Genomic DNA, 55,773 nt, shown 5'->3' with positions numbered 1-55,773 from the left:
ACTCAGGACGAGCGGATTTGAATGTCCGCTTCCCACCCAACGCCGCGTCCCCTAAAAAATCGCTCTTGGCTTTCCTCGCTTCCATCCTACATCCAACCTATTGTTGCGATTGATTCTTAATTGGGAGCCGAAGCATGGCCGCAACCCGCACCGAAACCGACTCGATTGGCGCGATCGAGGTGCCCGCCGCCGCCTATTGGGGCGCGCAGACCCAGCGGAGCATTGAGAACTTCCCCTTCGGCGATAGCGAGCGGATGCCCATCGGCATCGTCCACGCCCTCGCCATCGTGAAGCAGGCGGCGGCGCGGGTGAACCGGAAGCATGGGCTGGATGCGAAGCTCGCCGACGCCATCGAAACCGCTGCCGCCGAAGTCGTGGAGGGCAAGCTGGATGATCAGTTCCCGCTCGTCATCTGGCAGACGGGCAGCGGCACGCAGTCCAACATGAACGTCAATGAAGTGATCGCGGGCCGCGCGAACGAAATCCTGACCGGCACGCGGGGCGGCAAAGCGCCGGTTCACCCCAACGACCATGTGAACATGAGCCAGTCGTCCAACGACAGCTTCCCCACCGCCATGCATATCGCCGCCGCGCTGGCCGCGACCCGCGCGCTGCTTCCCGCGCTCGAACGGCTCGAAGGCGCATTGCTCGCAAAAGCAAAGGCATGGGACGGCATCGTCAAGATCGGCCGCACCCATCTGCAGGACGCGACGCCGCTGACGCTGGGGCAGGAATTTTCCGGCTATGTTGCCCAGCTCCGCCTTGCCCGCACCCGCGCCATGCCGCTGGTCGAACATGGCCTCACCAAGCTGGCGCAGGGCGGCACGGCGGTCGGCACCGGCCTCAACACGCCCCCCGGATTCGCGGAGGATGTAGCGGCGGAAATCGCGGCGCTCACCGGCCTTCCGTTCGAAACCGCGCCCAACAAGTTCGAGGCGCTGGCGAGCCATGACACGCTGGTCGACTTTTCCGGCCGCCTCAACAGCATCGCCGTCGCGGTGACGAAGATCGCCAACGACATCCGCCTGCTGGGCAGCGGTCCGCGTTCGGGCCTTGGCGAACTGGACCTGCCCGCCAATGAACCGGGCAGCTCGATCATGCCGGGCAAGGTCAACCCGACCCAGTGCGAGATGCTGACGATGGTGGCCGCTCAGGTCATCGGCAATCATCAGGCGGTGACGGTCGGCGGCCTGCAAGGGCATCTCGAACTCAACGTGTTCAAGCCGCTGATCGGCGCGGCGGTGCTGCGGTCCATCCATCTCCTCGCCGTCGGCATGGATAGCTTTGCCGAACGCTGCGTCGAAGGGCTGGAGGCGAATGCAAAGCGCATCGCCGAACTGGTCGACCGATCGTTGATGCTGGTGACGGCCCTGGCGCCGGAGATCGGCTATGACAATGCCGCGAAGATCGCCAAGCATGCCCATGTCGAAGGATTGACGCTCAAGCAGGCGGGTCTCGCGCTGGGACTGGTCGATGAAGCGACCTTCGACCGGCTCGTGCGTCCTGAGAATATGGTCTGATTCAGATCAACATGGCGGAACGGACGGCGATCCGATACATTGATAGGATATGAAGAGGAAAGCCGCCCCCGCCAAACCGGCCGCGCAACCCGCATCGGTCAAGTCCCCACCCAAAGCCGGACTGCTGCGAAAGGCGGCGCGTGTCGGCGCGATATTGGTGGGAACCCGTGTCGCAGCCGAAACCGGGAAGAAAGGCGCGGTCGGCCTGCTGGCGGGCATGGGTGCCAAGAGGCTGATCCTGCGCTATCCCATGGGCGCGATGTTCGTCACCGGCGCCTATCTGGCGGGTCGCCTGTATGAAGCGAAGCGCGAGGTGGACCGCAAGCGGGGCGTTAAGGCATTGCCGGACGAAGGCGCGGAACCGATCCTGATCGACGAAGCCCGGTCCCGCAGGGCCGGACGCTGATCGCCCGCTGCGGCGACCCGTGCCGGATTCGGCGCGGTGTGACGGGACGTCAGCTATTTTCCTGCCTTCAGACGCCATAGGATTTTCCGCGGCGCAGCATGGTGCGCCTTCCAGCGGAGAAACCCATGACCGATTCTCACGCCCCGGTCGAAAGCGCCATCCCTGTCGTCCCCCACACCAAGCGGGAACGGCAATTATGGATGGATCTGCTCCGGGGTCTGGCGATCCTGCTGGTCGTCGCCTTCCATTCGGTGACCATATTGGAACGGCACGCCTACACCGCCGCGCCATGGATGCGCGATTTCAACCAGTTGTTCGTCCTCTATCGCATGCCGACGCTGGTATTCCTGTCCGGCCTGCTGCTGGCGGGATCGTTCGGCAAGGGGATCGTGCTCTATCTGCTGGGGAAGGGGCGGCGGATATTCTGGCCGCTGCTGGTCTGGACGCTCATCTATGCACTAGTCATCGGGCCGATGGTGGATGGACCGATGCAACTGCTCAAATATCTGTCCGGCCAATCCTATCTCTGGTTCCTGACCTTCATCCTCATTTATTATCTGGCGGCCATTCCGCTGCGCCGCCTGTCGCCGCTGCTGGTCGCGGCGGTTGCCTTCGGCATTGCGATCCTCGCGCCCGATGGCAGCAAGAATGGTGAGCGGCTCTTCTACCTCATGGCCTTCTTTTTCCTCGGCTCATGGGTGGGCGGCCATTGGGCGTTGTGGATGCGCGTCGTGCGTTCGCGCGCGGCGCTGCTGGGATGGATCGTCATCGTCGGCGCATCGGCGGCGGCTGTCGTCTATGAGCTTCACTATGGTCCGCTTTACGCTTTTCCCGCGCTCTGCTTCATCATCGCGGTCAGCGCCACGGCCTTCTGGATACAGGCCGCCCGCTGGTGCGCGCCGCTGATCTTCATGGGCCAGCATTCGCTGATCTTCTATGTCTCGCACTTTCCGACCATCTATATCGTCATGGGATTTTGCCGCGGGCTGGGCGTGAAGCAGGCGGAAGTCGCGACGATGGTGGCCTTTCCCGTCGCATTGCTGGTGGGGCTGCTGCTTGTGCTGGCTTCGCGCGCGAGCTGGGTCGTCGATCTGCTGTTCGTCGCGCCCGCGCCGCCGCAGCGTGTGGTCGGGGCGTTGCAGGCGGTCGAAAAACGGCTGGCTTTCGTCTAGAATGCCGACTGCCAGGCCTTCACCGCCTCGACCGGCCAGACCAGCATCAGCACGTTAAGCGTCAGATTGTCGCGGATCACCCACAGCGCCAACAGCTCGAACCCGATGCCGGCCAGCACCGTCAGCCAAACCGGCGCCCGCGCGGCAAAGGCGAAGCCCAGCGCCATCATCCCGATGTCGCTCATCGAATTGAGGATGCTGTCACCCGAATAGCCGAGCGCGATGGTCGCCGTGCGGTATCGGTCGATGATGACCGGCGAATTTTCCAATATCTCCCACAGCGATTCGACCGCCACCGCCGCCGCGAAGCGCATCCCCCTGGGCTGCCGCCGCATCAGCGCCCACGCCGCCAGATAGAATAAAAATCCGTGGATGATATGGCTCAGACTATACCAGTCGGAGAGGTGCTGGCTGTTGCCGCTGTCAATCGCGCCATGCCATAATTCTACCGTGCCGCAGGCGCAGATCGGCGGTCGTCCCATCAGGAACAGCATCGCGCAGGCCGCCAGCGCGATCAGCCCGGCAAGGGCGTAGCCCCGGCGGCTGCGGTTCCGTTTGCGCTTCAACACTGCGTCATCCCCCTTCTTGCCCTCTTGCAAATCGCTGCTTCTGGCGGCACTAGCGGCCATGGCCGACGACATTCCGACCGAAACGCCCGATTTCAAGCGCCGTGGCGTTCTCTTCGTACTCTCTTCGCCTTCGGGCGCGGGCAAGTCCACCATCGCGCGCAAATTGCTGGCGGCAGAGCCGGACCTGGCCATGTCGGTGTCCGCCACGACCCGCCCGATGCGGCCGGGCGAAGTGGATGGCAAGGATTATCACTTCGTCGATCTGGAGGAATTTCGCCGGATGACGGCGGATCATGAGTTCCTCGAATGGGCGCATGTCTTCGGCCAGCGTTACGGCACGCCCCGCGCGCCGGTGGAGACGATGCTCAAGAGCGGCCGCGACGTGCTGTTCGACATCGACTGGCAGGGCGCGCAGCAATTGCACCAGATCGCGGGCGGCGATGTGGTGCGTATCTTCATCCTGCCTCCCTCTATGGAGGAACTGGAGCGCCGCCTGCGCGGCCGCGCTACCGACAGCGAGGCAGTGATCGCAGGCCGCATGGAGCGCGCCGCCGGAGAGATCGCGCACTGGGATGGCTATGATTATGTGCTCTGCAACGTCGATGCGGAGGAATGTTTCCAGCGCGTCCAGACCATCCTCCACGCCGAGCGCATGAAGCGTAGCCGTCAGACTGGCCTCATCGGCTTCATCCGCCGCCTCAGCCGCTATCATCAGGACGATTGAGCGCGCTTCAGACGCCAAACCCCGCCGGGGCGGCCCAGTCGGGATGAACCCACGCCATGGCTTTGAACAACGTGCCCATCGCGTCCGGGGATGTCAGGCGCAGGCGGGCGGCTTCCACCTCCTCGGCGCGCTCCGGGCTGGCCTCCGCCAGTTGCGCGGCGCGGGCGTCGATGCCCAGCTCGCCGAGAAACGCGCCCTGACCCACCGGTCCCAGTACGCGCAACCCCGCCTGCCGCGCCATATTGCCGATCATGGTGAAATCCACATGGGTGGTCAGGTCCACTTCGCCCGGATCGGTGAAGGGGTCGGCGAACTTGTGATCGCGCACCGCCTGTAACGTGTCGCCAATGGCCGGGCCTTCATAGCCATAGTCGATGATGATCGCCGCGCCGCCCTGTTTTGCGATACGGTTGGCCAGGCTGAAGGCGGCCGTGGCGCCCGCCAGCGGTGTTTCGATGACATGCCCGTCGTCCGCCGTGGCGGCGATGGCGGGCATGTCTGATTCGATACGGCGATAGCCGACGGCCGGAACGAAGCGGATGCCATCCTCCCCTCTGCTGGCCAGCACGACCCGCTCGCGCCATTCGTCATTGACGCGGATTGACTGGCGGACGGGCAGGGCGTCGAAAAATTCATTGGCGACCACCAGCAACGGTCCCTGTTCGGGCAGTTGCTCTATGCTGTCATGATGGACGATATGGGGCAGCAGCGCCCTCTGCCGCTCGCGCAGCACGGGGCTGGTTTCCACGAAATGCAGACGCGGGGCGAAGGCGGCCCGCTCCATCGCGCGGAGCGCATCGGCCGCCAGCGTCCCGCGTCCCGGCCCCAGTTCCGCATAGAGCGCCCCCGGACGCCGCCCCGACCGCATCCACACATCGGCAAGGCACAGGCCGATCAATTCGCCGAACATTTGGCTGATTTCCGGCGCCGTAGTGAAATCGCCCTCCAGACCCAGCGGATCACGGGTCGCATAATAATGCTGGTTTGCCTCGCCCATGAAATGCGCGATGGAGATCGGCCCGCCCGCCTCGATCTGCCGGGCGAGCCGTTCGCTCAGCGGCAGTTCGTCAGCTGACACTCGCGCTGCCCGCGATCGGTTCGACGCGCACGCGCCGTCCTTTGGCGGTGACGATCAGGTAAAGCCCGCCCAGGATCATCGGCACGCACAGCCACTGGCCCATGTGCAGGCCGGTGCGCGCAGCGAACTCCATCAGTTGCGCGTCGGCCTCGCGGAAGAACTCCACGCCGAAGCGGAACAGGCCGTAGAAGAAGAGGAACAGGCCGACCAGCATCCCCGGCTTGTAGCGCGCTTGGGTCTTCCAGAAGGCATAGGCGAGGATGGCGAACAGAAGGACGCCTTCCAGAAGCGCCTCATAAAGCTGGCTGGGATGGCGAGGGAAGGGGCCGCCTGTGGGAAAGATCATGGCCCAGGGCACATCGGTTTCCTTGCCCCACAGCTCCCCGTTCACGAAATTGGCGAGCCGCCCGAAGAACAGGCCGAAGGGCACGCAGCAGGCGACATAATCATGCACCCGCAACCAGCTCAGCCCTTCCTTGCGAGCCAGATAGAGGATGCCGAGCGACACGCCGACCACGCCGCCATGGAAGGACATGCCGCCATTCCACAGCTTGAGAATGTCGAGCGGATGCCGCAGGATTTCGGGCTGGTAGAAGACCACATAGGCCAGTCGCCCGCCGATGATGATGCCCAGTGTCGCATAGAAGATCATGTCGTCGGCATGACGGCGCGCCATGGGCGATCCGGGCTGCGCCACCAGCTTCAGCAGATACCAGTAGCCGATCAATATGCCCGCCAGATAGGCGAGGCTGTACCATTTCAGCGTGAAGAAGCCGAGGTCGAGTGCCACAGGGCTGAGGCCCAGATCGTCAAAGCGAATGGCGCTGGCGGCGGTGGCGGCGATGTCCAGGATCAAGATGCGGTTCCCCTTGGGAATGGTGCCGCTGCCATAGAGCAAGCGTCTCCCAAGACCAAGGGGCAAGCGCAGCTTCGCGTCAAATCGAGAGGGAAAGGTTGTAAGGGCGTCATCATGTGGACGGCTGTTTATGGCCAGTTGCGGCCATTTATCGAAACACAAACATCCGTTCGCCCTGGGTAGGGGCTGAGCCTTTCGACTGACTGCTTGCAGCAGTCGCTCAGGGTAAACTTAGCCTCGCGCCACGTCGAAGACCCGTATCGAAGGGTCTTGTGCAATATCTGTCCTTCGATACGCCTCTTCGACAGGCTCAGGGGCTACTCAGGACGAACGGGGACGGGGAGCGAGCTGTCCGCTCCCCACCCCCAACCGTCCTTCGGTCCGCGCGCACCGGCCGCCATGAAAGAGGCCGCAAACCCTCCGGCTCGCGGCCTCTTCCCCTTTTGAATGCAGATCAGAAGGACGCGGTGACCGATCCGACCACGCCGGCCTTGCCGATATTGCGGCCGCTGGACGAATAGGCGTTCTTGTTGGTGTCGACATAGCTGACGCCGAAGGTCAGGTGATCCCAGGTGTAGGTCGCGCCCACGCTCCAGTCGGTATATTCCTTGCCGCTGCCGATGATGAGGTAGCTCGGTCCCCAGCTATGGCCCAGATGGGCCGACACGCCCACCGGCGAATTGGGTATGCTGGCCGACAGGTCGCCCGCGACGTAGAGATTGTCTTCCTTGTGGATGCCATCCAGCGTCAGCGCCTTGGTCTTGGGCGCATAGTTGACGGTCAGCTTCGCGGTGGCGGGGCCGAAAGTGCCCTTCACCGACGCATAGGGTTCGACAAAGTCGCTGTTAACGCCGCCCGAACCGGGATAGTAATAATAAAGGACGCCCAGGTCGAAGGTCGCCGCGCCCACCGTCTTGGAATAGCCCGCGATCAGGTCGATTTCCTGGTCGCTGCCATTGGCGACATAATCGTCGATGGAGGAACCCCAGGTCGACACATAGAAGCCCGATTCATGGGTGACGGTGATGCCGCCCTGGATGGCGAAACGCTTGTCGGTCTGGGATACGCCACGGAAACGATAATCGGTGACGACGGCGGCGCTGCCGCTGACGGTCAGTTCCGGTGTCGGCTCGTCCTGAGCGAAAGCGGGTGCCGAAAACGCGGCAAGAGCAATGGCCGACAGGCCAAGAATGGACTTACGCATGATAAAACCCCTTTGATGGTTATGCGATCGTCCCACCTGCGCGAAGGTCCCTGCCTCTTTCTCCCGCAACGGGGCGGGCCGGGTGCCTTGACCCCAAATGGATGCGCTTCCTTGCTGCGCTGCACAAGGATTTATTGCTGAATCATGTCTTTTGCCGACGAAATGTTGCTGTTCTGCAACAAGTGCATGGGCGGCATCCTGAAGCCTCGTCTGCCGCCCCGATTATGATCGAAAGCTCGTAATTATATTACGCGGGCGGCGCGGGCGCCTGCGTCGTGTGAATGACGCGCTGCGGATAGGGAATGGTGATCCCATTGTCCCGGAACAGCAGCCACAGCCGGTTGAGCACGTCCGACCGGACATTGCCCACGCCTTCCTCCGGGTCGCTGATCCACACCAATATCTCATGCTCCACGCGATTTTCACCAAAGCCGGTCAGACGCACGGTGGGGCTGGGCATGTCGAGCACGCGGTGGCTTTCCTGCGCGGCGCGCAGCATCAACTGTTGCGCCAGCGGCAGGTCGCTGTCGAAGCCCACGCCCAGGGTAATGCGGACGCGGACATTGCGGTCGGAATAGGACCAGTTCTCCACCTCCTGCGTCATCAGGTTCTCGTTGGGGATCAGATGCTCCTTGCCGTCGCGAGTGATGACGCTGACGGCGCGCACGCCGATCTTGTTCACCCATCCGAAGCTGTCGCCCACCACGATCACGTCGCCCGGCTTGATGGAACGGTCCATCAGCAGGATGATGCCCGCGATCAGATTGCCGAAGGTCTTTTGCAGGCCGAAGCCGACCGCGAGACCCAGTGCGCCGGAAAAGACGGCAAAGGCGGTCAGGTCGATCCCCAGCAGGTCGACACCGATGAAGAAGGCCGCGATCACCACGGCGATGGCGGCGAGCTTCTGCGCCAGCAATTTCTGCGTGGGATCGAAGCCGTCCGCCCGGGCGATGCTGCCCCCGATCAGCCGGTTGGCAAGGCGCACCATGGCGAACAATGCGACGCAGATCGCGGCCATGGTGATGAGGCCGAGCAGAGTCACTCGCCGTTTGCCAAGGCCGATGCCGATCGCGTCCAGCATCGTGCCCACCGGCGTCAATCCGCCATTGGTGCCCGACAGGGTCGTCAGGAACAGCAGCAGCGCCAGCGGCGCGACCGCCCAGACCGGTATCGCCAGCGCGCGCAGGCCATGGGCCGCGAGCAGGGCGACCGACAGGCCAAGCGCGATTCCCAGCACCAGATGCGGCGCCGTGTCCACTGGCCAGAGCGCGGTCGCGAAACCGATGAACAGCGCCGACAGGGCATAACGCAACATGGCGCGCAGCCGCCCGGCCAGCGCCTCGCTCAATATCGCCGCCTTTTCCCGCAGTCGTGGCGCGATGAGGCGGGCTGCCGCCGTCGCCGCCAGATGCAGCAGCAACGCGATGCCCAGCGCGATCAGCGGCTGGACGATCTCCGCATCGCCCGGCACCAGCGCCAGCAGGGAGGAGAAGTCCGGCGTCATCCCCGCGCCGCGCGGAACCGGGCAAGGCCCGCATCGAGATCCGCGATCAGGTCGGCGGGATCTTCCAATCCGATATGCAGGCGCACGGCTGGACCTTCCGCCTCCCATATCGTCGCGCTGCGGTAACGGGCTGGATCGACCGGCAGGGCCAGGCTCTCAAAGCCGCCCCAGCTATAGCCGATGCCGAAATGGGCAAGCCCGTCGATCAGCGCGGCGCGCGCCGTCTCATCGCCGCCTTTCAGGATGAAGCTGAACAGGCCGGAGGAGCCGGAAAAATCCCGCGCCCACAATTCATGCCCCGGACAATCGGGCAGGGCGGGATGCAGCACCCGCGCCACATCAGGCTGCTCATTCAGCCACCGGGCGATGGCCAACGCGCTCTCCTGATGCTGCTTCAGCCGCACGCCCAGCGTCCTGAGGCCGCGCGAAGTCAGCCATGCGTCGTCGGGACTCGTCATCTGCCCAAACAGATAAGCCGTCTGCCGGACCTTGGGAAACCATGCCTCACTGGCGGTGACGGAACCGATCATCACGTCGCTATGCCCGACGATATATTTGGTGCAGGCGAGGATGGAAATATCCACTCCATGTCCCAGCGCCGGGAAGAATAGCGGTGTCGCCCATGTATTGTCGATCAGCGTGACGATGCCCTTCTCCTTCGCCACCGCCACGATGGCGGGCACGTCCTGCACTTCGAAGGTCAGGCTGCCGGGGCTTTCGAGGAAGATGGCGCGCGTCCGCTCCGTCAGCAGGCTCGCGATCCCCGCGCCGACAGTCGGATCATAATAGACCGTCTCGACGCCAAAGGGCTTCAAGATCTGTTCGCAGAAATTGCGCGTAGGATCATAAGCGCTGTCGGTCATCAGCAACTGATCGCCGGGCTTCAGCACCGCCATCAGCCCGCAGGCGATGGCCGCCACGCCGGAAGGAAAGAGCATCGTCCCTGCCGCGCCCGGCTCCATCTCGGTCAGCGCGTCGGCCAGGCTCCATGCGGTCGGCGTCCCCTTGCGCCCGTAGAACAGCCGCTCATGCGTGCTGGAGCCGGCGGCGCGGCGCAGATGCGCCACATCGTCATACAGGATCGTGGACGCGCGCCATACCGGCGGACTGACGATGCCGCCCGGCTGCCCCGGCATCCCGGTCCATTCGGCCTTACGTCCCGCCTGCGCCAGCTTGGTCAATGGCTTGCGGTCATCGTCCTTCCCGCTCATGCCGCGCCGGTCGCCTTGGGCGTGGCGGGATCGAGGCCCCATTCGGACCAGCTTCCGTCATACAGCGTCACGTCTTTTTTCCCCAGTAGTTCCAGCCCCGCCAGCAGGATCGCGGCTGTCACGCCGCTACCGCATGTAGTGATGACGGGCCGGTCGAAATCGAGGCCCGCCTGCGCGAACAATTGCCGCAATTCCTCGCCCGTCTTCATGCTGTTGTCGGCGTTGAACAGGGCGGAGGAGGGCAGATTGCGCGAGCCGGGAATATGTCCCGATGCCATGCCGGGGCGCGGTTCCTTCTCCTCGCCGGTGAAGCGCGCCGCCCCGCGCGCATCGATCACCGCTTCGGCGCGGCTGTCCACATTGGCGATCAGATCGTCCATCGTCCGCACCTGTCCGGTCGCGCGCCGCGCCACCGCATTGCCCGGCGGGGGAGTTACCGCGCCGCTTTCCGTCGGACGCCCCTCCGCCACCCATTTAGGCAAGCCGCCGTCGAGGATCGCGGCCCCCTTGCCCACGCCATAAAGCCGCATCATCCACCATCCCCGCGCTGCGCTGTGCGTGGGGCTGTTGTCATAGACGATGATGCGGTTGTCGGTGCTTATTCCCAGCGCCCGGCACCGCTCCGTCATGAAGGCGTCGGTCGGCAACATGCCGGCTCGCGGATCGTCAAGATCGGCCAGTGTCGGCAGGTCGAGAAAGGCCGCGCCCGGAATATGCGCCTGCTCGAACTCGGCGCGGGGGTCGCGCGGCACGCCGGGCAGGAACAGGCTGGCGTCGACGATCCGCAGATCATCCTTGCCCAGTTCCCCGGCCAGCCATTCGGTCGACGCCAATATGTCCATCATCCATCCCATGCGCTGCTGTCGCCACCCTTGATAGGGTGGGCGGACGGCGCTGCAAAGGGGGCTGTCAGTTTCGCCCGAACTGCCGCGCGACGCGCGCGCCGGGCCGCCGATACTGGCGCGGGCCAAGGTCGAGGCGGAAGGGTGACAGCCGCTCGGCGCGCGGCTCCTGTTCCTGCCCTACGATGAAGGCGCCCCCGGTGCGGCCCGTCCCCGCCGGATCAGCGCTGTCCTCGCCCCAGCGATATTGCACATCGAACGCCGCGAGCGGGATCAGCAGCAACCGCTCGCCCATCGGCACCGGCACGATCTGGTCCGCCGTCAGCCGCAGTTCGCCGGTCAGGCGCTGGCTGGCCCCCGGGGCGATCGCCACGGCGGAATGGAGCGGCAGGCCGATGTGGCCGCTCACGAACTGCTGGAGCAGCGTCTGCTGATCCCCGCCCGCATTGCCGATCAGTCCGCGCACCAGCACATCCTGCGCGGTTCGCTCGCCCCGATTGGTGAGCGTCAGCGCATAGGCGACCGTCAGGCCCATCAGCGAATTGCGCGCGCCCGTCACTTCCAGCGAAAGGTCGATCTGGGCACGATCCGTTGTCGTGTCGGCAACCGCTTCGGGCATAGGCGTGGGCGTGGGTGCAGGCGGTGGGGACGCGACGGGCGCGGGCGGAGGCGGTGGAGGGGCCGTTTCCTCGGCAACAGGCTCGGCCAGGACCGGCTCCACAGGCTCCGGCGCAACCTCGTCCTCGTCCGATTCGTTCCGTCCGCGCCGCAGGAAGAAGGAGGCCGCAGCCAGCAGCACGATCCCGCCAACGATCCAGAGCCAGGGCAGGCCTTCGTTCGAAGCCTCCGCCGCCGGAGTCGGTTCGGTAGGCGCGAGCGCGGCGTTCGCAGCCTCATTCGGCGCGGGCGCGGCCTGCGGTTCCGGCGCGGCGGTCGAGGGGGCCTCGCCTGTCGTGCTTTCGCTCTGCTCGGGGGCGGGCGTTTCGGTCTGGCGCGGTTCGTTGCGTTGCGCGTTCCGCTCTGTCCGGGATTCGGGCTGAGCCTCGGATGGGCGCGTTTCCCGGCGTGGCGCGGGCGTCTGCGCCGTTGGCTGGGGGGCGGCAGGCGGCGGCGTGGTCGGCGTCACGACAGGCGGCAGGGCCACGGCGGGCGGCGGCGCTACCGTTGGAGTCACGGGATCGCGAAACACGTCCAATTCCGGCCCCTGCCGACTATCGGGGGCATTTTGCGTGTTGCCGCGCGGCAGATTCATGACCGGCCCGCCGCTATCCTGTTGCTGGGCAAGCGCGCCCGTCGCCAGCAGCAGCGGCACCATGGAAAAGATCAAGCGATAAGGCCCCATAATCGGCAGCCAAGGCAATGCTTCACCTGAACGGCAGATGAACAGATCGCCCCCATGACTTTATGCGTGCAATCGCGTAGATGGGCCGCCATGACCGATACGCCCCAACCGATCCATCTTGGCCAGACCAGCGCGCTGCCCCAGCGCCCGGAAGAGGCCGTCCTCGATTACGTCCCCAATCCCCGCCCGGGAAAGCCCTATCTGGTGCGCTTCACCGCGCCGGAATTCACATCGCTCTGCCCGGTGACGGGGCAGCCTGACTTCGCCCATCTGGTGATCGACTATGCGCCGGCCGCGACCATCGTCGAATCGAAGTCGCTGAAGCTGTTCCTCGGCGCCTTCCGCAACCATGCCGCCTTCCATGAGGATTGCACCGTCGGCATTGGCGAGCGGCTGTTCACCGAAATGAAACCGCTCTGGCTCCGCATCGGCGGTTACTGGTATCCGCGCGGAGGCATCCCCATCGACGTGTTCTGGCAATCGGGCGAGCCGCCCGCAGGAATGTGGCTCCCGCCGCAGGACGTGCCGGGCTATCGCGGGCGGGGTTGAAGCCGCTAAGGATACAGCATCCCCTCATGCCATTCATCGCCATGCCGCGTGAACAGGCGGCGTTCGTGCAGCCGGTGCTCGCGGTCCTGCCAGAACTCGATCCGCTGCGGCTTCACGCGAAAGCCCGACCAGTGCGGCGGGCGCGGCACCGGCCCGCCCTCGAACCGGGCGCGCATTTCCTCATAGCGGGCCATGAACACCTCTCGCGAAGGTAGCGGCTGCGACTGGTCGGACGCCCATGCGCCAAGCTGGCTGTCGCGGCTGCGCGTCGCGAAATAGGCGTCGGCGGCGGCTTCGTCCACGCGCCCCACCGGCCCCTCGATCCGGACCTGCCGCCGCAGCGACTTCCAATGGAGCAGCAGCGCGGCATGGGGATTGTCCAGCAGCTCGCCCGCTTTGCGCCCCTCGAAATTGGTGTAAAAGACGAATCCGTCTGGCCCATGTCCTTTGAGCAGCACCATCCGCACCGAAGGCCGCCCGCGTTCATCAGCGGTGGCCAGCGCCATGGCGTTGCTGTCGTTGATCTCGCTCTGGCGCGCTTGCGCGTACCATTCATCGAACAGGGCGAAGGGGTCTGTCATGCCCCCGACCTTAGGAAGAAGCGCTTCGGCTGTCGATACAGGCCAGCCGCAACTTGAACGCGGCGGCGCTTTTCTCCACATAGAGGGGCAAATTCACTTTCCACCGTTAAAGATAAAGGTAACACAGCGTAGATGGCCGATCCCTATTCCACATTGGGCGTCGCACGCGGCGCGAGCGAGACGGAAATCAAGTCCGCCTATCGCAAGCTCGCCAAGGAACTGCATCCCGACCGGAACAAGGACAATCCGAAGGCGGCGGAGAAATTCTCGTCCGTCACCAATGCCTATGACCTCCTGTCCGACAAGGACAAGCGCGCCCGCTTCGACCGGGGGGAGATCGACGCAGACGGCAACCCGACCGCGCCCTTCGGCTTTGGCGGCGGGGGAGGGGGCGGCGGCTTTCGCGGGCATCCGGGCGGGGGCCAGGCGGGCGGCTTCGAATTTAACGGCGGCAGCGCGGATTTCGGGGATATTTTCGAAGGCCTGTTCAGCGGCGGGGGTCGGCGTGGCGGAGGATTCGGCCGCAATGCGCCTCCGCAAAAGGGCGCCAATGCCGCCTATCGTCTGGCGGTGGCCTTCGTCGACGCCGCCACGCTCGCGCCGCAGCGGATCACGCTTCAGGACGGCAAGACCATCGACCTCAAGCTTCCCGCCGGGGTTGAGAGCGGCACGCAGATGCGCCTTTCCGGCAAGGGCCAGCCCGGCCCCGGCGGCGCGGGCGACGCTATCGTCACCATCGACGTGAAGCCGCATCCCTTCTTCAAGCGGGACGGCGACAATGTTCTGCTCGACCTTCCCATCACCCTCGACGAAGCGGTGAAGGGCGGCAAGGTCAAGGTGCCGACGGTCGATGGCCCGGTGATGCTCGGCGTTCCGGCCGGTTCCACCTCCGGCAAGACGCTGCGCCTGCGCGGCAAGGGCTTCACCGCGAAGGACGGCAAGCGCGGCGACCAGCTCGTCACGCTCCAGATCGACGTGCCCGCCGACGATCCGGCGATCAAGGCGTTTGTCGAAGGCTGGCAGGACAGCCGCGCCGTTCGGGCCTCGATGGGCGTTTGATGCGTTAGGGGACGAATGCCGCAACCTTCGCCCCTTTCCCCTGAATCGCGCCGCAACCTCGGGCATCCGGCGCGCAGCCGCCTTAACCGCCATATCGACCGGGTTCGTCCCGGCAGCCACGCCTTCGAAGTCATGAAGCGCGTGGCTGTGGGCACCTATAGCGACGGGTTCATCCATGCCGGGAACCTTGCCTACCTGTCGCTGGTGGCGCTGTTCCCCTTCTTCATCGTGGCGATGGCGGTGGCCAGTATCTTTGGCCGATCGCAGGACGGGCTGGCCGCGGTCGGCAATTTTCTCGACAATATGCCGCGCGGGGTCGCCGACGTCATCCGCCAGCCCATCGGCGAAGCGCTGGCTGCGCGCACCGGGCCGCTGCTCTGGCTGGGCGGCCTTGTGGGGCTGTGGACCGTGGGCAGCCTGATCGAAACCGTGCGTGATATATTGCGCCGCGCCTATGGGACGAAAAGCACGCGTTCCTTCCTCCACTATCGTCTGGCCGCTATCGGTATCACGCTGGTCAGCGTGCTGGCGGTGATGTTCTCCTTCTCGCTTCAGGTCATAGTGACGGCGATAGATGAGATCATCCATCGCCTCTTCCCTTTCGCTGACGAAGCCATCCGCATCATCACGCTGACCAAATTGGTGCCCAGCGGCATCCTCTTCCTTTCGCTCTGGTCGCTTTACTGGTCGCTGACGCCCAGTCGCTACAAGGACGGGCGCTTCCCCAAATGGCCCGGCGCGGCGGCGACGACGGGCTGGTGGTACGCCGTGACGCTGCTGTTGCCGCCGACCCTGGGATTGCTGGGCAGCTATGATCGCACCTATGGCAGTTTGGCTGGCGTGATGATCACCCTCATTTTTTTCTTCCTCGTCGGGCTTGGCGTGGTAATTGGCGCGGAACTCAATGCGGCGCTGGCGGAATTTCCTGAGGAGGAAGAAGGTGAGCCGGCGCCGGACGACAAAGGGAACGGGACATAAGAATGAACGGCTTGATGGCAGGAAAGCGTGGCCTCATCATGGGTCTTGCGAATGACAAGTCGCTGGCCTGGGGCATTTCGAAGGCCCTGCGCGCGCAGGGGGCGGAACTCGCTTTCTCCTATCAGGGCGAGGCGCTGGCGAAGCGGGTGAAGCCGCTGGCGGAGGAACTGGGATCGGATTTCCTGATCGAATGCGACGTGTCGGACATGGACAAGCTCGACATCGCCTTTGACGAGATCAAGGCGCGCTGGGGCAAACTCGACTTCGTGGTCCATGCCATCGGTTTTTCGGACAAGAACGAGCTGCGCGGCAAATATGTCGACACCAGCCTCGAAAACTTCCTGATGACGATGAACATTTCCGCCTACAGCTTCGTCGCGGTGGCGAAACGCGCCCGCGCCCTGATGGCGGAGGGCGGCAGCCTGCTGACGCTCAGCTATTATGGCGCGGAAAAGGTCATTCCCCATTATAACGTGATGGGCGTGGCCAAGGCGGCGCTGGAAACCAGCGTCAAATATCTGGCGATGGACTTGGGGCCTGAAAATATCCGCGTCAACGCCATCTCCGCTGGCCCCATCAAGACGCTGGCGGCGAGCGGCATCGGCGATTTTCGCTACATCATGAAGTGGAACGAGCTGAACAGTCCGCTTCGCCGCAACGTGACGATCGAGGATGTGGGCGGCGCGGGCCTCTACCTCCTCTCCGACCTCGCATCGGGCGTGACGGGCGAAGTCCACCATGTCGACGCGGGCTACAACGTCATCGGCATGAAAGCCGAAGACGCGCCCGACATCGCGCTGGACAAGTGAGGCGATTGAAAAACCTATCGCGTTAGGTTATATATGGTGACGGTTCACCGCCAGGGCGGGTTCGCGTCGTCATCTATGTGGATGACCATGCGCCTGCTCATGTTCATGCGGTTGGTGCCGGCGAAGCGAGCGCCGACATAACAGGCTCTGCGCCAAGGTTGATCGAGGTCCAGGGCTTCACGCGCGCCGAGGTCAGGCGGGTTATGAAGATCGTGGAGCAGCAGCAAGCGGCGCTGCTGTTGCGATGGAAGGATATACATGGTTGAGATCAGCGATGCCGCCATTGATGCGGCCCTGGAATGCGGCAGAGAAGCCGTGCGGGAAGAGCCGCGCGCAACCGCCGCGCATTATGATGCCCGAACCGGCCGGGTGATCGTGGATCTCACCAACGGCTGCACTTTCGCCTTTCCCTCTCGGCTTGGACAAGGGCTGGAAGGCGCCACGCCGGAACAGATTGCCGCAGTTGAAGTCAGTCCTTCGGGCTATGGATTGCATTGGGAGGATCTTGATACGGATCTGTCCATTCCCGGCCTGATGGCGGGGCTGTTCGGCACCCGGGCGCATATGGCGCGGATCGCGGGACGGTCGCGCTCGCCTGCCAAGGTGGCTGCGGCGCGGATGAACGGAGCCAAGGGCGGCAGGCCCCGGAAGCAGGCCAACATATGAGCTTCAATACATTCGGCCGCGTTTTCCGCTTCACCACTTGGGGGGAAAGCCATGGCCCCGCCATCGGGGCGGTCGTGGATGGCTGTCCTCCGGGGCTGCCGCTGAGCGAGGCGGACATTCAGCCTTTCCTGGACAAGCGCAAGCCCGGCACGTCCAAATTCACCACCCAGCGCCGCGAACCGGATGAAGTCCGCATCCTCTCCGGCGTGTTCGAAGGGCGCACCACCGGCACGCCCATCAGCCTGATGATCGAGAATACCGACCAACGCTCGAAGGATTATTCCGAAGTCGCCAAGGCCTATCGTCCCGGCCATGCCGACTATGCCTATGACGCCAAATACGGCTTTCGCGACTATCGCGGCGGGGGCCGGTCCTCCGCCCGCGAAACCGCGAACCGGGTGGCGGCGGGCGCGGTCGCGCGACTTGTCATCCCTGATGTCGACATCTTCGCCTATGTGAGCGAGATTGGCGGCGACGCCATCGACCATGCCCGTTTCGACGCGAGCGAGATCGACAACAACCCCTTCTTCTGCCCCGACCTGGAAGCCGCGAAGCGTTGGGAAAAGCTGGTGGACGAAGCTCGCCTCGACGGCTCGTCCCTCGGCGCGGTGGTGGAATGCGTCGCAGCGGGCGTTCCCGCCGGTTGGGGCGCACCGCTCTATGCCAAGCTCGACAGCGAACTGGCCGCCGCGATGATGAGCATCAACGCGGTCAAGGGCGTGGAGATTGGCGACGGTTTCGCCGCCGCCCGCCTGCGCGGCGAGCAGAATGCCGATCCCATGCGTCCGGGCGAGGATGGTCCGCAATTCCTGGCCAATCATGCGGGCGGTATCGCGGGCGGCATCTCGACCGGCCAGCCGATCAAGTTGCGCGTTGCCTTCAAACCGACCAGTTCCATCCTGATCCCGGTCGAAACCGTGACCCGCGAAGGCGTGGCGTCCGACATCGTGACCAGGGGACGCCATGATCCCTGCGTCGGCATTCGCGGCGTTCCGGTGGTCGAAGCGATGATGGCGCTGGTGCTGGCCGACCAGAAACTGCTCGACCGCGCCCAGTGCGGGGAACGCTGAAGCCGCCGCGCCAGCGGCGAGACGCCTCTTTCCTTCGATAAAGCCGCATCGGAAGCGAGACGACTCACCCGATCTGCGTTACACTTGCCAGACGGATCGCCCGCGGGAGGGCGAAGCGGCAGAGCGTAAGCCTGGGGAGCGTCATCGCCTTCGCGCGGATATGGCGGTCAAACTGTCCCCTTCAAGCCGCGAACACGGGCCAGCCATGCAACCATGGCTGGCCCATTTCGTTGGATTCCTCTAGGTAAAGACGAAGGCCACGCGACGACGCGAGCAGGGGGATCGACCGGCATATGCATATGGTAACGGCGCTGTTGGGCGCCTATCGCGCGGAGATCGGTCTGATCCTCCTTGCATGCATGTTCGTTGCCTTCCTGCGCGAACGCTATCCGGCCAGCGTTGTCGCGGCGCTTGGCGCCTGCGCCTATGCGGCCTTGGGGCTGATCGACGAAAAGGGCCTTTTTTCCGTTTTCGCCAACCCCGCGCCGCTGACCGTCGCGGCGATGCTGGTGCTGTCGGGCGCGCTCATCCGCACCGGCACGGTCAATCGCGTCGCCGACCTCATCATGACCCGCGCGCAGCAGCATCCGCGCCTTGCCCTTGCCGAAGTGACGGTGGGCATCGTCATCATCTCCTGCTTCCTCAACAACACGCCGGTGGTCGTGCTGCTGATCCCCATCGCCTTCAAGCTGGCGCAGGCGACCAACATCCCGGTCAAGAAACTGCTGATCCCGATGAACGCCGTCGCGGTAATGGGCGGTTGCATCACGCTGATCGGTACCTCCACCAATCTCATCGTCGCGGGCATCGCGGCGGAGCAGGGGATGGAGCCGATCGGCATCTTCACCATCTCCCCTTATGGCATAGCGGGCACGGTGGCGGGCATCGCGACGCTTGCCTGCCTGTCCTTCCTGCTGCCGAGCGACGAACCGTCCATCGGCGGCGAGAATGGCGGAACGGTGCAGGATTACCTCACTGAACTGGTGGTCCCGCATGACAGCGATCTTGTGGGACGAGAAATCGGCTCGCTCAGCCTGTTCGGCCGGTCGGTAGTGCTGCTGGGCCTCAAACGCGCGGGAGAGATCCGGCGCGGCGACCTGATGGAGGAGGAGCTTCATGCCGGCGACCGACTGATCGTCCGGGCGGACGGCACCGCGGTCATGACCCTGCGCGAATCGGGCCGCTTCGAACTGGGAATCGCGGCGGATTCCGAAACCTCCTCCCATGAAGGCACGGTGATCGAGGCGATGGTCGCGCCTAGCCATCCTTCGACCGGCGACCGGCTGAGGGACATACCCTTCCTCCACGCGCTGCGCGTCCGCATCATCGGCATGCATCGCGCGCGGCATTTACCCGGTCCCGATCTGGCCGATGCGCGCATTCGCGGCGCGGACCGCCTGTTGATCGCCGGCAGCGACGATGCGGTGCGTTCGCTGCGCGACCATCCGCATCTGATGGGCGTGGACATCAGCCGCACCCGCGCCTTCCGACGTAGCAAGGCGTGGATCGCCATCCTATCCATGGCCGCCGTCGTGACCTTCGCCGCGCTGAATTTCATCAGCATCGGCCTTGCCGCTTTCCTCGCGGTGGGCGTTATCCTCGTCACCCGCTGCATCGATGCGGAAGAGGCATGGAGCGCCATTGATGGCGATGTGCTGGTGCTGATCTTTGCAATGCTGGCGGTGGGGATGGCGCTGGAACAGTCGGGCAGTGTCGCGCTGATGGTTGGGTGGGTCACTCCGCTGCTTCAGGTCGCGCCCACATGGTCGCTGGTCTTCGTCATCTATTTCTTCGCGCTGATCCTGTCCGAACTGCTCAGCAACAATGCGGTCGCCGCGCTGATGACGCCCATCACGATCGCGCTGGCGCGGCAACTGGGCGTCGATCCGCTGCCGCTGGTGATCGCGCTGATGATCGGTGCGTCGGCCTGTTTCGCGACGCCCATCGGCTATCAGACCAACGCGCTGGTCCATGCGGCGGGCGATTATCGATTCGCCGATTTCGTGCGGATCGGCGTGCCGCTGAACATCGTCGTGGGACTGGCGGTGTGCACCACGCTGGTGTTGTTGAATTAGGTAATTCGGGCAGTTCAGAAACGGTCAGACTTTGCCGTCAAGCAAGCCGTGCTCCTGAAGGCGGGAGCACGGTGTACGTTGAACAAGCCGCCGTTCCGCAATCCGTCCCTGCGTCAGCCCACAATCATCCCATGCTTCTTCGCGCCGAAGCTGACCTTGTCGCCGGCCTTGAGCGCCAGATGCGGGTTTTTCACCACTTCGCCGTTCACGCGGATCGCACCTTCGTCCAGCTTGCGGCGGGCTTCCTTGTTGGAGGCCGCGAAGCCGAGCGCCGTATTGGCCTGAACGATGGTGAGGCCTTCCGCGCCGAGGCTGACGGTCGGAAGATTAGCGTCCGACGCGCCTTCCTCGAAGGTTTTGCGTGCGGTTTCGGCGGCGGCGGCGGCGGCCTCCGCGCCGTGGGCGAGGGCGGTCGCGGCCTCGGCCAGTATCTTCTTCGCTTCGTTGATCTCCGCGCCTTCGAGCTTTTCGAGGCGGGTGATCTCGTCCAGCGGCAGGTCGGTGAACAGGCGCATGAAACGCCCCACATCGGCGTCCTGCGTGTTGCGCCAGAACTGCCAGTAATCATAGGGCGCCAGCGCATCGGCGTTGAGCCAGACCGCGCCCTTGGCGGTCTTGCCCATCTTGCCGCCGTCCGCCGTGGTGATGAGCGGGGAGGTGAGGCCATAAACCTGCGTGCCGTCGACGCGGCGGGCGAGTTCGATGCCGTTGACGATGTTGCCCCACTGATCCGATCCGCCCATTTGCAGGCGGCATTCGGCGCGGCGCGACAGTTCGAGGAAGTCGTAGGCTTGCAGGATCATGTAATTGAATTCGAGGAAACTGAGCGATTGCTCGCGGTCCAGCCGCAGCTTCACCGAATCGAAGCTCAGCATCCGGTTGACCGAGAAATGCTGGCCGATGTCGCGCAGGAAGGGGATATATTCGAGGCGGTCGAGCCAGTCGGCATTGTCGACCATCACCGCATCGGTGGGGCCGTCGCCGAAGGTCAGGAAGCGTTCGAACACGCGCTTGATGCTGGCGACATTTTCCTGAATCCGCTCAACCGTCAGGAGCGAACGCGCCTCGTCACGCAGGGACGGGTCGCCGATCTTGCCGGTGCCGCCGCCCATCAGCACGATGGGCTTGTGCCCGGCCTGCTGCATCCGGCGCAGCATCATGATCTGCACGAGACTGCCGACATGCAGCGATGGCGCGGTGGGATCGAAGCCGATATAGCCGGGGACGACCGATTTCGCGGCAAGGGCGTCCAGCCCCTCCGCATCGGTGAGCTGGTGGATATAGCCGCGCGTGTCGAGCAGACGGAGAAGATCGGATGTATAGGTCGTCATGGCCTGTCTGGTCTGGAAAAGATCGGTCTGTGGAAATCCGGGCGCGCATAACATGGGGAAGGGCGCTTGGGTAGCATGCTTGCAATCGGATTGATGTCGGGCACGTCGCGCGACGGCATCGACGCGGCGCTGATCGAGACGGACGGCGAAGGGGCGGTGCAGCCGCTGGCTTTCCACGCCATGCCCTATGGCGAGGGCTTCCGGCTGCGGCTGGCCGAGGCGTGCCAGCGGGCGATGGCGATGGACGCGCCGGGCTTCGAGCCGTTGATCCGGTCGGTCGAGGAAGAATTGACGGAACTGCATGTGGAGGCCGTGGCCGACCTGCTGGGACGCAGTGGCTATGAGGCCGGCGATGTGGGCGTCATCGGCTTTCACGGGCATACGGTGGCACACCGGCCGGAGCGTTGCTGGACCTGGCAGATCGGAGATGGGGCGGCGCTGGCGGGGGCGTTTGGCATCGATGTGGTCGCGGACCTGCGGAGCGCGGATGTGAAAGCGGGCGGGCAGGGCGCGCCGCTGCTGCCCATCTATCATCGGGCGCTGGCGCATGAACTGGCAAAGCCGGTGGCGGTGCTCAATCTGGGCGGGGTGGCCAATATCACCGCGATCGGACCGGACGGGGAACTGGTCGCTTTCGACACCGGCATGGCAAGCGGGCTGATCGACAACTGGATGCAGACCCATGGCGCGGCGGCCTATGACGCGGGTGGGGCCGTGGCGGCAAAGGGACGGGTGGATGAAGCGCGACTGGCGGAGATGCTGGCCGATCCCTGGTTTGCCGTGCCGCCGCCCAAGAGCATCGACCGGGAAGCCTTTTCCATCGCGGCGGTGCGCGGATTGGAACTGGAGGACGGCGCGGCGACCTTGACCGCTTTTTCCGCCGCCGCCGTGGCGCGGGGCGTGGAGCATCTCGGCGCGCGGCCGGAGCGCATCTATGTGGCGGGCGGCGGGCGGCATAACGCCACGCTGATGGCGATGCTGGCGCAGCGGACGGGCGCGGAGGTGCGGCCGGTGGACGAACTGGGCTGGGACGGCGACGCGCTGGAGGCGCAGGGCTTCGCCTATATGGCGGTGCGGTCGGTCAAGGGGCTGGCGATCAGTTTTCCCGGCACCACCGGCGCGCCGGAGCCGATGACCGGCGGAAGGTTGTTCCGCCCGGCTTGAAGAGAGGATTGCCCGGCATTTGCGTGGACTTTTCCGATGATGGTTATGGGTGTCCCGCCACTTATCCGTCATCTCCGACCCGAAGGGCGACGTAAGCCAATGCTGGGATGACGGACATTAAATGACAGCAACTGGCCGTAAGCGGCTGTTAGGCGGAGGCTGTTTGTAAACAAAATAATCAGGCCCGAACGGCGCAAGGCCATGCGCCGACCCTACCGCTTGCGGGTGAGTTCGCGCATCGCTTCGTCGATCCCCTCGATCGTCAGGGGATACATGCGGTCGTTCATCAACTGGCGTATGATCTTTGTCGATTGATTATAGTCCCAATGGTCGCGATGCATGGGATTGAGCCAGACGGCGGCGGGATAGGTGTGGGCGACACGCTGCATCCAGACCGCGCCTGCTTCCGGGTTCATATGTTCGACCGATCCGCCCGGATGCGTGATCTCATAAGGGCTCATCGCCGCGTCGCCGACGAAGATCACCTTATAGTCATGGCCATATTTGTGGAGAATGTCCCAGGTCGACGTGCGCTCTGAAAAACGACGGTGATTGTTCTTCCATACCGCTTCGTAGAGGCAGTTGTGGAAATAGAAGAATTCCATGTTCTTGAATTCGCCGGTCGCGGCGGAGAAAAGCTCCTCGCACAGCTTGATATAGGGGTCCATCGACCCGCCTATGTCGAGGAACAGCAGCAGCTTCACCGCATTGTGGCGTTCCGGGCGCATCCGGATGTCGAGCCAGCCCTGACGCGCCGTGCCGCGGATGGTTTCGTCCAGGTCCAGCTCATCCGCCGCGCCTTCGCGGGCGAAACGGCGCAGGCGGCGCAGCGCCACCTTGATATTGCGGGTGCCCAGTTCCCGGCTGTTGTCGAGATTCTGGAACTCGCGCTTTTCCCAGACCTTGATGGCGCGCTTGTGGCGGCTTTCGCCGCCGATGCGGACGCCTTCGGGATTATAGCCGCCATGGCCGAAGGGGGACGTGCCGCCGGTGCCGATCCACTTGTTGCCGCCCTGATGGCGGGCCTGCTGTTCTTCGAGCCGCTTTTTCAGGGTCTCCATGATCTCGTCCCAGTCGCCCAGCGACTTGATCTTTTCCATCTCCTCCGGCGTCAGGAACTTTTCCGCGACGAGACGCAACCATTCCTCCGGAATTTCCGCTTCGACGCCCCCCGTGTTCAGCACGCCCTTGAACACCTGGGAAAAGACCTGATCGAAACGGTCGATCAGCCCCTCGTCCTTCACATAGGTCGCGCGGGCGAGATAATAGAAATCTTCGGGGCGGCGTTCGATGACGTCGCGGTCCAGCGCCTCCAGAAGCAACAGATGCTCCTTGATGCTGGCAGGAATGCCGGCGGCGCGTAGCGCGTCGAGGAAGTTGAGCAGCATGGTGGCGCTTTTCGGACAGAGCGGGCGGGGATGCAAGCAGGCTGTTGAATACAGGATAATGTTAATTGTTGCATTGCATGGTCAATGCATCACTATCCATTCCGCAGGATGGCTGTTGGAGGCTCCTTGGAAAATCAGGATTTATTAGCCGATCTGGGCGAGCGGTCGGGCGACATTGCGTTGCAGTGCAGCGAAACGGCCGGATTTCTGGGCGTGCTGAACGGACGGATTCAGGGCAATCTGGCGCGGCTGACCGAATTGCAGGCCAATATGGGCAGGCTGGGGGACAGCCAGCAGGAAAGCGTGCTGGCGGCGCAGGAACTCAAGCTGACGGCGGCCCGCGCCGGACGGATGATCGCGGACGGGCATGAGGTGGTGTCCCTGTCATTGGGGCAGGTGGCCGAACTGGTCGCGCAGGTGACGGGGCTGGAGGAACATCTGCGGCGCTTCCTGAACGTGATCGAGGCGGTGGGCGGCATTTCCGATCATCTGGGCGCCATCGCGCAGCAGACGCGGATGCTGGGCATCAATGCCGCTATCGAGGCGGCGCGCGGAGGCGAGGCGACGCAGGGCTTTGCCGTGGTGGCGGAGGAAATCCGGCGGCTGGCGGCGCAGGCCGGTGAGTCGGCGGCATCGGCGGGCGAGCGGCTGGGTCAGTTGGACCGGGACGCGCGGCAACTGATCGACGGCGTGACGGCCAATATTGCGCGGGGGCGGGGCGTGGGTGGGCATATCGATACGCTTCATGCGACGATGGCGGATATTGCCGCGCTGGTGACGCAGTTCGGGGATCGGTCCGCCACCATCGTGGCCTGTACCGATGCGGCGGACGGCGATGTGATGGCGTTGCGGCAGGGGCTTGACCTGTTCAGCCGGACATCGGGCGAAAGCGCGGGACAGGTGGATGCCGTCCGCCAGCAACTCGAAGGGCTGGAGGGCATGGCGAACGACATGCTGAACCGTGCGGCCCATGCGGGCGGGCGGACGCGCAACAGCCGCTATATCGCGCTGGCCGAGGAGGGGGCGGAGGAAGTGGCGCGCCTGATCGGGAACGCGCTAGCCAGGGGTGAACTGACGGTGGAGGCGTTGTTCGACAAGGACTATCGCGGGATCGCGGGGACGGAGCCGGCCCAATATGAAAATGGCTTCACCGCCTTTGCCGATCGCGCGATCCGGCCGGTGCTGGATCGGCGCACGGATGAGGATGCGGCTATCGTGGGGTGCTGCCTGATCGACATGAACGGCTATCTACCCACCCATATCAGCGCGCGCAGCCAGCCGCAGAGGGCGAGGGAAAGCGCGTGGAACATGGAACATGCGCGCAACCGCCGGATATTCATGGACAGCCAGACCCGGCGGGCGCTGGATGGGGAAGATGACTTTTTTCTCTTCACCTACCGACAGGATCTGGGTGAAGGGCGCTATCGCGCATTGCGAAGCGTGTTCGTGCCGCTGGTCTTCCACGGTCGGCGCTGGGGTCTGTATGAGGTCGGCTACCTCATCTGATCGCGGCGGCGGATACCGTGGATCAGGGAGATGAGCACGAAGGAAATGATCATCAGCAGATACCAGGAGCCGAGCTTGACGAGGCTCACCATATGCCAGCCGTGCCGCTGGTCGGGATAGGCCCAGGCATTGGCGAAGGTGCCGATATTCTCCGCGAACCAGATGAACAGGGCGACGAGAAGAAAACCGAGCAGAAGCGGCATCCTGCGTGCTTCGCGCCATGGCGTGAACCAGATGGTCGTGCGGGCGAAGAGGAGGATGGCGGCGGCGAAGAGCGCCAGCCGGACATCGGGCAACCAATGATGGGCGAAGAAATTGATGTAGATCGCGGCGGCCAGCAACACCGTGGTCCAGATGGGCGGATAGTGGCTGAAGGAAAAGTCGAAGATGCGCCAGATGCGGGCGATATAGCTGCCCACCGCCGCATACATGAAACCGGAAAAGAGCGGCACGGCCCCGATATGAAGGACGCTATGTTCTGGATAGATCCATGAGCCGGCGCTCGTCTTGAACAGTTCCATGATCGTGCCGATGACGTGGAAAGCGCAGATGACCAGCGCTTCCCGCGCGGTTTCGAGGCGCAAGGCCAGCATCGCGACCTGAATGGCGAGCGCCGCGAGGGTCAGGAAGTCGTAGCGGTGCAGCGGGGCGTGGGCGGGGTAAAAGAGATGCGTGCCGAGCAATAGCGCCAGCATGAGGCCGCCGAACAGGCAGGCCCAACCCTGCTTGAAGCCGAAAAGCAGGAATTCATAAGCCCAAGCGCGCGGGCCTGCGGCGATGCGTATGGATTCGAGATGGGCGCGAATGCGCGCGAAGCGGGTGGCGCCCGTTGGGATGGTCATGCGGCGGGCTTAACGGAGGCCAAAGCAATAGGGACAGAGATTATCGCAGGCTCTTGCGCGTCACGCTGACAGTGACTTCGCCATTGGCGGCATAGGCGGTGGTCGCTTCGGCCTGCGCGGTTTGCGGGTCTTTGCCGTCGATGATCGCGGCGATCTGACGAGGGCTGGGTATGCGGTCATAAACGCCATAGAGTTCGGTCTGGCCCAGCGAATGCATGGAAAGCTGATAGCCCGATCTGCCCTGTGCCGGTTCGAAGGCGAGCAGGCTGCCGGTATCGTCTATCGGCACGATGATCGCGCTGCCCTCCATGCCCGTCTGTTGCAGCATTTCATAGCGCCCATCGGAGGTTTCGACCGTGCCGCGCAGGCAAAGGCTACCTCGGCCATCGCGGGGGAGGGCAATCTCCCCCTTTTCTGTGCCGGAGGGAGCCGCGCCGCTGAGGCGGGCGTCGCGATTGTAGGCGGCAGGACAGGTCGAGATCTTTGCCGGGATGACGGCGTGGAGTGCGCCGGGATCGTCAAAGGCGAGGTTGGCGATCATTCCGTCGAGGCCCGCAAGCACATCCTTGCGGCGCTCGGCGGGGCCGGTGACGCGCATCTTCACGATCCAGCGGCCCGCATGGATGAACGCCGCCGCCGTGGTCAGCGCGCCATCGGCGGCATCGTCATAGACGGCGCGTATGGCGGTGCCGGCATGGCCGCCCGCCGCCGCGCTGGTATAGCTGGTGCGGAGGGTCTTGGCGCCGAAACGTTCCATCACGGCCTTGTCGGTCATATAGGCGGCGAGCGCGGCGTCGGCATAGCTCGGCAGGTAGACGTAAAGCGTCGCCTGGACCGCGCCGTCTTGGGAGAGATATTGGGCGTAATTGTCGATGCCCTTGCCGCCATTCGATACTTCGCCGCTCTTGGAAAGCGAGAGGCCCGCCACGGTTTGCGGGAGGATTATGCCCGCTGCATTGGCGCGCAGCGTCGTTTCGGTGGGCGTCCAGGCTTCGGCTTCCTCCGCCGCATGTCCGAAGGCGGGCATGGCGAGCGCCAGCAGGGCTGAAACGAGGGGCAAGGCGCGCAGAGGCATTGACATCCTTCTCCTGATCCAGGCCGTCTTGACGCGGCCTTGAATGACAGGAAATCAGGATGGCGGGCTTGCAGGCGCTCCGCAAGGGGCGTTGTCAGGCTACGGGCGGAATCTGTGCCGGATAATGGGGCAGATCCGGGTCGAAATGCGCCCAATGCGGTGCGGCCTGGATCCAGATGATGGCTTCGGGCGCTTTGAGGTTCGGATCGTCGAGCGCGCCCGCGCGGATGAAGGTCAGGTGCGGACGCGATTCGGCAAGGCTGAAGAGAGGTGTGCCGCAGGCCGGACAGAAGCCGCGCCGCATCCGGTTGCCGCTGTCCGCGACGCTTTCATGCCAGCGCACTTCGCCGGTCGTCGTCACCTTGTCGGCGGGGAAGCAGACGTTCACGGTCGCCGATCCGCCGCCCAGATACTGGCACAGGCGGCACCAGCATTGGCGGGCGGCCATGGGTTCGGCGTCGATCATGATGCGGACCTGACCGCAGAGGCATCCGGCTTGATAAGGCATGGTTAAAGTCCGTTCGTTTCGAGTCCTTCGACTACCTGCTAATTCAGGCGCTCAGGACAGGCCAAGGTCGAGAAACGGATAGCGTATCCATATCGTTTCTCGACTTCGCTCGAAAACGAACGGAGGTTGGCTGTCCTTACCGCCCCTGCCGCCGCGCCATGAAGGCGAGGCGTTCGAACATCATGATGTCCTGCTCATTCTTCAGCAGCGCGCCGTGGAGTGGTGGGATCGCCTTGGTCGGGTCGCTGTTCTGAAGCACGTCGAGCGGCATGTCCTCATTGAGGAGCAGTTTCAGCCAGTCGAGCAGTTCGCTGGTCGAGGGCTTTTTCTTGAGGCCGGGCACATCGCGGATCTCGTAGAAAATGTCCATCGCCTTGCTGACGAGGATCTTCTGGATGCCGGGGAAATGCACGTCGACAATGGCCTGCATCGTCTCGCGGTCCGGGAACTTGATGTAATGGAAGAAGCAGCGGCGCAGGAAGGCGTCGGGCAGTTCCTTCTCATTATTGGACGTGATGACGACGACCGGGCGTTCCTGCGCGGCGATCGTTTCGCCGGTTTCGTAGACGTGGAAAGCCATGCGGTCGAGTTCCTGCAACAGGTCGTTGGGGAACTCTATATCGGCCTTGTCGATCTCGTCGATCAGGAGGACGGGGAGCTTGGGCGCAGTGAAGGCTTCCCACAGCTTGCCCTTGCGGATGTAGTTGGAGATTTCGTGGACGCGCGGGTCGCCGAGCTGGCCGTCGCGCAGGCGGGCGACCGCGTCATATTCGTAAAGGCCCTGATGCGCCTTGGTCGTGGACTTGACGTTCCATTCGATGAGTGGGGCGTCCAGCGCCTTGGCGATTTCCTGCGCCAGCACGGTCTTGCCGGTGCCCGGCTCTCCCTTCACGAGCAAGGGGCGGCGCAGCAGCACGGCGGCGTTGACCGCGACCTTCAGGTCATCGGTTGCGACATAATCCTGCGTGCCTTCAAATCGCATGTTCGTTCCGCTCTTCGCTTTCCAATTGTCCGACAGGAACTAGGCAAAGCGAAGAGAGGGCGCAATGCGTTTGTGCGGCGCGGCGGAACTTGCGCGATCAGGAACGAGCGCGGACCTGGGCGCGGGCGGCCAGCAAGTCCCAGAGGCCCCGATGCTGGCTGAGAAGCTGGCGCGCGCCGAACTGGATGGCGCGGTCGATGGCGTCGTCCCCGCCGATGGCGCGGGCGACATCCAAGGTGGCGGCCCGGTCGGGAAGGGTGGAACGCACCGGCTCCAGGCCCATCCGGATCGCGGCTTTGTCCAGCACGCGGCGTACGGCGCGCCAGTCGAGCGCCAGCGCCATGGCCGCGCCCATCGCACAGCCGCGCCGGTCGGATTGGGCCAGCATATCGAGGGCGTGGCGTTGCTGGCTGACGGTGGTTTCGCAATTCGCCTGTCCGGTCGTGCTGGGGGCAGGGCCGACAGCCACTGTCACCTGCGTCAGATAGGCGCGTTCGCGGACGAAGCCGTCGGCAGCCTGGATCAGCCATTCGCGCGCGGCGTTGTCGGCGGAACGGGTGGCGGCATGGTCGATGACGCCGGGATGACGGCCATGAAGCAGGCAGAGATAATAGGCTGCGTCGGCAAGGTCGGACAGGGACAGCAGCGCGTCGCGCACGTCCTGGCCACCCGCCGCCTGATGAGCATAGGGATGCGCGCCCGTGCCATCGGCCGCGACCAGCGCCTCCAGAACCTGCGCTATGTCTCCAAACTGATAGCGTTGCGCCGCGTCGTTCATCACAAGAAAACCCCTGTGCCCATGCATTTAAGGCTAAGGGGAGAGCGTATCGCAGGGCGGTAAACGAGGAGTTTACGGCATAAAAAAAGGCGGCCGCTTTTGCCGCCTTTTCCCTTATTTCGTCGCAGAAACCGGCCTATTGGTCGAGGAAGCTCCGCATCTTGCGCGAGCGCGAAGGATGCTTGAGCTTGCGGAGCGCCTTCGCCTCGATCTGGCGGATGCGTTCGCGGGTCACGCTGAACTGCTGCCCCACTTCCTCCAGCGTGTGATCGGTGTTCATGCCGATGCCGAAACGCATACGCAGCACGCGTTCTTCGCGGGGGGTGAGGGACGCAAGGACGCGAGTGACCGTTTCCTTGAGATTCGCCTGGATCGCGGCATCCACCGGGATGATGGCGTTCTTGTCCTCGATGAAGTCGCCCAGATGCGAATCCTCCTCGTCGCCGATCGGCGTTTCGAGCGAGATCGGTTCCTTCGCGATCTTCATGACCTTGCGGACCTTCTCCAAGGGCATGGAGAGGCGTTCGGCCATTTCTTCGGGCGTCGGTTCGCGGCCCTGTTCGTGCAGGAACTGGCGGGAGGTGCGGACCAGCTTGTTGATCGTTTCGATCATGTGGACCGGGATGCGGATGGTGCGGGCCTGATCCGCGATGGAGCGCGTGATCGCCTGCCTGATCCACCAGGTCGCATAGGTGCTGAATTTATAGCCGCGACGATATTCGAACTTATCGACCGCCTTCATCAGGCCGATATTACCTTCTTGAATAAGATCAAGGAATTGCAGGCCGCGGTTCGTATATTTTTTAGCAATGGAAATGACGAGACGCAGGTTCGCCTCCACCATTTCCTTCTTCGCGATGCGCGCTTCGCGCTCGCCCTTCTGCACCATATTCACGATGCGGCGGAATTCGGAGAGCGACATGCCGGTCGCCTGCGCGATTTCGCTCACTTCGTTGCGAATGCGGTCGACCGCGCGCGCTTCGGCGGCGGCGAAGGCAGACCATTTCTTGTCGAGGCCGCTGACCTTGTCGAGCCAGCCGTCGTCCAGTTCATGGTTCACATAGCGGTCGAGAAAATCCTTGCGGCTGACCTTGTGTCGCTCGGCCAGACGTAGCATCTGCCCGCCCAGCGCGGTCAGACGCCGGTTATAGGCATAAAGCTGATCGACGAGATATTCGATCTTCTGCTGGTGGAACTGGACGCTTTCGACCTCGGCGGTCAGTTGCTCGCGCAATTCCTGATAGCTGTCCTCGGCCTTCTGACTAAGGTTCTCGCCATTGGCCATGGCGGCCATGCGCGCTGCCTGCGCGTTGGAGAAGGTGCGGAAAATTTCCGTGATGGTTGCGAACTTCTCCAGCGCCATCGGCTTGAGCGTCTCTTCCATCTGGGCGAGGGAGAGGGTGTTGTCTTCCTCCTCTTCCTCTTCCACCCGGCGGGTGCGGCGTTCGGTCAGGCCGTCCTCATCCTCATCGGCGTCGGCGGATTCCTCCTCCGGCTCTTCTTCTTCCTTGAAGCTGGGACCGGCGGTCTTTTCGCTGATTTCGCCGTCATCGTCCTCGGCCCCTTCCTCCAGATTTTCCGGAGCTGGGTCTTTGGATAGCATGGCGTCGAGGTCGAGGATCTCGCGAAGCTGCATTTCGCCATTGTTGAGGGCGGTCGACCATTCGATGATTGCGTTGAAGGTCGTGGGGCTTTCGCACAGGCCCAGGATCATCGTGTCGCGGCCGGCCTCGATCCGCTTGGCGATGGCGATTTCGCCTTCGCGGCTGAGCAGTTCCACCGCGCCCATTTCGCGCAGATACATGCGGACCGGATCGTCGGTGCGATCGACGGTTTCCTTCTTTTTCTCAGTAACGAGCTTGGGGCCGCCATCATCCTCGGCGCTATCCTCGCTCGTGTCGTCGTCATTATCGTCGCGCTGATCGTCGCCGTCTTCGCTGGCTTCTTCATTCTCGACGATGTTGACGCCCATTTCGTTGAGCGCGGACATGATGTCCTCGATCTGCTCGGAGGACATCTGGTCCTGCGGCAGGGCGTCGTTCAACTCGTCATAGGTGATATAGCCGCGCTTCTTCGCGCGGGCGATCAGCTTCTTGACCGATGCCTCGTTCAGATCGAGCAGCGGCGCGTCGCCGGTATCCGTATCCTCACCTGAAGCCTTGCCGTTCGCTTTGGTCGCCATTTATTCGCCTTAAACTTCACCGCTCCGAAAAGAGCGATTATTCAATCAGATAATGTCTTCGGACTGCGCCAGTTCCGCCAAGCGTCGATCGTGATCCGCCTTCAGCGCCCTCATGCGCTGCTGCTCAGCGAAATTTTCTTCGCTGACCTCGCTCTCAAATCGCCGCGTGGCTTGCGCCAGTGCTGCCTCCAACTCCGGTCCCTGCGCCATCACCCGAACAGCTTCATCCAGATCGCGCGCCACGCGATCAGGGTCGGCTGTGATCCTGTGGGGGGTGAATGTGAACGTGTCGGCCCGGAGCATCCCCTTCGCCATATTATACACTTCACCTTGCCCCAATATGGTAAGGAGGCCCTGTCTTTCAACTGTTTCTTTGCGGAATGATGCGGCAATCATCGCGTCAAGCAATTGGGCGAGCGCGGAGTCGGCGATCTGTAGTCCCGAAAGTGTTTCGCGGTGGAGTGCGATCTGTTCGGGATGACGCAGCAGGCTGGCAAGAATCGCGCGCAAAAGACGCTGTTCCATGCCGCTTTCGCCGATGGCGCGGGCTTCGGTCCCGGCGGGCGGAAGCGGCGGCTTCCAGTTGCCGCGCCGGTCGCGTTGCCAGCCGCCGCTCGCGCCGCGCGGATTGTGGCGGGGGCCGGGGGTGAAGCCGCTCTGGCGGCGGGCGAAGAACAGGGCGTCGTAACGCTCGCGGAATGCCTGCACATAATGAGCGCGCACGTCGGAATGCGCGATGGCGTCCGTAATGGCCGACAGGCGCTGTTTGAGCGCGGCCCGCTGTTCGGGCGTATCGAGTGGCGCGACGCCCTGCTCATGCTTCCAGAGGCGTTCGACCAAGGGTTCGGCGCTTGCCAGCACGCTTTCCATGGCGGTGGTGCCCTGGGCACGGATGAGGTCGTCGGGGTCCTGGCCGCCCGGAAGAGTCGCGAAAGCTAGACTCATGCCCGGGCGGAGCAGGGGCAGGGCCCGAGTCGCGGCGCGGATCGCAGCCTTCTGTCCTGCCGAATCGCCGTCGAAGCAGAGGATGGGGACGTCCGCCATTTTCCATAGCCGCTCGATCTGATGTTCGGTCAGCGCGGTGCCGAGCGGAGCGACGGCTTCGGCGAAACCGGCCTGCGCCAGCGCGATCACGTCCATATAGCCTTCTACCACGATGATGCGGCCCGACTGGCGACTGGCGGGGGAGGCGCGGTCGATATTGTAGAGTGTGCGGCCCTTGTCGAAGAGGGGGGTGTCCGGGGAGTTCAGATATTTGGGCTCGCCCTGGCCGATGATGCGGCCTCCAAAAGCAATCACCCGGCCGCGAATGTCACGAATAGGGAGCATCAGGCGGCCGCGGAAACGGTCATAACTGTCGCGTTTCCTGGCTTGGCTGTCTTCCGGCTCGGCGCCGTCAGGGTCGATCAGCAGCCCTGCCTCAATCAGCATCGGATCGCCGAAATCGCGCAAGGCCACTTTGAGCTTGCCGCGCGAGTCCGGGGAATAGCCGAAACCGAAAGTCCGGCGCGTGGCGTCCGATATGCCACGGTGCTGGAGATAGGCGCGGGCTTCTGCGCCGTCGATGCCGCCCAGTTGATCCTCGAAAAAGCTCTGTGCCGCCGCCATGACGTCGTGCAGCCCCTTTGCCTGTTCGGCGCGCTGGGCGGCGCGGGGATCAGGTGCAGGAACTTCCATGCCAGCGGTTTGGGCGAGTTCCTTCACCGCCTCCATAAAGGGCAGGCCGCGCTGGTCCGTCATCCAGCGGATCGCATCGCCATGCGCGCCGCAACCGAAGCAGTGATAGAAGCCCTTTTCATCGTTGATCGTGAAGCTGGGCGTCTTTTCATTATGGAAGGGACAGCAGGCCTTATATTCGCGACCTGCCTTCTGGATCTTCACCGTGCGGCCGATCAGTGTCGACAGCGATGTGCGTGCGCGCAGTTCGTCAAGGAAGGCGGGGGTGAGGCTCATGCTGGCATATCGCCGTTCGTTTCGAGCGAAGTCGAGAAACGAGTCGAATGCGAGTTCTGCGAAGCTAAACGCTCGCGCGGTAGTTTGGCAAAAAACGAAACCAGGGACCAGTTGCCCGCGATCAACGCCTCTTTCTTGGCGCGCGACCAGCCTTCGATGATTCGTCCGGCCTCCAATGCTTCGATTCGGGCGGAGAAGTTTTCGCTCCAGACGAGTTGCACGGGCAGGGGGCGGCGCGTGAGCGCACTGCCCTGACCGCATTGATGCTGCCCGATGCGATGTTCAAGGGCGTCGGTATGGCCGGTATAATAACGGCCATCCAAATATTTCAGCATGTAGGTCCAGAAAACCATCGGTCGATTATGCCCCAACGCCTGTCCGTGTCGAGCGAAGTTGGGATAGGAGATCGCAGCGGTTTTTCGACTCGCTCGAAACGAACGGAGGCTGGGCTTACCCCAAGGCGGCCTTTACCAGTCCGCTGGCCTTGCTCATGTCGATGACCGAGCCGTGGCGTTCCTTGAGGACAGCCATGACGCGGCCCATATCCTTGACGCTCGCCGCGCCCACTTCGGTCTTGATCGCCTCGATCGCGGCCTTCGTTTCATCCTCGCTCAGTTGCGCGGGGAGGAAGCTGTCGATCACGGCCAGTTCGCCCTGTTCCTTGGCGGCCAGTTCGTCGCGGCCTCCGCTCTTGAACATCTCGATCGATTCGCGGCGCTGCTTGGCCATCTTCTGCAGCACGTCGACCACGACCGTATCGTCGTCGGGAACATTGCTGGCGGTCCTCAGTTCGATGTCGCGGTCCTTGAGCTTCGCAAGGATCAGCCGCACGGCGGCCAGTCTTTCCTTGTCGCCGCCCTTCATGGCTTCGATCTGGGCGCTCTTTAGCTGCTCGCGAATCATGGCGATAAGAATCCTGTTATCTGGAAAGAGACAGATATAATGCGAAAAGAGATTTTTAACAGGAGTTGACCGCGCGCCCTGCTGGGCATAGGTGGCGGGCCGTTTAACCCGCTGAAGACGGGTTCCCGCAAAAGCATAAGAAGGACTTAGCAAGCCATGGCCGACGCCAAATCCCTGACCGTGCCCAAAGGAGTCACAGGGGTATTGGTTTTCGCCGATGGCTCGGCCGTGTTCGGACGCGGTTTCGGTGCGGTCGGCGAAGCGGTGGGGGAGCTTTGCTTCAACACCTCCATCACCGGCTATCAGGAGATCATGACTGATCCCAGCTATGCCGGGCAGATCATCAATTTCACCTTTCCTCATATCGGCAATGTTGGCACCAACCCGGACGATGTGGAGGCGGACAGCCCCCATGCACTGGGCTGCATCGTGCGGCAGGATGTGACGGAGCCCAGCAATTTCCGCAATGTCGAACCCTTCGACCAGTGGATGCAGGAAAAGGGCCGGATCGGCCTTGCGGGCGTCGATACCCGCGCGCTGACGCGGATGATAAGGCTAAAGGGCGCGCCCAATGTCGTGATCGCCCATGATCCAGAAGGAAAGTTCGACATCGCCGCGCTGGCGGAGAAGGCGGCAGGTTGGCCGGGACTGGAGGGCATGGACCTCGCCATCGAAGTCACGGGGACGGAGCGTCCGTGGAAGGACGGGGTATGGCGTCTGGGCTTCGGCTATGGCGTGGGTGAGGCGGGAGATGAGCGGCCCCATGTCGTCGCGATCGACTATGGCGCGAAGAACAATATCTTCCGCAATCTGGTGAAGGCTGGCGCACGCGTCACTGTGCTCCCCGCCACCGCGACCTTTGAACAGGTGATGGAACAGAAGCCTGACGGCCTGTTCCTCTCCAACGGTCCGGGCGATCCGGCCGCGACCGGCGGCTATGCGGTGTCGGTGATCAAGCAGGCGCTGGAGGCGGAGGTGCCGATCTTCGGCATCTGTCTGGGGCACCAGTTGCTTGGCCTCGCAGTCGGCGCGAAGACGGTCAAGATGCATCAGGGCCACCGCGGCGCGAACCATCCGGTCAAGCGGCTGGAGGACGGACTGGTCGAGATCACCAGCATGAACCACGGCTTCGCGGTCGATGCCGATACGCTGCCCGCTAATGTGAAGCCGACCCATGTGTCGCTCTTTGACGGTAGCAACTGCGGCATCGAACTGACAGACAGGAAAGCCTTTTCGGTTCAGTACCACCCCGAGGCCTCACCGGGGCCGCAGGACAGCTTCTACCTGTTCCAGCGGTTCGTGGAGGGGCTTAAGTGAGCCTCAACCTGCCCCAGGTTGATCCCGCCCGGCTCGAAGCGGAGTGGGAGGCGGACAAGGCTGTTCTCGCCAATCTGGCCGAGAATGGCGACAAGCCGAGCATTCCACGCCCCGTCGATGTCAGCTTCCGTGGGAGCGAGAAGGATTTCGAACGGGTGCTGACCATCGCCAGCCAGTTCGGCTTTGTCGAACTCGACCGCGAAGAGGATGAGGAAGGCGATCTCTACCTGTTTCTCGAAACCGAGCAGGCGGTCGACGAAGCGTCCATCCGTGCGCTGACGAAAAAGTGTCTCCAGATCGAAATCCTTTGCGGGGTCGAATATGACGGCTGGGGTTGCGAAGCCCGGACAGGGGCAGTGCATTGACCATCGCTTTACGAACAGCCTTCGAAGGCGCCGATCCTTATAAATCAGAGGCCGAATAATGCCCAAACGCACCGACATTTCCTCCATCCTCATCATCGGCGCGGGGCCGATCATCATCGGCCAGGCGTGCGAGTTCGACTATTCGGGCACGCAGGCGGTGAAAGCGCTCAAGGAAGAGGGCTATCGCATCATATTGGTGAACTCCAACCCGGCCACGATCATGACCGACCCGGAATTCGCCGACGCCACCTATGTCGAGCCGATCACGCCCGAAATCGTGGCGAAGATCATCGAGAAGGAGCGGCCGGACGCGGTGCTGCCGACTATGGGCGGGCAGACGGCGCTCAACACGGCGCTGGCGCTGTTCAATGACGGCACGCTGGAGAAATATGGCGTCCAGATGATCGGCGCGGACGCCGAGGCGATCGACAAGGCGGAAGACCGGATCAAGTTCCGCGACGCCATGGACAAGATCGGCCTGGAAAGCGCCCGCTCGCGCATCGCCCACACGATGGAAGAGGCGATGGAGGCGCTGGAGTTCACCGGCCTGCCGTCGATCATCCGTCCCAGTTTCACCATGGGCGGCACGGGCGGCGGCATCGCCTATAATCGCGATGAGTTCATGAGCATCGTGCGGGGCGGCCTCGACGCTTCGCCCACGACCGAGGTGCTGATCGAGGAATCGCTGCTCGGCTGGAAGGAATATGAGATGGAGGTGGTGCGTGATCGCGCCGACAACGCCATCATCATCTGTTCCATCGAGAATATCGATCCGATGGGCGTCCATACCGGCGACTCCATCACCGTCGCGCCCGCTTTGACGCTGACGGACAAGGAATATCAGATCATGCGGAACGCGAGTATCGCGGTCCTGCGTGAAATCGGCGTGGAAACAGGCGGTTCCAACGTGCAGTTCGCAGTCAATCCGAAGGATGGCCGCCTGGTCGTCATCGAGATGAACCCGCGCGTTTCCCGTTCTTCCGCGCTGGCCTCGAAGGCCACCGGCTTCCCAATTGCGAAAGTCGCGGCGAAGCTGGCGGTCGGCTATACGCTGGACGAGATCGAGAACGACATCACCGGCGCGACGCCAGCGAGCTTCGAACCGACCATCGACTATGTCGTGACCAAGATCCCGCGCTTCGCCTTCGAGAAATTCAAGGGGTCTGAGCCGTTGCTCGGCACCGCGATGAAGTCGGTGGGCGAGGTGATGGCCATTGGCCGCAACATCCATGAATCCATGCAGAAGGCTCTGCGCGGGCTGGAAACGGGCCTATCTGGCTTCGACAATGTCCATCATCTGGAAGGCGCGTCCAGAGACGACATCATCGCCGCACTTGCCCAGCCGACGCCCGACCGCTTGCTGGTCGCCGCGCAGGCGCTGCGCGAAGGGCTGAGCGTCGAGGAAATCCACGCCGTCGCCAAATATGATCCCTGGTTCCTCGAACGGATCAAGGAGATTGTCGAGGCCGAAGCGGACGTGTTGGCGAACGGCTTGCCGCAGGATGCGGATGGGATGCGCCACCTCAAATCCATGGGTTTTTCCGACAAACGGCTGGCAGGGCTGGCTCTCAAATCCGCCAATCTGCGTGGCATGGAGCGGGGCATCGCGCGGGGCGGCGGCCTGATCCATGACGCGGTCGTCGCCATGACCGGCGGCGTGACGGAGAATGAAGTGCGCGGCCTGCGTCACAAACTGGGGGTGCGTCCGGTATTCAAGCGCATCGACACCTGCGCCGCCGAGTTCGAGGCGAAGACGCCTTATATGTATTCGACCTATGAAGCGCCGATCTTTGGCGAGGCGGAGAATGAGGCGCAGCCCACCGACCGCAATAAGGTCGTGATCTTGGGCGGCGGGCCGAACCGGATCGGGCAGGGGATCGAGTTCGACTATTGCTGCGTCCACGCCTGCTTCGCGCTCAGCGAAGCGGGTTATGAAACGATCATGATAAACTGTAACCCGGAGACGGTTTCGACCGATTACGATACGTCGGACCGCCTCTATTTCGAACCGCTGACGGCTGAGGATGTTCTGGAAATCCTGCACGTCGAAATGTCGAACGGGACGCTGAAGGGCGTTATCGTGCAATTTGGCGGCCAGACTCCGCTCAAGCTGGCGCAGGCACTGGAGGATGCAGGGATTCCGATCCTGGGCACGTCGCCCGACGCCATCGACCTTGCCGAGGATCGCGAGCGGTTCGCGGCGTTGATCGACAAGCTGAAACTGAAGCAGCCCGCCAACGGCATCGCTCGTTCACGGGAAGAGGCGATCGCCGTCGCCAACCGGATCGGCTATCCGGTGCTGATGCGTCCGTCCTATGTTCTGGGCGGCCGCGCGATGGAGATCGTCGACGGTCAGGCGCAGCTTGAGGAATATATCACGACCGCCGTTCAGATGTCCGGCGACTCGCCGGTGCTGATCGACCAGTATCTGCGCGATGCGACCGAGGTGGACGTGGATGCGCTGTGCGATGGCGACGATGTGGTGGTCGCGGGCGTGCTTCAGCATATCGAGGAGGCGGGCGTCCATTCAGGCGACAGCGCTTGTTCGCTGCCGCCTTACAGCCTGCCCGACGACGTCATTGCGGAGATAGAGCGGCAGACCGAGGTGCTGGCCCATGCGCTGCATGTCCGCGGCCTCATGAACATCCAGTATGCGGTCAAGGACGGCACCGTCTATCTGATCGAAGTCAATCCGCGCGCCAGCCGCACGGTGCCCTTCGTCGCCAAGGCCGTCGGCACGCCCATCGCCAAGATCGCCAGCCGCGTGATGGCGGGGGAGAAGCTTAAGGACCTGCCGAAGATCGACCGCAACGCTATCGATCATGTCGCGGTCAAGGAAGCGGTGTTCCCCTTCGCGCGCTTCCCCGGCGTCGATCCAGTACTCTCACCTGAAATGAAGAGCACGGGTGAAGTTATGGGAATCGATAGTAATTTTGCTACAGCTTTCGCCAAATCGCAGCTTGGCGCCGGCATGGTGCTCCCGACGCATGGAACGGTGTTCATTTCGCTCAAGGACAGCGACAAGCCGGTGATCCTGCCGGCGGCGCGCAAGCTGGTCGACATGGGCTTCAAGATCATCGCGACGGGCGGTACGGCACGCTTTCTGGAAGATAACGGCATCCCGATCGAAACGGTGAACAAGGTGGCGCAGGGCCGCCCGCACATCGTCGACCGGATCACCGATGGCGGCGTGGACCTGATTTTCAACACGACCGAGGGGTGGCAGTCGCTAAAAGATAGCAAGGCGATCCGTACAAGCGCGCTGCGGCAGAAGGTCGCGAGCTTCACCACGGCGGCTGCCAGCCTGGCGGCGGCGGACGCAATCGAGGCGTTGCGCGGCCATGCCCTTGAAGTGCGCTCGCTCCAGTCCTATTATCCAAGGCCGCAAGCCTGACCCCCTGCATGAAGGAACACGCTGCGGGCGACCCCATGGGCGGGGCCGCCAAAGGGAAGTTTTGACGAAGGATTTGCAGTAATGGCGACCGTCGAGAAGATGCCGATGCTTCAGATGGGCTATGACAAGCTCACGGCGCAGCTTCGCGAACTGAAGGCTGAGCGGCCGCTGATCGTGGAGGCGATCGAAGTCGCGCGCGCGCATGGCGACCTGTCGGAAAATGCCGAATATCATGCGGCGAAGGAACGGCAGGGCCAAGTCGAAGCCACCATCGCCGATCTGGAGGACAAACTCTCCCGCGCGCAGGTTATCGACCCGAAAACGCTGTCTGGCGACAGGGTGATCTTCGGCGCGACAGTTACGCTGCTCGACGAGGATGACAAGCCCGTCAAATATCAGATCGTGGGCCAGGCCGAGGCAGACGCCAGGATTGGCATGATAAGTTATAATAGCCCGCTGGGCCGGGCGCTGATCGGTCGTGAGGTTGGCGATGAAGTGGAGGTGTCTGTCCCGTCGGGCGACAAATTCTACCTTGTCGACAAAATCGCGTTCCTCTGATCTCGTGAAACCGCCGATCGGTCGCATGACCAATGGGATCGCGGCGATCACTTTCGCCGCGTTCCTGCTGCTGTATCTGACGGGACAGGTAGACAATGCCGCCATCATGGGCGGGTTTATTCCTGCCCGGATCGGCGATTCCCATCTTCTCGACGGCATATGGGCCGTGCCTGCGTGGCTGACGCCGCTTAGTTGCACGTTGATCCATGCGGGCTGGCTGCATATCGGCTTCAACCTGCTGATGCTGGTCTTTTGCGGGCGGCAGGTGGAGCATGTGCTGGACCGCTGGGGGACACTGATCCTCTATGTCGCGGGCGCTTATGGCGCCACGTTGGTGCAATGGGCGGTCGATCCCGGCACCACGAATCCGATGGTGGGTGCAAGCGGCGCGATTTCCGCGGTCGTCGCCACTTATTCGCTGCTTTACAGCCAGCAGAATGTGCGGCGGATCGGTCCGTTTTCGGCCAATATGGTGCGGGTGTTGTGGCTGGCGGCGGGCTGGATCGCGATTCAGTTGATGATCGGTATCGCGACGGCTGGCGGCATGGGCGATCTGGGCCAGATCGCGGTGGCAGCCCATATTGGTGGTTTTCTGGTGGGGCTGGCGCTGACGCGGCCTTTGTTGCGGTGGCGCTTCAGGAAGCGGCATCAGCTGGTGAATTGAGCGAGGCGTTAGCTGCGGTTTTGTGACGGCAGTTTCGGCCAATTTTCGCCATTTACGTCCGAGCCCCGCTATATCCAAAGCTGACCAAAGGTCGTGAGATATGATTTAAATCGGAACCAGCACTCGAAATAGTGATGCGTCCTAGCACGCAGATTTGGATTGCAGTCCTCTTATGCGTGTCGGTTGGTGGCAGTTCTGTTGCCTCTTCATATATGACATACAAGTTTACGCGGCAGAGCCGTGGCGTGGCTACCTTGATGGGGCGATTTGTCGCCCTGTTCGCAACAGGGAGCTATTTCGCGCGGAGCCGGGAGCAGCCTTTGTAATGACGCTAGCGGCATTTCTCAGGCTTGTAGTCGGTTCGCTGATTTTCATCGCTGCAACGCGAACGGTAGATAGTTGAACCGCAAAGTGTGGGTAGCGACGGTTTTAGCATAATCGCTCGTCACAAGCGGGCAGTCCCTAACTATCCACTATGCCTTTGGTGGCCTGATGCTTTTACCCGAGCGCCTACGTGGATTTGGGCAGTTCCGGTTCCAGCAGACGGTGCAGGTGCACGATCACATAGCGCATTTCCGCATCGTCCACGGTGCGTTGCGCCGCGCCGCGCCATGCGCTTTCGGCGCTGGCATAGTCGGGGTAGACGCCGACGATGTCGATGGCGCCCAGATCCTCGAACTCAAGCGTCTGGGGATTCTTGACGCGACCGCCCATCACGAGATGCAGCTTGCTCATGACCTTCCCTTCCTGGATTTGGCTCCTCATGGATTTGGGCGGGCTTAGCAGCGCTCTCCTGCGCCTCCAAGGGAAAGTGGGCGGTCGGTGCGTGCATTCACGGCCGGTGCGATTACCTTTTGGGCAATCGCGATTTGAGGGCGTCGCTGAACGCGTCGGCCTTGGTCGCGACGAGGGCGATCATCTCATCGGCGAGGCGCGATGCCTTGCCGGGCAAATCTGCGGCTGAAGCGCTTGCGCGGGCGTGGGCCGCAAATTCGGCCGCGTTGTCCCGGGCGGTCTGAAGTGCTTCGCTGGCGGTTTCCTTCACGGCGTGGAACGCTTCCTCCGCGCTGTCCTTTGCGGAGAGGAGGGCGCTGGTTGCGTTACCTTTTGCGATATCGACATTTTCCGTGGTGGAAGCGCGGGCGGCCGCCGCCGCTTCCAGCACGCGTCCTCCCGCCGTGATCGCCAGGCCGGGAAGTGCCTTCATCACCTTGCGGCTTTTGGGGAACATCCAGGCAACGACCGCGCCGACGGCAACGGCGCCCGCGACAGCGGTCACGGGATGTTCCTGAATGATTTCATTGGCGCGCGTGGCGGCCTTTTGCGTGCGATCGCGGGCGTCGGCATAGGCGGCGCTCGCTCGTTCACGCGATGTGACATAGGCTTCGTTGGCATTGTCGCGCGTGTCACGCAGCCGCTCCGTCGCGCTTTCGGCCATATCGTTCGCCGCTTCGCGAGCACGGGTAAGTTGAGCGCGGATATCAGCCATCTTCATTCTCCGGATTGCGATTTTTAAAACGAACGTGCAGGCGGCGGAAAAGTGCCGCCAACGGACGCCGGGCGAGATAGAGAAGGAAGGCAGTCAGCCCCGCTCCTGCGGCGACCGGATGCTGCCCCACTTTGGCCGCCCCATCCATCGCGACCGAAACCACCTTGTCCTTGGCATCCTGCTTCAGACGAGCTGGCGCGACACGCGCTTTCGCGGCACCGGCGGAAAGCAGGAACTGAGCCTTCTTTTCTTCGGCTTGCTGGATGGCCTCACGATAGGCTGCTTCGCGGCTCATGGCTTCATCGCCCTTTTCATGCGTCCGATCCGCGCCTTGGCCAGCAACAGCAAGAGCAGGATGACCAGCAGCGTTCCGCCCAGAACCGCGCCGGTCGCGCCCAGCGGCCCAAGCGCGGGCGCAAGGCCGAAAATCAGCCCTACCAGCGAGGCGACCACAACGCCGAACAACAGCATCAGGGCGACGGCGCCCAATATGGCAGCATCGCGCGCGCCCGCGGCAGCTATGCCCGCGCGCAGCTTCTGCCGTTCGATCTCCGCCTCCGCATAGGCGCGGCCATCGGCGTAAAGGCGCGCAATGCTATCGCGGACAGACTCGTCCTGCCCATCGGTCTGCGGCGTTTCCACCGTTTCCGCCGGTTCCTGGGTCAATGGTTTCTCCGCCCTCTTTGGCGCCCCTTCTGGTCAGGGCCTTTAGTGTGTGCCATGCCTTTTCAGGCGTCGTCGGACGATCCCTTGGCGAGACGCATCAATACGAAGCCGACCACCGCAGCCGCGCCGATGGCCACGGCCGGGCTTTTTCGCACGAAATCGCGCGCTTCGCTCATGAGCTGATCTACATCCTTGCTGTCGAGCGAATTGGCGGTGTTGGCGACCGATTCGGCTGCGTGGCGGGCATAATCGCCATATTGGGGGCCCAGCTTGGCGTCCACTGTCCCCGCCGTTTCGGAAATCAGCTTGGCAAGTCCCTGCATGGCCGATCCGGTCTGGTCCTTCGCCACGGTGGCGGCGGAGCGGGCGGTCTTGCCCGCCTGTTCCTTGAGCGGATCGATATGGGCCTTCCAGTCGACGGCGTTCAGCTTGTCCTTGGCACCCTTGGCCGCCTTTTCCGCCTGCGCCTTGATAGGGGCGATCTGTGCGCTCCAGCCCTTGGTTCCGGTATCCTTCGTCTTGACGGCGGGCGGCTTGCGCGTGGCGGCCTTCTTGACCGGGGCAGCCTTTACGGGCGCGACGCCGGAAGCGGAAGCCTTGGCCGCTTTCGCCTTCGATGTCTTGGCTGCGGCGGTTTTCGTGCCTGTCTTGGCAGGGGTCTGGGGCGTGTCGGCCATGGTCGATTGTCTCCCTTCACATCAGGTTGTCGGGCAGAGGTCCGGATCACCAAGTGGAAATGCCGTAGCATGCTAATGCTTGGCGGTCGCCTGTAGTTCCGTTGCCGTTACCATTTCGAGCATCGGCATTTTTGCCGCTGTTGCAACCCCCCGCATTGCAAAGAGGACGGGTGCTGGCTAAGCGGAGCGCGAAAAGCCGCCGCACAGCATTTCAGGAGCGACCATGACCGCCATTCTCGACATTCATGCCCGTCAGATTTTGGATAGCCGGGGCAATCCCACCGTCGAAGTCGATGTGATGCTGGAGGATGGCAGCTTCGGCCGCGCGGCCGTGCCTTCGGGAGCTTCGACCGGCGCTTATGAAGCCGTAGAAAAGCGCGATGGCGATGCGTCGAAATATATGGGCAAGGGCGTTCTGGCCGCTGTCGCTGCCGTGAACGACGAGATTGCCGAGCAGATCATCGGCCTCGACGCGGAAGATCAGGCCGAAGTCGACGCGGCGATGATCGCGCTCGACGGCACGGAGAACAAGAGCCGCCTTGGCGCGAACGCGATCCTGGGCGTCAGCCTCGCCACCGCGAAGGCCGCCGCGGACGCGCGGGGCCTGCCGCTCTATCGTTATGTCGGCGGCGTCAATGCCCATGTGCTGCCGGTGCCGATGATGAACATTATCAATGGCGGCGAACATGCCGACAATCCGATCGACTTCCAGGAATTCATGGTGATGCCGGTCGGTGCGGAAAGCATTGCCGACGCGGTGCGGATCGGTTCGGAAATCTTCCATACGCTGAAGAAGGGCCTGCACGATAAGGGGCTGGCGACGGCGGTGGGCGATGAAGGCGGTTTCGCCCCGAACCTGGCCTCCACCCGCGACGCGCTCGACTTCATAATGACGAGCGTGGAGAAGGCGGGCTATACGCCGGGCGACGATGTGGTGCTGGCGCTGGATTGCGCGGCGACCGAGTTCTTCAAGAACGGCAAATATGAGATTTCCGGCGAGGGCCTGTCGCTAAGTCCCACGGAAATGGCCGATTATCTGGCCGCGCTGTGCGCGGACTATCCGATCAAATCGATCGAGGACGGCATGAGCGAGGATGATTTCGAAGGCTGGAAGGCGCTGACCGACAAGATCGGGGGCAAGGTCCAGCTTGTTGGCGACGACCTGTTCGTGACCAATCCCGCGCGACTGTCCATGGGCATTGGCAAGGGGCTGGCCAATTCGCTGCTGGTGAAGGTGAACCAGATCGGCACGCTCACGGAAACGCTGGCGGCCGTCGATATGGCGCATCGCGCGCGTTATACCGCCGTCATGTCGCACCGTTCGGGCGAGACGGAGGACGCGACCATCGCCGATCTGGCCGTCGCGACCAATTGCGGGCAGATCAAGACCGGCTCGCTGGCCCGTTCCGACCGGCTCGCCAAATATAACCAGCTGATCCGTATCGAGGAAGAGCTGGGCGATGTGGCCGTGTTTGCAGGCCGTTCCATCTTCCGCTGAATCTATATTCCGACGGTTGGCCGCAAGCTCGGCGTTTTTTGCTTGCGGCCTGCCCTTTCCTGTGATTCATCAGTGCTATGGCGCATATCGCGAAGCTTCGTCTCCTGCTCTTTTCGGCTTTCGGTCCGGCGATCGCGGTGCTGTTGCTCATCCTGTTCGCGGGTTATGTCGTGCTGGGTTCCAACGGCGTGCTGGCATGGGGCGATTACACTCGTCAGTTGCGCGATGCGCGCACCGAACTGAAGAAGGTGGAAACGCATCGGCAGGAATTGCGGAATCGGGTCGACCTGCTCGATCCGCGCCGAGTTGACCCGGACCTCAGCGATGAATTGATCCGCCGCCAGCTTGGCGTCATCCATCACGATGAAGTGGTCGTTCCGCTGAACTGAACGGCGGTTCAAAGCATGGCTTGCGGCGTTGCAATCCGCCGCTTTCTGCCGCTATATCGGCATTCCTTTCATATACCCACGCAAAAGGATATAAGCCTTGGCGAAACCAACCATGCCGCGTCCTTCCCGCGCCAGAGCGAAGAAAGCGGAAACCCCAGCCGGGGCGGATCATAACCGGCTGCGTCCGCAAGAGCCTGTTGATTATAAGGCGAGTAAGGAAGAACTGCTGGAATTCTATCGCCAGATGGTGCTGATCCGCCGGTTCGAGGAGAAGGCGGGACAGCTTTACGGCCTGGGGTTCATCGGCGGTTTCTGTCACCTCTATATCGGCCAGGAAGCGGTTGCGGTGGGCATCCAGTCGGCGCTGGAGCCGGGCAAGGACAGCGTTATCACCGGCTATCGCGATCATGGCCACATGCTCGCCTATGGCATCGATCCCAAGCTCATCATGGCGGAACTGACGGGCCGGGAGGCCGGCATTTCCAAGGGCAAGGGCGGATCGATGCACATGTTCAGCGTCGATCACAAATTCTATGGCGGGCACGGCATCGTGGGCGCGCAGGTGTCGCTGGGCGCGGGGCTGGGCTTCGCGCATAAATATAATGGCGATGGCGGTGTGTGCGTCGCCTATTTCGGCGATGGCGCGGCCAACCAGGGTCAGGTTTATGAAAGCTTCAACATGGCCGAGCTGTGGAAGCTGCCGATCATCTTCGTGATCGAGAATAACCAATATGCCATGGGCACCAGCGTCAACCGCTCGTCGGCCGAGGATCAGTTGTATCGCCGTGGCGAGAGCTTCCGCATTCCGGGGCTTCAGGTAAACGGCATGGACGTGCTTGCGGTGCGCGGCGCGACCGAAGATGCGCTAAAATGGGTGAAGGATGGCAATGGGCCGATCCTGCTTGAGATGAAGACCTATCGCTATCGCGGCCATTCCATGTCCGATCCCGCCAAATATCGCTCGCGCGAGGAAGTGCAGGAGGTGCGGGAGAAGTCAGACCCCATCGAAGGCGCGAAGAAGCATCTGGAAGCCGCCGGTATCAGCGAGGAGGAACTCAAGAAGATCGATCAGGACATCCGCAAGATCGTCAGCGACGCAGCGGATTTCGCGGAAAGCTCGCCCGAACCTGAACTGAGCGAACTCTATACCGACGTGCTGGTGGAGCAATATTAATGGGTATCGAAATCAAGATGCCGGCGCTGTCGCCGACCATGGAGGAAGGCACGCTGGCCAAGTGGCTGGTGAAGGAAGGCGATGAGGTGCGGTCCGGCGACATATTGGCCGAGATTGAGACCGACAAGGCGACGATGGAATTCGAAGCAGTCGATGAAGGCAAGATTGGCAAGATTGTCGTGGCCGAAGGGACCGAAGGGGTGAAGGTCGGAACCGTCATCGCCGAAATGGCGGGCGAGGGCGGCGAAGGCGCAAAAGCCGCGCCCAAGGCGGAGGAGAGCGCGCCGCCTGCCAAATCCGATGCCGCGCCTGAAGCGCCGAAGAAGGCGGAAAGCGGCACAACCAAACTGGCCACGCAGGCGCAGGCGACCATTGCCGACCCGGACCTGCCCGAAGGCACTGAATATGTGAAGACGACGGTGCGCGAGGCGCTGCGCGACGCGATGGCGGAGGAAATGCGCGCGGACGAGCGCGTCTTCGTGATGGGCGAGGAAGTCGCCGAATATCAGGGCGCCTACAAGGTGACGCAGGGCCTACTCGAGGAGTTCGGCGATAGGCGGGTCATCGACACGCCGATCACCGAATATGGCTTTGCCGGTATCGGTGCGGGTGCGGCCATGGGCGGGCTCAAGCCTATCGTCGAGTTCATGACGTTCAACTTCGCCATGCAGGCCATCGACCACATCATCAACTCGGCGGCCAAGACCAATTACATGTCCGGCGGCCAGATGCGTTGTCCGATCGTGTTCCGCGGTCCCAATGGCGCGGCGAGCCGCGTGGCGGCGCAGCACAGCCAGAATTATGGACCATGGTATGCGGCGGTGCCGGGCCTGATCGTGATCGCGCCCTATGATGCGGCGGATGCCAAGGGATTGCTCAAGGCGGCGATCCGGTCGGACGATCCGGTCGTGTTCCTGGAAAACGAGCTGGTCTATGGTCGCAGCTTCGACGTGCCCAAGGTGGATGATTATGTTCTGCCCATCGGCAAGGCGCGGATCATGCGGCCGGGCAAGGATGTGACGCTGGTCAGTTATTCCATCGGCGTCGGCCTGGCGCTGGAAGCGGCTGAGACGCTGGCAGGCGAGGGTGTCGAGGCGGAAGTCATCGATCTGCGGACCCTGCGCCCGCTCGACACCGCGACGGTGCTTGCGAGCCTCAAGAAGACGAATCGCCTGGTAGTGGTCGAGGAAGGCTGGCCGGTCTGTTCGATCTCCTCGGAGATTGCCGCTGTGGTGATGGAGCAGGGCTTTGATGACCTCGACGCCCCGGTGCTGCGTGTCACCAATGAGGATGTGCCGCTCCCCTATGCCGCCAACCTCGAAAAAGCCGCGCTGATCGACGCCGGACGCGTGGTCGAGGCGGTGAAGAAGGTATGCTATAGGAAGTAGAGCGACTAAAATCCCACCCCTCCCTTTCAAGGGAGGGGTGATTTGGCTGGGACATTAGGTGGCGCTATATTGCGTGCAGAGTGATCGCGATGCGTTTTCGGCATTGTAAATCCCGCTAGTCCCGCCTGCATAATCTCTATTGTCGCGCACGGTGAGCGCAGCGACATCCTTTATCGTGGGATTTATGCCGGGCAGAAAATCCAGGCTGATGAGCGGCTGATATGTATAATCTATCTCCACGAACATCACCGCGCCGTTCGATGGGGACGTGATGCGCTGACCATTGGCAGTGATGTCATCCATGTCGCCACTGGCTGGAAGGGCGGGATTGGTGGTGTTGGTGGCCGTATAGTAGCTGGACGTAACTGCCTTCACTCCTCGACAACGCTGCCATTTGACGACGAATTTGTCGGGAGTGCTCGAAGGCTGCAGACTGGCGAGGATGACTCGGCCGTTCTGGAACAGGTCGAGGCGTCCTGATTGCAGGCCGGCGCCAGTCAATAGGCCGTTGATCTGCGTTTCACTGATCGTCTTGGCGTTCATGGTGCCCGATCCGATGCGTGAAGCATTGTCCGCCACCATCAGCGCAAGTTGGCTTATCCGCATCTTTGTCGTCGTGTAATTGGCGAGTTCCGTTCCTGCCATGGTTATGGTGACGACAAAGGGCAGGCACATCGCAAATTCAACCATCGCTACGCCGCCTGCATCCCTCCGCAGAGCGTGCAGCTGTTGTGCGATCCGTCCGACTCTATGCCGCAGGCGCATTGCGATCATGGGCAATTCCTTGTCGTGACGGCTTTCTGTTCACCATAGGGCTGGTTCACCAATAGGGTGCTGGCGTTCATAGTGACATTGATGGGCAGCCCCGCCAGCTTCGCCATGGGAAAGAGGCGCGGATAGGAGACGTTGGCGGAAAGCAGCACCGCATCCTTCGCTCCGCCCGAATTGTTCTGGCCATTGTCGATATCCCATGAACCGCTGTTGTTGAGGTCGTCATAGGGCTCGCCCGCGTCGCAGGTGCCGCTGCCGTTCGTGTCGGTGAACGGTTCCTTGGTCCGGTTGGCGGCCCTTGCGTAGTCACGGAAGGAGGTTCGTGTGATCTGCACGGTCGCATTATTGGCGAGTTTCAGTACCTGCTGCTCGATGTCGTCATCGATCAACTGGCGGCGGGTGGCCTCCGAGGCGCTTTCAAGCGTGCTGTCACGAGCGGCCTTTTGCAGCGCACCCTGCAACACGCTTTGCATGTAGAGCGAATGGCCAAGGTCCATCGCGCCCATCAGCAGCAAGCAGAATACTGGCGCGATCAGTCCGAATTCCACGATGGTCACGCCCGCATGATGGGCGCGCAGGTGATGAAGAGCGTGCCTCATTGCGTTAGCCTCAGTTGGGAGATGTTATCGGCGATGTCCTTGAAATTATTGATGAGGGTCGTGGAGTTGGCGGCCGTAAAGGCATGTTGGGCGTCGGAAGCACAGTTTTGCAGCCGAGCAGCAGTGTCCTTGACAGGCTGTGAGGAACTGTTCGTGACCGTTACGCCGAAATAAATGGTCCAAACGGTGAAGCCCTTGTTTTTGGCCGCACTGCACAGAGCGGTGAAGCGGGCATTTACCTGCGCGTCGGTGTCGGGATCCGTCGGCGCGATAGTTTCGCTGGTTTGCCGTCGGTCCAACTTATGGATGCCATAAGCCGTGGGTTCCTCGACGCCGCTGTTCGTTTCGCCATCCGTCATGAAGATGATGTGCCGTTCGATCTGTCCGCCCGTGGGTGTCGCGGCGTTTTCGCTTCTGAAGATGCCGGTAGGCGATGCGAGTCGGGCGCCCCAGAGCATCCCAATGTCATGATAGGTCGTGCCGGAGGGCGTTAACGAATTGACATAGGCTTGGAACGAAGAAGCCGACGCCCAGACTTGCAACTTCTTTGCTTCCGTCGGGCAGGTGGCGCTCATGCTGCTGGAGGCATTGGTCGATTCGAGGTTTTCATACGTGTTTCGGTTAAACTGCGCGCCGGGGAGCAGAGGGCCCCATTGCGTGTCTCTGTCCGAAGTGCTCGGTACCATGTCGATATCCAGGTCGTAGGCGCCGGAGGGAATGGGATAATAGGAGGTTGCGCGAACGGTTTTCCGTTCCTCGATGCAGCCATTCCATGCGATGGACCTGTTTGCGCCTCCTGTCCCGACGGGCAGGGTTATGCTGCCGTTCCACTGGCTGTTGTCTGTTCCACCCGCCTTCAGGCTGGCGACAGGGAAGCTGACTGGCTGATAGGTATAGATATAGCGTGGCGTTTTGGTTGTCGTGTCGACCTTTTGTTCCTTATAAACCGTATAGATTGTTCTGTCATAACTATAGGTTTTTTTGTTCTTGTTGCTGGAGCTTGAGCATTTGTCGTCGTAATCGATGCCATTGCTGATACGCGTTGTAGTAGTTCTTATCGTGACCGTGCCGTCGGTAGCTGTGCTTGAAGATTCGCTGCTAGACGTCGTCTGCAGAAAAGTGTCGGCGGGAATATTGCAGCTGCTTTGGCCGGAAACAGTATCGGATACGACCGTTCCCGAAACCTTGGTCCATGAGCCTTCGCTAGTGCTAGTGTTGTAAGTTGTGCCATTCCAAGCATAGGTGCGCGATTGATAGGTCCAGTTGTCCGCTATCCAGTCATTTTTCAGCAGCTTGCCGACATTCACATTAACGCTGTAGGGCACAAAACCGAAGCGTAACTGGGCTGTCGAACTGTTGCTGCCGGTCGGAGTCGATCCGCAATCGGCATCGGTGTCCTGCTTGGCCAGTGCCTCGTAGAAGCACTTCACTGCTTTCTTGAGGCCGTCGATCTTGGAGAGGCTATCGCTGCTGTTGGCCTTGCTGGCCATTGAACCCGTGACGTCGAGCACGAACATCACGTCGGTATTGGGAATCCGCATTTCCGCTTCGCAGGTCGTGCTCAGCGTTTTGGAGGATATGCCCAGCGCCCGCATGACCGTCATCGGCACGGTCACGGATGCGGTGCCGGTGACTTTCCGATTGCTCTCGACGAAACTGCGCGTGGTGCCGGTGGTGCCATAGGGGTTGGAGCCGAAATTGGCGTCGAACAGCTGGAGCGCGACCGTATCAGGCTTACCGCTGTTCGCCGACCATGCGCCTGCGCCCATTTCCTTTCGGCCCGCCAGCGCCCCGGCGTCGCAGGCCTGTTGCAAACGCGCCTGGGTCAGGTAGAGGCGGCTCATGTCGATGCCGCCGCCGACCAGACCCAGCAATGGAATGACAGCGGCGGCCACGATCATCAGCGCATTGCCAGCCTGATTTCGCAACAGACGCGCCAGAAACCCCTGCTTGAGCGCGCCCCCGCCATGATTGTTCTTGCTCATCGTTTCGCAATCACTCATGCAAACCCACCCCGGATATCATGCCCACTATCCGGGCAATCTGATTAGAACCTGTATGAGATCTGTGGTTAAAGGATCGATAACCTGCATATTTTCTGTAAGGACGGATGAGGCGATGCATGACAGCGAAAAGGGCGTGACGCCGCTGGCGGCGTTGCTCTGCGCCCATGCTGGGGACATGAAAGTACGCCATCATGCATTATGGGCCTTTGATGCGCGGCTTGCACAAATTGCGCGAACCACGACCGAACCTGCCATTGGTCAGATGCGGCTCGTCTGGTGGAACGATGTCATCGCCGACGAGGCAGGGCTAAAGGGCAAGGGCGATCCCGATGTCGATCTGCTGCGTGAAACCGGCGCGATGACGATGCCCGGTCTGTCGGCCATGATCGATGGCTGGGAAGTGGTGGTGGTGGAACCGGAGATCGACCGCGATTTGCTGCGCGTTTATGCGGAGGGCAGGGGCGGTGGACTGTTCCGGGCGTTGGCGGGCGTGAAGGATAAACCAGAGGGGTTGATCGCTGCCGGGCGATTATGGGCGTTATGGGATCTGGCAGGCCATGTCGGGGACGATGCGCTAAGGGGTGCTGCGATTGCTTTGGCGCGCGAGGAGCGGTTTGATCTGGCCGCGATGAAGGGGCCGCCGACATGGAAGCCTTTGCGGATACTCGCTACCCTCGCGCGGGAGGATGTGATGAAAGGGCGGGGCGCTTCCGCCGGAATATCGCGTGGGCTTGCGTTCAGGCTCTTGCGAATTGCCCTTATCGGCAGATAGCGGGAAGGGGATCAAGGGGGATATGACCAGGTTATTGGCGGGCGGGATGGCGGCGCTGCTGCTGGTGGCGGGCGGGTTGTTCTGGTGGCAGGGGCAAGCAGGGAACGCGCCTTTGCCTCAGGCATTGATCGGCCCGCCACCTCCGCCCGAGGTCGAGGAATTGCCGGAGGGTGATCCTGGCGCTGTAGGAAAAGCGCCGCCTATGCCCGGAGAAGCCAGCCCGCAGAGCCGCGAGCAGAAACGCTTCGCCCGCTATGACCGCAACCGCGATGGCGTCATCACACGCATCGAGATGATGGGCAGTCGGGTGAAGGCGTTCAAGGCGCTGGACAAGGATGGCGACAATCTGTTGTCCTTCGAGGAATGGGCCGTGGCGACTTCGGATCGTTTCGGCGCCGCGGACGCAGACAAGGACGGCAAGCTGACACCTGCCGAGTTCGCCGCGACCGCGCCTAAGCGATCACCCAAACCCAAATGCAAGTGCTGATGGTTCAGGCGGGTTGAAGCTCTGCGTTCAGCCACTGGCCGAGCGAGGCGCGGGCGCGCGCGGTCATGGCTTCCTTGCGCTGTTTCTTTTTCACATCTTCCAGCGGCGGGAACAGACCGAAATTGACGTTCATCGGCTGATAGTCCGCCGTTTCGACATTGCCCGTCACATGGCCCAGCAACGCGCCCAAAGCCGTATCGGCGGGTAATGGAGTAAGCGGGCGGCCCAGCAGCTCGGCCACCGCAAACCGTCCGGCAAGCAGGCCGATGGCGCTGCTTTCGACATAGCCTTCGCAGCCGGTCACCTGCCCGGCGAAACGGATATGCCGGGCATTCTTCAGGCGCAGTGTCGCATCCAGCAATTTGGGTGACTGGATGAAGGTGTTGCGGTGCAGGCCACCAAGGCGCGCGAACTCCGCCTTTTCCAGGCCAGGGATGGTGCGGAAAAGGTCGATTTGGGCACCATGTTTGAGCTTGGTTTGGAAGCCCACCATGTTCCAGAGCGTGCCCGATGCATTATCCTGCCGCAGCTGCACCACGGCATAGGGCCAGCGGCCCGTGCGGGGATCGTCGAGGCCCATCGGCTTCATCGGGCCGTGGCGCAGCGTTTCGGGCCCGCGTGAAGCCATCACTTCGATCGGCATGCAGCCTTCGAAATAGGGGGTGTCCTTTTCCCAATCCTTGAAGTCGGCCTTTTCGCCGTCGAGCAATCCCTGGACAAAGGCCTGATACTGCTCCTTGTTCATGGGGCAGTTGATATAGTCTTTCCCCTCGCCGCCGCCGGGGCCGATCTTGTCCCAGCGATTGGCCATCCAGCATTGGCCCATGTCGATGCTGTCGAAATGGACGACCGGCGCGATAGCATCGAAGAAGGCAAGATGATCCATGCCGGCCGCCGCGCCGATGCTGATGGCAAGGCCAGGAGCGGTCAGTGGGCCGGTGGCGACGATGGTCATGCCCTGAACCGGGAGCGTGTCGATCCGTTCGCGCACGATCTCCACATTGGGGTGCTCGGTAAGGGCACGGGTGACACCGCCCGAAAAGATGTCGCGATCCACGGCCAGTGCCGATCCGGCGGGCACTTTGGCAAGGTCCGCCTGCGCCATGATGAGCGAGCTCAGGCGGCGCATCTCCTGATGCAGCAGGCCCACGGCATTCTTGTCCGCATCGTCTGAGCGGAAGCTGTTGGAGCAGACGAGTTCGGCCAGTCCTTCGGTCTGATGCGCCGGAGTCATGTCGCCGGAGCCGCGCATTTCGGACAGACGCACCTTCACGCCTGCCTGCGCCAATTGCCATGCCGCTTCCGATCCGGCGAGACCGCCGCCGATGATGTGAACCTGATGAGTCATGCCGGTCTCAGTGGGCAATTTTTTCCCTTCCTGCAACGATCAAGACGATCAGCCAGATTCCAACGCGGGCTGGGCTGCTACTCCATAATAAGCGTTCTCGTCCAATATGCCCTCGCGCCTTGCGACGATGGTGGCGACCAGCACCTGTCCCGCGACATTGACAGCGGTGCGGCCCATGTCGAGAATCGGATCGATGGCGAGCAGCAGTCCTGCGCCCTTCAGCGGCAGGCCGAGCGTTGACAGGGTGAGCGTCAGCATGACGATGGCGCCCGTGAGTCCCGCTGTGGCGGCCGATCCGATCACGGACACGATGACGATCAGCACATAGTCGATGGCATGCAGCGGAATGCCATAAAAGCCCGCGACGAAAATCGCTGCCAGCGCGGGATAGATTGAGGCGCACCCATCCATCTTGGTGGTGGATGCGAGCGGGATGGCAAAGGCGGCATAGGCTTTTTCGACGCCTATGCGTTCGGTGACGGCTTCGGTCACGGGCAATGTGCCGACCGAGGAGCGGGATACGAAGCCAAGCTGGATCGCTGGCCAAGCCTTTGCAAAGAAGGGTAGGGGTTTAAGCCCGTTGGCGGCGAGCAGCAGCGGATAGATCACCAGCAGTACAAGCGCGAGGCCGAGATAGATGGCGGCGGCGAATGTGCCAAGCTGGGCCAGTGCGTCCCAGCCATAAGTCGCGATGGCCGTGCCGATCAGCGCGGCGGAACCGATCGGCGTCAGGCGGATGATCCAGCCGAGGATCGCGCGCACCACGGCCAACAGGGAACGGACGAAGGTAAGGAAGGGCTCGGCCTTGTCGCCTACCTTCAATGTTGCGAGACCGATGGCGATGGAAATGACCAGCAGTTGCAGGATATTAAAGGAAAGAGTGGTGGTGACGATCCCGTCCGCGCTCTTGCTATCCGCGGCCAAGGCCAGGCTGTTGGTTGGGAGCAGGCCCTTGAGGAAATCGAGCCACCCCCCGCGTGTGCTTGTTTGGCCGATGGGCAGGGTGGCGCCATGCAGACCCGCGCCGGGCTGAATGAGCAGGCCGAGGGCCAGGCTAATGACGACCGCGATCAGGGCAGTAATCGCGAACCAGAGCAGCGTCTGTCCCGCTAGCCGTGCCGCATTGTCGAGCGCCCGCAAATTGGCGATGGAGGCGACGATGGCCGCGAAGACGAGCGGCGGCACTACGGCTTTCAGTAAGGCGACAAAGGCCGACCCGGTGGTCTGAAGCGCCTGCGCCAGTGTATTCAGATCGCCATCCGGCCCCGCGCCGATCTGCCGCGCGACGAGGCCGAGAAAAAGGCCCACGGCCATGCCGGCGAGCACCTGAAAGCCGAAGCTGCGATAGTGGAGCGTCATGCCCGTTATATCGGACATGGTCTCG

General features: G+C 62.7%; 55 protein-coding genes. 25 read left to right on the top strand and 30 right to left on the bottom strand.

Going from position 1 to position 55,773, the window contains the following annotated elements; translation table 11 throughout:
* The first annotated feature begins 134 nt into the window (after window positions 1-134).
* From fumC to LDB26_RS10760, 3 genes are all read left to right on the top strand, one after another.
* On the top strand, window positions 135-1,520 hold the full coding sequence (fumC, locus tag LDB26_RS10770) for a class II fumarate hydratase (RefSeq protein WP_257538377.1): 1,386 nt from the start codon (window positions 135-137) through the stop codon (window positions 1,518-1,520).
* Between the two features lie 49 nt (window positions 1,521-1,569).
* The gene (locus LDB26_RS10765) at window positions 1,570-1,926 is read left to right on the top strand and encodes a hypothetical protein (RefSeq protein ID WP_257538375.1); all 357 of its coding nucleotides are present in this window, start codon (window positions 1,570-1,572) and stop codon (window positions 1,924-1,926) included.
* Between the two features lie 125 nt (window positions 1,927-2,051).
* Window positions 2,052-3,098 carry an acyltransferase gene (locus LDB26_RS10760; protein ID WP_257538374.1) on the top strand — a complete coding sequence of 349 codons (1,047 nt, stop codon included), beginning with the start codon at window positions 2,052-2,054 and terminating at the stop codon, window positions 3,096-3,098.
* Here the strand turns inward: LDB26_RS10760 and LDB26_RS10755 are convergent.
* Window positions 3,095-3,664 (bottom strand): DUF2585 domain-containing protein, encoded by a 570-nt coding sequence (locus LDB26_RS10755; protein WP_373886200.1) that lies wholly within the window; start codon window positions 3,662-3,664, stop codon window positions 3,095-3,097. The genes LDB26_RS10760 and LDB26_RS10755 overlap by 4 nt on opposite strands.
* Window positions 3,665-3,725: 61 nt before the next feature.
* Between LDB26_RS10755 and gmk the strand changes: the two genes are divergently transcribed.
* Window positions 3,726-4,391 carry a guanylate kinase gene (gmk, locus tag LDB26_RS10750; protein WP_257538373.1) on the top strand — a complete coding sequence of 222 codons (666 nt, stop codon included), beginning with the start codon at window positions 3,726-3,728 and terminating at the stop codon, window positions 4,389-4,391.
* Window positions 4,392-4,398: 7 nt separating this feature from the next.
* On the opposite strand, the gene LDB26_RS10745 is transcribed toward gmk, so the two are convergent.
* From LDB26_RS10745 to LDB26_RS10715, 7 genes are all read right to left on the bottom strand, one after another.
* Window positions 4,399-5,469 (bottom strand): class I SAM-dependent methyltransferase, encoded by a 1,071-nt coding sequence (locus LDB26_RS10745; RefSeq protein ID WP_062066470.1) that lies wholly within the window; start codon window positions 5,467-5,469, stop codon window positions 4,399-4,401.
* On the bottom strand, window positions 5,459-6,325 hold the full coding sequence (lgt, locus tag LDB26_RS10740; protein WP_062068897.1) for a prolipoprotein diacylglyceryl transferase: 867 nt from the start codon (window positions 6,323-6,325) through the stop codon (window positions 5,459-5,461). The genes LDB26_RS10745 and lgt overlap by 11 nt, the downstream gene beginning before the upstream one ends.
* A gap of 454 nt (window positions 6,326-6,779) precedes the next feature.
* Window positions 6,780-7,529, bottom strand: coding sequence for a TorF family putative porin (locus LDB26_RS10735; RefSeq protein WP_062066467.1), 750 nt, complete (start codon window positions 7,527-7,529; stop codon window positions 6,780-6,782).
* A gap of 247 nt (window positions 7,530-7,776) precedes the next feature.
* On the bottom strand, window positions 7,777-9,033 hold the full coding sequence (locus LDB26_RS10730; protein WP_062066464.1) for a mechanosensitive ion channel family protein: 1,257 nt from the start codon (window positions 9,031-9,033) through the stop codon (window positions 7,777-7,779).
* The gene (metC, locus tag LDB26_RS10725) at window positions 9,030-10,244 is read right to left on the bottom strand and encodes a cystathionine beta-lyase (protein WP_257538372.1); all 1,215 of its coding nucleotides are present in this window, start codon (window positions 10,242-10,244) and stop codon (window positions 9,030-9,032) included. Before metC ends, LDB26_RS10730 begins: the two co-directional genes overlap by 4 nt.
* Window positions 10,241-11,086: a sulfurtransferase gene (locus LDB26_RS10720; protein ID WP_257542073.1), complete on the bottom strand. Its 846-nt coding sequence runs from the start codon at window positions 11,084-11,086 to the stop codon at window positions 10,241-10,243. Before LDB26_RS10720 ends, metC begins: the two co-directional genes overlap by 4 nt.
* A gap of 67 nt (window positions 11,087-11,153) precedes the next feature.
* Window positions 11,154-12,413 carry a hypothetical protein gene (locus LDB26_RS10715; protein WP_257538371.1) on the bottom strand — a complete coding sequence of 420 codons (1,260 nt, stop codon included), beginning with the start codon at window positions 12,411-12,413 and terminating at the stop codon, window positions 11,154-11,156.
* Between the two features lie 105 nt (window positions 12,414-12,518).
* On the opposite strand from LDB26_RS10715, the gene queF reads away from it, so the two are divergent.
* The gene (gene queF, locus LDB26_RS10710) at window positions 12,519-12,977 is read left to right on the top strand and encodes a preQ(1) synthase (RefSeq protein WP_257538370.1); all 459 of its coding nucleotides are present in this window, start codon (window positions 12,519-12,521) and stop codon (window positions 12,975-12,977) included.
* Window positions 12,978-12,982: 5 nt separating this feature from the next.
* Here the strand turns inward: queF and pdxH are convergent, their stop codons facing one another.
* Entirely contained in the window at window positions 12,983-13,558 is a 576-nt protein-coding gene (pdxH, locus tag LDB26_RS10705; RefSeq protein ID WP_257538369.1) for a pyridoxamine 5'-phosphate oxidase, read from the bottom strand.
* 132 nt (window positions 13,559-13,690) lie between these two features.
* Here pdxH and LDB26_RS10700 point away from each other — a divergent pair, with 132 nt between their 5' ends.
* The 7 genes from LDB26_RS10700 (at window position 13,691) to LDB26_RS10670 (ending at window position 20,215) form a co-directional block, all read left to right on the top strand.
* Window positions 13,691-14,617, top strand: coding sequence for a J domain-containing protein (locus LDB26_RS10700; protein WP_257538368.1), 927 nt, complete (start codon window positions 13,691-13,693; stop codon window positions 14,615-14,617).
* 15 nt (window positions 14,618-14,632) lie between these two features.
* Window positions 14,633-15,595 carry a YihY/virulence factor BrkB family protein gene (locus LDB26_RS10695; protein ID WP_257538367.1) on the top strand — a complete coding sequence of 321 codons (963 nt, stop codon included), beginning with the start codon at window positions 14,633-14,635 and terminating at the stop codon, window positions 15,593-15,595.
* A 2-nt stretch (window positions 15,596-15,597) separates the two neighbouring features.
* Window positions 15,598-16,404: an enoyl-ACP reductase FabI gene (fabI, locus tag LDB26_RS10690; RefSeq protein ID WP_257538365.1), complete on the top strand. Its 807-nt coding sequence runs from the start codon at window positions 15,598-15,600 to the stop codon at window positions 16,402-16,404.
* Between the two features lie 77 nt (window positions 16,405-16,481).
* The gene (locus tag LDB26_RS21650; RefSeq protein WP_197413608.1) at window positions 16,482-16,670 is read left to right on the top strand and encodes a DUF4160 domain-containing protein; all 189 of its coding nucleotides are present in this window, start codon (window positions 16,482-16,484) and stop codon (window positions 16,668-16,670) included.
* The gene (locus tag LDB26_RS10680; protein WP_062066443.1) at window positions 16,663-17,070 is read left to right on the top strand and encodes a DUF2442 domain-containing protein; all 408 of its coding nucleotides are present in this window, start codon (window positions 16,663-16,665) and stop codon (window positions 17,068-17,070) included. Before LDB26_RS21650 ends, LDB26_RS10680 begins: the two co-directional genes overlap by 8 nt.
* Window positions 17,067-18,140 (top strand): chorismate synthase, encoded by a 1,074-nt coding sequence (gene aroC / locus LDB26_RS10675; RefSeq protein ID WP_257538361.1) that lies wholly within the window; start codon window positions 17,067-17,069, stop codon window positions 18,138-18,140. The genes LDB26_RS10680 and aroC overlap by 4 nt, the downstream gene beginning before the upstream one ends.
* A gap of 293 nt (window positions 18,141-18,433) precedes the next feature.
* Window positions 18,434-20,215, top strand: a complete 1,782-nt coding sequence (locus LDB26_RS10670) for an SLC13 family permease (protein WP_062066437.1) — start codon at window positions 18,434-18,436, stop codon at window positions 20,213-20,215.
* A gap of 113 nt (window positions 20,216-20,328) precedes the next feature.
* Here the strand turns inward: LDB26_RS10670 and tyrS are convergent, their stop codons facing one another.
* Window positions 20,329-21,546: a tyrosine--tRNA ligase gene (gene tyrS, locus LDB26_RS10665; protein ID WP_257538360.1), complete on the bottom strand. Its 1,218-nt coding sequence runs from the start codon at window positions 21,544-21,546 to the stop codon at window positions 20,329-20,331.
* 75 nt (window positions 21,547-21,621) lie between these two features.
* Here tyrS and LDB26_RS10660 point away from each other — a divergent pair, with 75 nt between their 5' ends.
* A complete protein-coding gene (locus tag LDB26_RS10660; RefSeq protein ID WP_062066434.1) occupies window positions 21,622-22,710 on the top strand; it encodes an anhydro-N-acetylmuramic acid kinase in 1,089 nt (362 codons plus the stop codon).
* Between the two features lie 212 nt (window positions 22,711-22,922).
* Here LDB26_RS10660 and LDB26_RS10655 read toward each other — a convergent pair whose 3' ends face one another.
* Entirely contained in the window at window positions 22,923-24,098 is a 1,176-nt protein-coding gene (locus tag LDB26_RS10655) for a VWA domain-containing protein (protein ID WP_257538359.1), read from the bottom strand.
* 126 nt (window positions 24,099-24,224) lie between these two features.
* Here LDB26_RS10655 and LDB26_RS10650 point away from each other — a divergent pair, with 126 nt between their 5' ends.
* Entirely contained in the window at window positions 24,225-25,604 is a 1,380-nt protein-coding gene (locus tag LDB26_RS10650; protein WP_257538358.1) for a methyl-accepting chemotaxis protein, read from the top strand.
* On the opposite strand, the gene LDB26_RS10645 is transcribed toward LDB26_RS10650, so the two are convergent.
* From LDB26_RS10645 to LDB26_RS10605, 9 genes are all read right to left on the bottom strand, one after another.
* Entirely contained in the window at window positions 25,592-26,446 is an 855-nt protein-coding gene (locus LDB26_RS10645) for a DUF817 domain-containing protein (protein WP_257538357.1), read from the bottom strand. The two genes, LDB26_RS10650 and LDB26_RS10645, sit on opposite strands and share 13 nt — an antisense overlap.
* A 40-nt stretch (window positions 26,447-26,486) precedes the next feature.
* Window positions 26,487-27,521 carry a hypothetical protein gene (locus LDB26_RS10640; protein WP_257542071.1) on the bottom strand — a complete coding sequence of 345 codons (1,035 nt, stop codon included), beginning with the start codon at window positions 27,519-27,521 and terminating at the stop codon, window positions 26,487-26,489.
* Between the two features lie 94 nt (window positions 27,522-27,615).
* Window positions 27,616-28,029 (bottom strand): GFA family protein, encoded by a 414-nt coding sequence (locus tag LDB26_RS10635; protein WP_257538356.1) that lies wholly within the window; start codon window positions 28,027-28,029, stop codon window positions 27,616-27,618.
* Between the two features lie 136 nt (window positions 28,030-28,165).
* Window positions 28,166-29,011, bottom strand: coding sequence for a MoxR family ATPase (locus tag LDB26_RS10630; protein ID WP_257538355.1), 846 nt, complete (start codon window positions 29,009-29,011; stop codon window positions 28,166-28,168).
* Between the two features lie 97 nt (window positions 29,012-29,108).
* Window positions 29,109-29,789, bottom strand: a complete 681-nt coding sequence (locus LDB26_RS10625) for a hypothetical protein (RefSeq protein WP_257538354.1) — start codon at window positions 29,787-29,789, stop codon at window positions 29,109-29,111.
* Window positions 29,790-29,925: 136 nt separating this feature from the next.
* Entirely contained in the window at window positions 29,926-31,971 is a 2,046-nt protein-coding gene (rpoD, locus tag LDB26_RS10620; protein WP_257538353.1) for an RNA polymerase sigma factor RpoD, read from the bottom strand.
* A 45-nt stretch (window positions 31,972-32,016) separates the two neighbouring features.
* Complete coding sequence (dnaG, locus tag LDB26_RS10615) at window positions 32,017-33,924, bottom strand: DNA primase (RefSeq protein ID WP_257538352.1); 1,908 nt, start codon at window positions 33,922-33,924, stop codon at window positions 32,017-32,019.
* On the bottom strand, window positions 33,921-34,277 hold the full coding sequence (locus tag LDB26_RS10610) for a GIY-YIG nuclease family protein (RefSeq protein WP_257538351.1): 357 nt from the start codon (window positions 34,275-34,277) through the stop codon (window positions 33,921-33,923). The genes dnaG and LDB26_RS10610 overlap by 4 nt, the downstream gene beginning before the upstream one ends.
* Before the next feature lie 97 nt (window positions 34,278-34,374).
* Window positions 34,375-34,827 carry a GatB/YqeY domain-containing protein gene (locus LDB26_RS10605; protein WP_062066405.1) on the bottom strand — a complete coding sequence of 151 codons (453 nt, stop codon included), beginning with the start codon at window positions 34,825-34,827 and terminating at the stop codon, window positions 34,375-34,377.
* A 156-nt stretch (window positions 34,828-34,983) separates the two neighbouring features.
* Between LDB26_RS10605 and carA the strand changes: the two genes are divergently transcribed.
* The 5 genes from carA (at window position 34,984) to LDB26_RS10580 (ending at window position 41,125) form a co-directional block, all read left to right on the top strand.
* Complete coding sequence (carA, locus tag LDB26_RS10600; protein WP_257538350.1) at window positions 34,984-36,144, top strand: glutamine-hydrolyzing carbamoyl-phosphate synthase small subunit; 1,161 nt, start codon at window positions 34,984-34,986, stop codon at window positions 36,142-36,144.
* Window positions 36,141-36,509, top strand: coding sequence for a ribonuclease E inhibitor RraB (locus LDB26_RS10595; protein WP_062066399.1), 369 nt, complete (start codon window positions 36,141-36,143; stop codon window positions 36,507-36,509). The genes carA and LDB26_RS10595 overlap by 4 nt, the downstream gene beginning before the upstream one ends.
* Window positions 36,510-36,567: 58 nt before the next feature.
* The gene (gene carB / locus LDB26_RS10590) at window positions 36,568-39,903 is read left to right on the top strand and encodes a carbamoyl-phosphate synthase large subunit (RefSeq protein ID WP_257538349.1); all 3,336 of its coding nucleotides are present in this window, start codon (window positions 36,568-36,570) and stop codon (window positions 39,901-39,903) included.
* 81 nt (window positions 39,904-39,984) lie between these two features.
* The gene (gene greA / locus LDB26_RS10585; RefSeq protein WP_062066392.1) at window positions 39,985-40,461 is read left to right on the top strand and encodes a transcription elongation factor GreA; all 477 of its coding nucleotides are present in this window, start codon (window positions 39,985-39,987) and stop codon (window positions 40,459-40,461) included.
* A 25-nt stretch (window positions 40,462-40,486) separates the two neighbouring features.
* Window positions 40,487-41,125 carry a rhomboid family intramembrane serine protease gene (locus LDB26_RS10580; protein ID WP_257538348.1) on the top strand — a complete coding sequence of 213 codons (639 nt, stop codon included), beginning with the start codon at window positions 40,487-40,489 and terminating at the stop codon, window positions 41,123-41,125.
* 510 nt (window positions 41,126-41,635) lie between these two features.
* Here LDB26_RS10580 and LDB26_RS10575 read toward each other — a convergent pair.
* The 5 genes from LDB26_RS10575 to LDB26_RS10555 all read right to left on the bottom strand — a co-directional run bounded on the left by LDB26_RS10575 (window position 41,636) and on the right by LDB26_RS10555 (window position 43,957).
* Entirely contained in the window at window positions 41,636-41,860 is a 225-nt protein-coding gene (locus tag LDB26_RS10575; protein ID WP_062066386.1) for a DUF4170 domain-containing protein, read from the bottom strand.
* Window positions 41,861-41,972: 112 nt separating this feature from the next.
* Complete coding sequence (locus tag LDB26_RS10570; RefSeq protein ID WP_257538347.1) at window positions 41,973-42,614, bottom strand: hypothetical protein; 642 nt, start codon at window positions 42,612-42,614, stop codon at window positions 41,973-41,975.
* Window positions 42,607-42,909 carry a hypothetical protein gene (locus LDB26_RS10565; RefSeq protein WP_062066379.1) on the bottom strand — a complete coding sequence of 101 codons (303 nt, stop codon included), beginning with the start codon at window positions 42,907-42,909 and terminating at the stop codon, window positions 42,607-42,609. The genes LDB26_RS10570 and LDB26_RS10565 overlap by 8 nt, the downstream gene beginning before the upstream one ends.
* Window positions 42,906-43,280, bottom strand: a complete 375-nt coding sequence (locus tag LDB26_RS10560; RefSeq protein ID WP_062066376.1) for a hypothetical protein — start codon at window positions 43,278-43,280, stop codon at window positions 42,906-42,908. Before LDB26_RS10560 ends, LDB26_RS10565 begins: the two co-directional genes overlap by 4 nt.
* Before the next feature lie 62 nt (window positions 43,281-43,342).
* On the bottom strand, window positions 43,343-43,957 hold the full coding sequence (locus tag LDB26_RS10555; RefSeq protein ID WP_062066373.1) for a hypothetical protein: 615 nt from the start codon (window positions 43,955-43,957) through the stop codon (window positions 43,343-43,345).
* 223 nt (window positions 43,958-44,180) lie between these two features.
* On the opposite strand from LDB26_RS10555, the gene eno reads away from it, so the two are divergent.
* The 4 genes from eno (at window position 44,181) to LDB26_RS10535 (ending at window position 48,406) form a co-directional block, all read left to right on the top strand.
* Window positions 44,181-45,455 carry a phosphopyruvate hydratase gene (gene eno, locus LDB26_RS10550; protein WP_257538346.1) on the top strand — a complete coding sequence of 425 codons (1,275 nt, stop codon included), beginning with the start codon at window positions 44,181-44,183 and terminating at the stop codon, window positions 45,453-45,455.
* A 77-nt stretch (window positions 45,456-45,532) separates the two neighbouring features.
* The gene (locus LDB26_RS10545; protein WP_062066368.1) at window positions 45,533-45,844 is read left to right on the top strand and encodes a septum formation initiator family protein; all 312 of its coding nucleotides are present in this window, start codon (window positions 45,533-45,535) and stop codon (window positions 45,842-45,844) included.
* A 97-nt stretch (window positions 45,845-45,941) separates the two neighbouring features.
* The gene (gene pdhA / locus LDB26_RS10540; protein ID WP_257538345.1) at window positions 45,942-47,018 is read left to right on the top strand and encodes a pyruvate dehydrogenase (acetyl-transferring) E1 component subunit alpha; all 1,077 of its coding nucleotides are present in this window, start codon (window positions 45,942-45,944) and stop codon (window positions 47,016-47,018) included.
* Window positions 47,018-48,406 (top strand): pyruvate dehydrogenase complex E1 component subunit beta, encoded by a 1,389-nt coding sequence (locus LDB26_RS10535; RefSeq protein WP_062066362.1) that lies wholly within the window; start codon window positions 47,018-47,020, stop codon window positions 48,404-48,406. Before pdhA ends, LDB26_RS10535 begins: the two co-directional genes overlap by 1 nt.
* A gap of 54 nt (window positions 48,407-48,460) precedes the next feature.
* Here the strand turns inward: LDB26_RS10535 and LDB26_RS10530 are convergent, their stop codons facing one another.
* The 3 genes from LDB26_RS10530 to LDB26_RS10520 are packed head-to-tail and all read right to left on the bottom strand — an operon-like array spanning window position 48,461 to window position 51,761.
* Window positions 48,461-49,180 (bottom strand): TadE/TadG family type IV pilus assembly protein, encoded by a 720-nt coding sequence (locus tag LDB26_RS10530; protein ID WP_257538344.1) that lies wholly within the window; start codon window positions 49,178-49,180, stop codon window positions 48,461-48,463.
* Window positions 49,177-49,776 (bottom strand): TadE family protein, encoded by a 600-nt coding sequence (locus LDB26_RS10525; protein ID WP_062066355.1) that lies wholly within the window; start codon window positions 49,774-49,776, stop codon window positions 49,177-49,179. Before LDB26_RS10525 ends, LDB26_RS10530 begins: the two co-directional genes overlap by 4 nt.
* Complete coding sequence (locus tag LDB26_RS10520; protein WP_062066353.1) at window positions 49,773-51,761, bottom strand: TadE/TadG family type IV pilus assembly protein; 1,989 nt, start codon at window positions 51,759-51,761, stop codon at window positions 49,773-49,775. The genes LDB26_RS10525 and LDB26_RS10520 overlap by 4 nt, the downstream gene beginning before the upstream one ends.
* 133 nt (window positions 51,762-51,894) lie before the next feature.
* Here LDB26_RS10520 and LDB26_RS10515 point away from each other — a divergent pair, with 133 nt between their 5' ends.
* Both LDB26_RS10515 and LDB26_RS10510 read left to right on the top strand, forming a co-directional pair.
* The gene (locus LDB26_RS10515) at window positions 51,895-52,554 is read left to right on the top strand and encodes a hypothetical protein (protein WP_062066351.1); all 660 of its coding nucleotides are present in this window, start codon (window positions 51,895-51,897) and stop codon (window positions 52,552-52,554) included.
* Window positions 52,555-52,576: 22 nt separating this feature from the next.
* Window positions 52,577-53,041: an EF-hand domain-containing protein gene (locus LDB26_RS10510; RefSeq protein ID WP_062066349.1), complete on the top strand. Its 465-nt coding sequence runs from the start codon at window positions 52,577-52,579 to the stop codon at window positions 53,039-53,041.
* Window positions 53,042-53,045: 4 nt separating this feature from the next.
* Here the strand turns inward: LDB26_RS10510 and trmFO are convergent, their stop codons facing one another.
* A complete protein-coding gene (gene trmFO, locus LDB26_RS10505) occupies window positions 53,046-54,389 on the bottom strand; it encodes a methylenetetrahydrofolate--tRNA-(uracil(54)-C(5))-methyltransferase (FADH(2)-oxidizing) TrmFO (RefSeq protein WP_257538342.1) in 1,344 nt (447 codons plus the stop codon).
* A gap of 48 nt (window positions 54,390-54,437) precedes the next feature.
* A complete protein-coding gene (locus LDB26_RS10500) occupies window positions 54,438-55,748 on the bottom strand; it encodes a dicarboxylate/amino acid:cation symporter (protein ID WP_257542068.1) in 1,311 nt (436 codons plus the stop codon).
* Between the last annotated feature and the right edge of the window lie 25 nt (window positions 55,749-55,773).

Source organism: Sphingobium sp. CFD-1 (assembly GCF_024611115.1).
Taxonomy (GTDB): domain Bacteria; phylum Pseudomonadota; class Alphaproteobacteria; order Sphingomonadales; family Sphingomonadaceae; genus Sphingobium; species Sphingobium baderi_A.
Note: the sequence above shows the minus strand (reverse complement) of the source record. Positions and strands in the feature narration are given on the sequence as shown.

Excerpts from the sequence above, each read along its gene's own strand:
- fumC (WP_257538377.1), top strand. The coding sequence starts at position 135 with ATGGCCGCAACCCGCACCGAAACCGACTCGATTGGCGCGATCGAGGTG.
- LDB26_RS10765 (WP_257538375.1), top strand. The coding sequence starts at position 1,570 with ATGAAGAGGAAAGCCGCCCCCGCCAAACCGGCCGCGCAACCCGCATCG.
- LDB26_RS10760 (WP_257538374.1), top strand. The coding sequence starts at position 2,052 with ATGACCGATTCTCACGCCCCGGTCGAAAGCGCCATCCCTGTCGTCCCC.
- gmk (WP_257538373.1), top strand. The coding sequence starts at position 3,726 with ATGGCCGACGACATTCCGACCGAAACGCCCGATTTCAAGCGCCGTGGC.
- LDB26_RS10735 (WP_062066467.1), bottom strand. The coding sequence starts at position 7,529 with ATGCGTAAGTCCATTCTTGGCCTGTCGGCCATTGCTCTTGCCGCGTTT.
- LDB26_RS10730 (WP_062066464.1), bottom strand. The coding sequence starts at position 9,033 with ATGACGCCGGACTTCTCCTCCCTGCTGGCGCTGGTGCCGGGCGATGCG.
- metC (WP_257538372.1), bottom strand. The coding sequence starts at position 10,244 with ATGAGCGGGAAGGACGATGACCGCAAGCCATTGACCAAGCTGGCGCAG.
- LDB26_RS10720 (WP_257542073.1), bottom strand. The coding sequence starts at position 11,086 with ATGGACATATTGGCGTCGACCGAATGGCTGGCCGGGGAACTGGGCAAG.
- queF (WP_257538370.1), top strand. The coding sequence starts at position 12,519 with ATGACCGATACGCCCCAACCGATCCATCTTGGCCAGACCAGCGCGCTG.
- pdxH (WP_257538369.1), bottom strand. The coding sequence starts at position 13,558 with ATGACAGACCCCTTCGCCCTGTTCGATGAATGGTACGCGCAAGCGCGC.
- LDB26_RS10700 (WP_257538368.1), top strand. The coding sequence starts at position 13,691 with ATGGCCGATCCCTATTCCACATTGGGCGTCGCACGCGGCGCGAGCGAG.
- LDB26_RS10695 (WP_257538367.1), top strand. The coding sequence starts at position 14,633 with ATGCCGCAACCTTCGCCCCTTTCCCCTGAATCGCGCCGCAACCTCGGG.
- fabI (WP_257538365.1), top strand. The coding sequence starts at position 15,598 with ATGAACGGCTTGATGGCAGGAAAGCGTGGCCTCATCATGGGTCTTGCG.
- LDB26_RS10680 (WP_062066443.1), top strand. The coding sequence starts at position 16,663 with ATGGTTGAGATCAGCGATGCCGCCATTGATGCGGCCCTGGAATGCGGC.
- aroC (WP_257538361.1), top strand. The coding sequence starts at position 17,067 with ATGAGCTTCAATACATTCGGCCGCGTTTTCCGCTTCACCACTTGGGGG.
- LDB26_RS10670 (WP_062066437.1), top strand. The coding sequence starts at position 18,434 with ATGCATATGGTAACGGCGCTGTTGGGCGCCTATCGCGCGGAGATCGGT.
- tyrS (WP_257538360.1), bottom strand. The coding sequence starts at position 21,546 with ATGACGACCTATACATCCGATCTTCTCCGTCTGCTCGACACGCGCGGC.
- LDB26_RS10660 (WP_062066434.1), top strand. The coding sequence starts at position 21,622 with ATGCTTGCAATCGGATTGATGTCGGGCACGTCGCGCGACGGCATCGAC.
- LDB26_RS10655 (WP_257538359.1), bottom strand. The coding sequence starts at position 24,098 with ATGCTGCTCAACTTCCTCGACGCGCTACGCGCCGCCGGCATTCCTGCC.
- LDB26_RS10645 (WP_257538357.1), bottom strand. The coding sequence starts at position 26,446 with ATGACCATCCCAACGGGCGCCACCCGCTTCGCGCGCATTCGCGCCCAT.
- LDB26_RS10640 (WP_257542071.1), bottom strand. The coding sequence starts at position 27,521 with ATGCCTCTGCGCGCCTTGCCCCTCGTTTCAGCCCTGCTGGCGCTCGCC.
- LDB26_RS10635 (WP_257538356.1), bottom strand. The coding sequence starts at position 28,029 with ATGCCTTATCAAGCCGGATGCCTCTGCGGTCAGGTCCGCATCATGATC.
- LDB26_RS10630 (WP_257538355.1), bottom strand. The coding sequence starts at position 29,011 with ATGCGATTTGAAGGCACGCAGGATTATGTCGCAACCGATGACCTGAAG.
- LDB26_RS10625 (WP_257538354.1), bottom strand. The coding sequence starts at position 29,789 with ATGAACGACGCGGCGCAACGCTATCAGTTTGGAGACATAGCGCAGGTT.
- rpoD (WP_257538353.1), bottom strand. The coding sequence starts at position 31,971 with ATGGCGACCAAAGCGAACGGCAAGGCTTCAGGTGAGGATACGGATACC.
- dnaG (WP_257538352.1), bottom strand. The coding sequence starts at position 33,924 with ATGAGCCTCACCCCCGCCTTCCTTGACGAACTGCGCGCACGCACATCG.
- LDB26_RS10610 (WP_257538351.1), bottom strand. The coding sequence starts at position 34,277 with ATGGTTTTCTGGACCTACATGCTGAAATATTTGGATGGCCGTTATTAT.
- LDB26_RS10605 (WP_062066405.1), bottom strand. The coding sequence starts at position 34,827 with ATGATTCGCGAGCAGCTAAAGAGCGCCCAGATCGAAGCCATGAAGGGC.
- carA (WP_257538350.1), top strand. The coding sequence starts at position 34,984 with ATGGCCGACGCCAAATCCCTGACCGTGCCCAAAGGAGTCACAGGGGTA.
- carB (WP_257538349.1), top strand. The coding sequence starts at position 36,568 with ATGCCCAAACGCACCGACATTTCCTCCATCCTCATCATCGGCGCGGGG.
- greA (WP_062066392.1), top strand. The coding sequence starts at position 39,985 with ATGGCGACCGTCGAGAAGATGCCGATGCTTCAGATGGGCTATGACAAG.
- LDB26_RS10580 (WP_257538348.1), top strand. The coding sequence starts at position 40,487 with ATGACCAATGGGATCGCGGCGATCACTTTCGCCGCGTTCCTGCTGCTG.
- LDB26_RS10575 (WP_062066386.1), bottom strand. The coding sequence starts at position 41,860 with ATGAGCAAGCTGCATCTCGTGATGGGCGGTCGCGTCAAGAATCCCCAG.
- LDB26_RS10570 (WP_257538347.1), bottom strand. The coding sequence starts at position 42,614 with ATGGCTGATATCCGCGCTCAACTTACCCGTGCTCGCGAAGCGGCGAAC.
- LDB26_RS10565 (WP_062066379.1), bottom strand. The coding sequence starts at position 42,909 with ATGAGCCGCGAAGCAGCCTATCGTGAGGCCATCCAGCAAGCCGAAGAA.
- LDB26_RS10555 (WP_062066373.1), bottom strand. The coding sequence starts at position 43,957 with ATGGCCGACACGCCCCAGACCCCTGCCAAGACAGGCACGAAAACCGCC.
- eno (WP_257538346.1), top strand. The coding sequence starts at position 44,181 with ATGACCGCCATTCTCGACATTCATGCCCGTCAGATTTTGGATAGCCGG.
- LDB26_RS10545 (WP_062066368.1), top strand. The coding sequence starts at position 45,533 with ATGGCGCATATCGCGAAGCTTCGTCTCCTGCTCTTTTCGGCTTTCGGT.
- LDB26_RS10535 (WP_062066362.1), top strand. The coding sequence starts at position 47,018 with ATGGGTATCGAAATCAAGATGCCGGCGCTGTCGCCGACCATGGAGGAA.
- LDB26_RS10530 (WP_257538344.1), bottom strand. The coding sequence starts at position 49,180 with ATGATCGCAATGCGCCTGCGGCATAGAGTCGGACGGATCGCACAACAG.
- LDB26_RS10525 (WP_062066355.1), bottom strand. The coding sequence starts at position 49,776 with ATGAGGCACGCTCTTCATCACCTGCGCGCCCATCATGCGGGCGTGACC.
- LDB26_RS10520 (WP_062066353.1), bottom strand. The coding sequence starts at position 51,761 with ATGAGCAAGAACAATCATGGCGGGGGCGCGCTCAAGCAGGGGTTTCTG.
- LDB26_RS10515 (WP_062066351.1), top strand. The coding sequence starts at position 51,895 with ATGCATGACAGCGAAAAGGGCGTGACGCCGCTGGCGGCGTTGCTCTGC.
- LDB26_RS10510 (WP_062066349.1), top strand. The coding sequence starts at position 52,577 with ATGACCAGGTTATTGGCGGGCGGGATGGCGGCGCTGCTGCTGGTGGCG.
- trmFO (WP_257538342.1), bottom strand. The coding sequence starts at position 54,389 with ATGACTCATCAGGTTCACATCATCGGCGGCGGTCTCGCCGGATCGGAA.
- LDB26_RS10500 (WP_257542068.1), bottom strand. The coding sequence starts at position 55,748 with ATGACGCTCCACTATCGCAGCTTCGGCTTTCAGGTGCTCGCCGGCATG.